The following is a 57,671-nucleotide window of genomic DNA, read 5'->3' on the forward strand; positions in this document are numbered from 1 at the left end:
TTCCTGTGACAAACTTCCAATCCGCAAATGCCAAGATAAATGTTGCTACAATCGGGAATAGCACAATAACGGATATGCCTAATAGCATAGGTGAAACGAAAAGAAAACCGACTAAATTTTCGCTTTTTTCGATTTTTGATTTTTTGCTTTTTTTCATTGTTCTTGGTGATTCTTGCAGTTCCCCTGCTGTCGTAGATGATTTACTCGCCATGAAGAGCACCTCTTTCTTCTATAATTCTTACATTGGATGGTAAAGTTTTGTATTTGTCTAACCTTTTCAGTGCGAACTGGCTAAAATACATTGCAATAAAGGTTAATCCGCTTCCCAAAAACAAAAATGCAAAGCCTGGTATCACCCAACAGATAAAAAGAAAACTAACTAATGATAATCCCATCCAGATCGTTTGCAACGGGAATAGTGTGCTTACTTGTATTGCCCTTTTGATTTGTTTCATCAGACCATTGTCTGGAAATTCAATCATTAGGCTAAACACATATAATAAAACAATAAAGCTTAAAACTAATACCGTCGCACTACTGCTAAGAATTAAATAATAAAGAATTCCGTTAAAGTTCTGAACTAATACAAAATCAATATACAGAGCTGTCGCAGTAACTACAATAAGCCCTCCAAGTAGATTACTTTTTACAAATTGTTGCTTATAAGCCTTCCAAAATTCTTTCATAATCGGAAATTCTTCCGTTTTCAGCCATTTATTATTTAATGAAAACATTGCGGTGATTGCTGGGAAAAACCCGAGTACAATCCCTCCTAGTAAGGTAAACCCAATAGCAAGCATATTCAGCAGTGCTAGACGATAAAGCCATTCACAAATTTTAAATAAGCCACCTGATGTATCAAACTGCATCTGGCCTCCCCCTTTCCTTATTAAAATTATAAACGCTTTCATTCTGATGAAAATAGCACTATTTTTACTTTTATCAATATATATTTGACTTTGATATATACCATTTGCACTTATATGTAAGTATAGTAAACATGTTGTTAGCTAGCTCTATATCAGTTCGGGAAACAGCTTTTATACACAGAAAAAGCTAGCTTAACGTTTGTTTAGCTAGCTTTTCTGCTGGTGAAATTTTAGAATATCTAATTAATTCTTATCTTTACTTTTATCTTTGTCTTTCTCCTTCTCTTTATGCTTTTCTTTGTCTTTATCTTTGTCATCTTCTGCTGGACTAGCACCTGTAATAATATCAATTCCATCCAACACATAGCTGCCAGCTTTCACTACTATTTTTGCTGTATGCTTCTGTTTTTTCAGACCTCGAATATTATAAGAAGTTTGTCTATCACCCTTTGCATATACTCGATAATCCTCTTCGATCATCTGATCATCAATATACACATCAATTAACGCATCTGAAGTTGCACCAAATAAATTGAAGCCACTTCCTTTAAAGTCAAAAAGAATGGTATGTTCACTTTCTTTCGGTGTACTGTAGATATTTACACCTCTATAATCCATAAATTGTTCTTTCACTTCATTATCACCTAATGATACTTTTAATGTATGAGGCTTTTCTTCGAGATCTCTCACAGAATATCTGATACCATCTGGCTCTACATCAAAGTTTCCAACACTTTCGCCATCGAGTTCAAAGTGATAGGTGGTTTCATCACCACTACCAGCAAGGTAATCAATTCCTGTACCTGTGAAATTGATGAAGATATAAGGATTATCATTGAAGTCAGCCCAGGCATTTGTATTATTTGCTCCCCAAGTGTTGCCATTCTCACGATAAGCATACACCGTATTCTCGGCATCGCCTACTTCTGAATCAGCAGCTATGGCAGTAATGTTATTTGGAGCTAATGTATTCATAGTTTCTAAATCTACAGGGTCATCTGTTTCTATCTCTGCTCGAACAAAACTTGTAAAGCTTTCTTTAGCAACGACTTTGAGTGTGTGATTTGTGTCTTCAAGATTGGTCGCTTCCCAAACCTTTTTTACAATCGAACTATTGTTTAAATAATTGGCTTCATCGACAAGCTCTCCATCTAAGTAAATATCAGCAGTACCATTCGATGGATTTGCTTCACCATATAATCTGATAGCATTCCCTTTAAAGTTAATCTCAAAAGAGTCACCATCACTTCCCCAAGCGTTTCTACTGTTGGATCCCCAATCTCCAGAGTAATAAACCTTGTTTAATGTTCCTTGCTCATTAGTCGTATCCGTATGCTCTACTGTTACACCATTCCAAACCGGATAGTCACTTGATGCGCTCATTTGTGTACGATTATAGTGTCCATATCCAGCCTGGATAAATTCCCAGTCTCCTACATATCCAATCGGGTTCCATTGATCATCATTGTTAAATGCTTCTTCTTCTGTCCCATAAATCTTACCTTGGGCATTATCGAGTTTCAATGATTCATATGCATAACCCTTAATTGGCTCAATTTTCAAATTATCGATAAGTGTTTCGTAATAACCTGAGCCTAATGTCACTCTACCAGACATGACAGTTGAATCCTCATCTGTGTAAGAGGCTATTTCTTCATCATCAAGATAAAGGGTAAAGATATTTCCTTTTGCTTCAAATGCTAAGTTGTGCCATATAGTATTATCAAACGATTCTATTGTTCCTTCTTCAACCACATCACCAAGTTTCAAAATTTCGTACTTTCCATCCTTGTAGATCCGGGCATTATAAGGTGCCTGTGAATCAGACCAATCGGCTTTTACTTGACGAACACCGATTAAAGCATAATTATTTCTGCCTTCTTCTTCAGGAGTATGCGAATCTAATAAAAAGTCATAAGACACTTTATAGTTCACCCAACGGAAATCTCCAATATTGGTGTTAGGATTTACACCCGCCTCCGTTCCATCTGTTCCACCCCAAACAGCCCAGTCAGCTCCGATAATATCTGGTGTAATTTTTTGTTGGAGCATATTGCCATGTTTTTTTGCATCTGGGATGTCTCGCTCTACTCTTTCAAAGCTTCCGATCGCAGCTGGCTTTGTTGCCTCTTTCACTACCTCAAAAGCACCGATTTGATCTGTAGTATATCTTGGTGTCCCTCCTCGACGTTCTACATAATCTCTTCCTTCATCATCCTTACCATATTGATTATATTCAAAATCATCTGTGTATGGTAAAGGCATAATCTTGTCTTTTGATAAATCTATCGGATCTGATTGATATGCAAAATCATCAACCTCCGCTTCTTTATCTAATGTAGAAATGGTCACGATCGAATAAGGTTTAACTTCAACCTCATACGTACCATCAACTGGTGTAATCGTGTCGATGTTCTTAAACCAATTCTCATCATAGGCTTGTCCCTGATCAGGACCTTGTGTTTCCCAAATGAAAACATCTGCATTTTCTTTCCCACTTAAATTTTGTGCTTCAATCGTATATTTTCTTGTTTCTTTTGTATTGTTCGCAAAAATTGTTGTGTAATCGTCTGTCTCCGGATCTTTCAATGTCATATAATTATGTGTGCTTGTATCCACATCTACGCCACCATCAAAGAAGTTTCCATCACTATAAGTTGCATCTTTTATATATTGCCAACGTTCATTTTCTGATGTCGTATGATCATCATACCCAACAAAATTCATCACATGTCTGACACCTTGTAGACCACCATCCACTTCATAAAAACCAGACCATGGATCAAACGCACTAATTAAATGTTTCGGATTGTATTGTGTCCCCTGATAGAAAGCAGCGACAGATGGTTGGAAATCAAATGAAACTGCATTTAATGGCAGATCACCTGCTCCTTCCCACGAATACACAGAGATAATTCGAGAAGTAACGTCAATAATCCCTGCACGTCCTCCAAGTCCATTATAATCTGGTTCCATGTTTTCCCGGTATCTTGCATTAATCATTGGTGAAATACCTTCTGATACCCAGACTTCTTTTGGTTGTTTACCTTCAGCGATTAATTTATCTTGCAACTCCGAAAGTTCATTAGTACCAGTTAGACCATAATGAGAACTAATCACATCTATTTCGTCTATTAAATCAGGATTGTCTAGTAATGTACGACTAATTGTGGCTGTATCTCGATATCCATCAGCTGCAACTAATTTAATATCTTTATAATCTGTTTGATAATTCGGTTCTTCTTTTATATTAGAAGTAAAATATTCTAACCACTCCACTTCATCTCTACCATTTCCATTTTGTGCTCTCTCATTTTGAGATATTCCTATATAATCCAAACGAAAACCATACTCTTCATAAACGGCATCAATTGTTTGTTTATACCACTGGTAGCGATTTTGATATGCCTTATCAGCCACTCCATTCCAAGTCCAACGAGGTTCTCCCCATCGTAAGATTTCTGTTGTAATATCTGGATTAATAGATTTCGCGTCTGCGGCAAACTGAAAACCTGCTCCTCTTAATACATTAACAGGTTCATCTTCATAACGCATGGTCGCCGGTTCAGTTCCGGACGATGAATTAATATCTCCACCTAATTCCACTTTAACATGCGCTAATCCTGCTCCAGTCTCTTTATTAAATAATTGATTCATAATTTCCCAGTACTTTTCTGGATGCTCTTCTTTGTAATCGAGTAATAACCGAGATGTATTATTTCCTGATACTGTACCAAAACCTTTAAAGCGATTATGTTCATCAACATCACTGCCGTCGATCGTAATTGTTTCTGACATTTCCTCGGCTTTGGAATTATTCACTCCAATCAGCATTCCTAACACTAGCAATATCAAAGTAATAGCTACTAATCCAATAGATTGTTTAAAAATATTCTTAGCAATCATACCTTTAATCATTCCTTCCCATGTTAATATGGATTGAATTCTTCACTTCATATCCTTTAACTATGCATCCTCTTGCTAACAATGTAAGTGCAAAATCACTATCAATACTCCCCCCTAAAATTTATTGGATGCGCTTACATTATTTCATACTAGCATTAAATTATTTGTAAATATATTGACTCTTTTTACTATTATTTTGACTTTTTCCATATACACATAAAAAACAGCCAAACCAAAAAATTTGACTGTTTTTCTCTATCTCACAACCATCGGCCCTATTAACATTTCCATTTCTTTACCTAATATTAATTTACAAATATGATGATAGCTAACCTCTTGGTAAGTCGCAAGCAGTTGTTGTACTTTATCTAGACAATACTCTTTTTTTAATTTATCTATTTCTTGTTGATAAATGGACAACACATAACTATTCTGAACTTCCGGAGAAAATTCACTTGCATCTTCATCCATAATTAAACAGCCTAAATATTGAAAACTATATTGTAACTGGCGAGTGAGTGATATAACATTTTTAAATTGTACAAATTGAGCCGGATCTTCTGCTTTCAAATCTTGAATGGCATATTGAACATCTTGTAAATTCTTTTTATTTGCTGAAATAAGCATAATCCCTCTCCTTAATCCCATGGTTTATCTAAAGATACCCTAGAAATGACCTCTTTATTTTGTTGTCTTTTCATATCTCTAATTTTCACACGCTCACTGCTTGTTTCATATAGATATTGTTCTTCATCAGATTCGGGTTCTACTTTTGGAACTTGGACTGGTTTCTTGTCCGGTCCGATTGCCACAAACGTAAAAAATGCAGTCGCAGCGAAACGTCTTTCTCCTGTCTCTAAATCTTCAGCTGTTACCTTACAAAAAATTTCCATTGAACTTGTACCTGTATATGTGACAAAAGACTCTATACAAACAGAATCCGATTGACGAACTGGTGCAATAAAATGAACAGAGTCTGTAGATGCTGTGACACATTCTTTAATTCGTGAATGCCTTCTTGCCGATAATGTCGCACATCCATCCATCTTTTTCATTAACACACCACCAAAAAGCGAATGATAATTATTTAAGTCGTTGATTAGCACTTGATCAGTTTGTACTACGCGCGTTTCTCGCATTTTCTTTGTTTCCATATTGTCACCCCTGTAACTTTTCTCTCGTTTCATCGCGTACTTCTAGATTATAATCCCAGAACATGGGTAAAGTACAATTCCGATCTAGTATGCCTAAGATAACAAAAATGTATGTAAACGATTTTAATATTTTGAATCTTCTTACAAAAATAACCCGCCCAATAAGGACAGGTTCAGGTTTCTTTATGCTTGATTAGTTTCTCTTTAGTAAACGTAATAAATTGTTTATTAATTTGTGATAGATAGGTATCCTTTTTCCAAATAAAAGCGAGATTCCAGGAAATAGTCGGATTTATGATTGGAATTCTTTTAATATGCTTTGTGAATGATTGACTTGTACTGTCTGGTAAAAGAGTGACACCTAAATTCGTTGCTACCATTTCTTCCAAAAAATCGATTTGCGATGTTTCAGAAACAATCTTCGGTTCAAATCCAGATTGCTTACATGCTTGGATGATAATATTTCTTGATTCAAAATCCTGATTAAACATAATAAAAGATTCATCTTTTAAATCTTGTATTTGTATTTGTTTTTTATTTTCATTAGCTAATGAATGCTGATTAGACACAACAAGATTTAAATTATCTTCCACAAATGTATAATAATCTGCTGATAGATGATTGTTCAGCACCACCACACCACAGTCCAATTCCCCATCCAAAACCTTTTCTTCAATTACTTTTGATCCGTTTTCTTCTAAATGAAAGGTGACTCCTGGATACTGTAGATGAAAATCAGCTATTAATTGAGAAAAAAAGAAGGAATTAACAACAGTCGGTAGACCAATACGTATATGGCCAGTTTTTAAGGTGCGTATCTGATCGATTTCCTGCTCCAATTCCGTTATTTGAGCTGCTATTTTTGATGCATGCTTATGTAGTACTTTCCCTGCATCTGTGAGCGTGATTTTCTTTCTTGATCGATGAAATAGAGCAACACCCAAATCACCTTCTAATGTTTTAACAATTCGACTAAGTGCCGGCTGGGTAATATATAAATTTTCTGCTGCTTGGGTGAAATTTTCTGTTTTACTCACTTCTAAAAAATATTGTAGATGCTTGATATCCAAGCCGGATCCTCCTCTGATCTTTTTAATTAGATAGTATCATATCTTGTAATGTAATGTGTGGAATTCTAATACTTTCCCATTCACACAAAAAAGGACTACCCTAAGGTAGCCCTTTTTCCTCTTAATTCTCAAACCAATTATTTTCAATGGTTTGCTTATACCAGTAAAAGCTATCTTTCTTCGTACGTTCTAATGTACGGTAGTTGACATGTACGATACCGAAACGCATCGTATAACCTTCTGCCCACTCGAAGTTATCCATTAACGACCATGTAATATATCCTTTAATATTAACACCTGATTCGATTGCGCGACTCAGTGCTGTTAAATGCTGCTCAAGATAATTAATACGGCCTGAATCTTTTACACGTCCATTTTCTGGTTCATCATTATAACAAGAACCATTTTCCGTAATATAAATGGGAATATCACCGTAGCTATCTTTGATACGCGTCAATACTTGATAGAATCCTTCAGGGAAGATTGGCCAGCCGATATCTGTCCGGTCATAATTCATTTCAACCATCTCCCAATCCAGTAATCCTTCATTCTCTTTATAACGGCCAATGTGTCCAGTGTAATAGTTAATACCGAGGAAATCTACTGGTTGATTAATAGTTTCCATATCTCCATCCTGAATATCTAATTCCACACCCTTTTTCTTGAACCAATCTACCATAAAATCTGGATATGTTCCTTTAAATACCGGATCCATGAACCATTCGATATACCAGCCGATTTCACGATTACATGCATCAATGTCTTCTTGTCGATTACTATAAGGCTCTAGCCATGTCGTATTCGGAGCAAAACCAATTTCTCCATCCACTGCAAGCTCACGAAATTTTTGTACTGTTTTACCATGAGTAACAAGTAAATGATGTGAAATTTGCGTTGCTAATTGAAGGTCTTGGTTACCTGGTGCATGAACACCAATATAGTTTGATAAAAAGGAGATACACCATGGTTCGTTTAATGTTAACCATTTTTTGATTTTTCCCGAAAACTCTTTGAACATTAATTCCGCATAATCTACAAATGCATCAATTGTTTCTCTGTTATGCCAACCACCTTTATCTTGCAACGCTTGTGGTAAATCCCAGTGATACAAGGTACACATTGGTTCAATACCGTTTTCTAATAATTTATCAACTAATCGGTGATAATAGTCTAATCCTTCTTGGTTGACTTCTCCTGTACCATTAGGGAAAATACGTGTCCATGATACGGAAAAACGATATACATCAATGCCAAGGTCTTTCATCAATTCTACATCTTCTTCATAACGGTGATAACTATCACACGCAACATCCCCGTTATCCCCATTTACGACATTTCCAGGTGTTTTCGAAAACGTATCCCAAATCGAAACGCCTCGACCACCTTCATTGGCAGCACCTTCGATTTGATAAGATGCTGTAGCAGTTCCCCATTTCATATCTTTCGGAAATTGAATAATTGCCATTGCTAAACCCCTCCAAATATCTATAATCTCGTTAAAAATTGTTGAAATGCTTTATCTGCATGATGTGGCAAATGCTCATGCCCATACTCATGGTATAGTGTCATCTGTTTTTCAGAACGAATTTTGTTATATGCTGCAAACTGTGTAGATGGCGGGCAAATGTGATCTCTCATTGCTGTTACCCATTCTACCGATGCCTGAATCCGATCTGTTAAATGTTGAATATCAATATATCCTAATTTCGCAAAAATTTCTTGATGCCTCTGATGTGTCGGATCAAAGCACCGGAAAAAATAGGCGATTTCTTCGTAAGCACTATTTTGGATATCCATATTCCATGCTCTTTCATAATCTGATAGAAACGGATAAACTGCATATAAATGTGTGACTGTTGGCTCTAGTGCTGCACAAGCAGTGGCTAATGCCCCTCCTTGTGATTGTCCATAAACACCGATACGGTTTTCGTCAACATCTTCTAGCGATTGTAAGATTCTAACGGTTTGTACGGTATCAAGAAATACTTGCCGATAATACAGAAGATCAGGATTATCATCTAACCCTCTAATAATATGCCCTTTTAATGTTGGACCTTTTGTTTGGAGTGAATCTTCTGATAAACCACCCTGTCCCCGGCAATCTAATGCCATAACCGTGATTCCTTGAGCTGCAAAAGCAAGTTTATCAAGCCAGTCGCCACTATCCACTGAGTAACCGTGAAAAATAGCGATTGCTTGACCAGTTGGATTTTTAGGCTTAACCAATTTAGCGTGAACCCGTGCTCCACCAACCCCTGTAAAATATAAATGATAGCAGTTTGCAAAATGAGGCGTGATATCCGCTTCCTCTAAGTCGTATGCTAATGAATAATGTTCTAATTCTTCTAAAGCTCGTTTCCAATAATCATCAAAATCATCAGGTTTCGGATTGGTGCCATAATAGTTTTCTAACTTCTTGAGCGGCATATCTACGTGCATATGTGTGTCCCCCCCTTTTTCTAACCGAGAATTTCCCCGACCTCTTGGATTTCCTCATCTGTAACTGTTTTCATATTTTTAATCTTTCGAATACCTATTAACGATAGAGAAACCGGTTTCCTTTTTGACAAATAAGTAATGGTCAAATAAATGGCTTCTATTGTCTGCTCTTACTTTTTATTGCTGCACTTTAGCAATTCGATCAGGTTAAATTTATAAGGCGTTTTTTTACCAACATTACTTTATAAACCCAAAGATATCGCCGGCAGTATCAAACCACAACCATTTCTTGATTTGTTATGTATAACCCAATCGTCCGTCTGATTTTAGGGATACCGATTTCATTATATCATATAAGTAAGTTAATTATTATATAATTAGCTAAATATTGCAATCGTTTTTTTAAGACTTTTGAATATTTCTAGTTATTTTAGATTAAAAATAATATAAAAACTCCCCCTTTGGAGTACATTTGTATGTTTTGTACTCCAAAGCTGAACTACTTATCCCTTATCGGTCACGTTATTCTACCGCTTCTATCCATGTCTTTGCCATCAGTGTGTTTCCTGCACTGTTCATATGAACACCGTCTGTTGTTAGTGGATATCCACTGTTTTTTTCTAAATAACGGACGAAAGCCTCGTGTGTAGGTACTAATACTGCCTTGTATTCATTAGCTAGACTTTGAACTACCTCTACATATTTCTTAAGAAGTTGATTTCCTTTTGCATTTTCATCCTCTTCAATAACTGTTGGTTCCATTAATACTAATTGACATGATTTTACCTGCTCTAACAAATGGCGATAGGTTGCCTCAAACGCTTCCGGTGAAACCTGTTCTATTTCAGGCTGATCTAATTGACGCCAAACATCATTTATACCAATTGATACTGAAACAACGTCAGGCGCCAGATCGATAACATCTTGTTCCCAACGTTCTTTCAAATTGATAATTCGGTCACCACCAACACCCCGATTAAAAATTTCATGTTTTTTCTCAGGTGCTATTACACGTAAATAATCATGAAGAAGTCGTACATAACCTGTTCCTATTCCTTCTTGATCCTCGTACCTTCCCCATTCTGTTATACTGTCGCCGATAAAAACAATGCGCTTTCCTATATCCATCGCAATTCTCCTTATGGTTTACTAATGAGAGTTTTTTCTTTATTGTACCATTGTCTGACAATCTGCTCCGCTTTTTTACCGTAGATATCAAAATCGAGATCTTTTTTGGCCTCTTCTATAGGATACAATTCAGTTTTCCAATCCCACCAGAAGAAGCCCGCGAACCACGGTTTATCCCAAAATACTTGAAACACAGACTCATAAAAATTTGCCTGTTCATCCTCATTAAAAGGTAAATGTGTATGTTCAAAGTCCCAAGGCATGGTGGCACAACCTATTGCACTTCGACAGCCAATTTCCATGAAAATGATCTGTTTGTTGTATTGTTGAGAAAGCTTTTCTAACTTAATACTTATTTGTTCCCACTTTTTCACCATATTTTCTACCGAATCACCTGGCGCTTTTGCTACTGGATAATAAGCACTTGTACCGATAAAATCAACTGCGTCAAACCATTCCACACCTTCTTCTTTACCGTGATTCGCATTATAAATGATAGGTCCTTGATATAGGCGACGGACCTGTTCGATGACAAGTCGCCATCTATCCACTTGAAATTCAGTATTAATCATTTCACATCCAATACAGAACATTTCACATTCAAGCTCGTCTGCTAATTCAGCATAGTGTAATAAGAAATTAGTATAGGACTCGAACCATTTTTCCCAGTCATTCTCTGCTTCCACAGGAAAACCAATGCGTGCTCTCCATATCCCGTCACGACAATTCACAACAGGTTTTAAACAAACTTTTAACCCTAATGATTTGGCCTGTTTAACAGCAAAAATAATGTCACGATCTGTCATGGTGTGCCCATAATCAAAATGAATATCTGTTGAGTGATAGGTATCTTGTAAGGCGAAAAACGACAAGGCGATCCATTCACTTCCTGTATCTTTTAATTTTTTTAATGAATCAACCGCTGCTTCTGTTTGATAAGCCCCTCTTTCCGTATTCCAGCCATAAGTCATACCTTTTACGAAAATTTCCTGCATGTTACTCATCCTCAATGTGTAATATGATAAACACTTCTTATATTTAATGTTTTTTCTAAATCAGCCTTTGTAAGAGACTGTGTTAGGTTGTTTTTATCTATTGTTACTATCTTTGGCTCATTCGCTGATAAATCAAAGAAATTGTCTGATAACACGACGTCTTGTTCTAATTGAAGTTCCACGTATTTTGTGTAGGAAGTCGCGCTTACGCTTATTAAGAATTGTTCGTCACTTTCAGCGACTGTGACACGCAATTGTGGATTCAAAAATTCAAAATGTTTTGTTTTGGCAAAAATAACCGTCGTACTGCTATAGACTTGCCCATCGATATAGAGAGTCGCTTCTAAATACGTTTGGTACTTCGTTTCATTATTAATTAGATCTGCAAAATCTAAATACTGGCAGGATTTCGCTGACAAAGCATCTACATCGATATCCAATCGATCTTCCCGAATGATGTTAGACTGGTTATCACGCAATTTCCATTCAATCCGGCCATTAATTGCTTCTAAATGATCATTAGTAACATATATGGAGGCATCTTTTTCTCCCTCTTCTATAGATAAAAGGATAGGATCATAGAATTTTTTGGTGTAATAGTGTAGTGCCTTCCAACGACCGTAATAGTCCAAACTTGACCACGAAGCTACCGGCCAGCAATCATTTAATTGCCAGTAAAGTGATCCCATACATCTGCCTAAATTCCGTCTCCAATGCTCAACACCATATTTAATCGCTTCCGCTTGTAACAGCTGTGAAGTATAAAGTAGTGCATCAAAGTTTTTCGGATAAAGGAAGTTCTCAGAGAGATAGTAAAGGATCATACCATTGGCATCATCATTTTTTTGGTGTTTCTCCATTACCCGCGAAAAAATATTGCGATCTTCCGGTTTAGTAAAACTTTCAATGGTCTTCATCGATGGGAATGACTGAAAACCAAATTCAGAACAAAAACGGAAATAATAGTTACGATAGTCGGTAAATGGTTTTTGACCGTGCCATACTTCCCAATAATGAACATCTCCAATATTAGGATCACGTGGTGCATCAAAGCCCCCACCTGATGATGGTGATGAAGACCAATAAAATGTCTGCGGATCATATTCGGCAACAATTTCAGGTAATATAATTTCGAACAATTTAATATAATCTCGGCGCCAATCAGCCTTCTTTGGCCATCCCCAATGCTCCATCGCTTCCTCTACTTCATTATTTCCGCACCAGATACCAAGACTAGCATGATAACGAATCCGTTTAATTTGATCGATTGCTTCTTGACGTACATTTTGTTCAAACTGATCTGTTAAACGATAGACACTGCACGCATACATAAAATCTTGCCAAACCACAATACCGTATTGATCACACAAATCATAAAAGTAATCTTCCGGGTAGTGTCCACCACCCCAGACACGAATCATATTAAAATGGGCGGCAACGGAATCTTGAATAAGGCGCTCCGTTCGCTCTTTTGACGTTCTTGGTAACAGGTTATCTTCAGGAATATAGTTAGCACCTTTCATAAAGATCGGATAACCATTAACAATAAATTCGAATGATTTTCCCCACTCATCCGCTTCATGCTTCACTTCAATAGTTCTTAGTCCGATTCTTTTAATCAGACTATCGATTTGTTCTCCATCTTTCTTGAGTAAAACTTCCACCGTATAAAGAGACTGTTCTCCATATCCGGCAGGCCACCATCGTTGCGGATTTTCAATCTCAAATAAAACCTGTTCTGTTTGTTGTTGATGAACAATCTCATGACTGACAGTATGGCCATCCGGATCTTTCAACAATATCGTTGTTTCATTTTTGTCAACTTCATTTTCTACTGTTACATCCACCATTACCTGTACTTGATTGCTCTCATGAATTTGGCGGATATGAATATCTTCTAATCGATTGTCATTCCACGCTTTCAATTCAACATCACGCCATAAACCTAAATCAGGGATTTTCGGACCCCAATCCCAGCCATACATACTGTGTGCTTTACGTACATGCTGATAACCATCAACTGCATGATGAACGCCAGCTAACCGATCATTTGCTTGTTTTTCCTCAATGTATTTTAGTGGAGAGAATAACATTACCTGAATCACATTTTCTCCTTCTACTAAAAATGGTTTCACGTTCCATTCGTAGATACGGTGCATATTTTCTGTTGTCGCTAACCTATGACCATTTAATGAAATCTCCGAAATGGTATCAATACCATGGAAAGTAATTGTGATCTCTTCATGTGTCAGTAATGTCTGATCGACTTCAAATGTTTTATAGAAAAGATAATCTTTTTTTGCAACTTCTAATGCCTGATCTTCATTATCCCGGTAAAATGGGTCATCTATTTCTTTCGCATCTAATAAAGCATTCATCACAGACGCAGGCAATTTGACATCAAATTCTTTTTTTGTCTGTAAATCTTTCATTGTCCAACTGTCGTTAAAATTAACCTTTAGCATAATACACCCCATCCTAGTTAGAATCTTATATAGGAGAAGCCGTACTATCTGTTAACAGACAGAACGACTTCCCTTGTTTCACCTTGATTGATAGAAATCTTTTATCACCTTTTCCGCAGTTTTTCCAAATACGGCATAATCAGAGTCTTGATCTGCTTTAGATTCTGGATATAGGATTGCTTTCCAATCCCAAAGTCCAAAGCCTCTTACCCATTCACGCTTTGCTGTTTTTTCAAACATATCCTGATAGAATGCTTTTTGTTCCTCTTGATTAATAGCTCCATCGAGTCCCCAGTCATTTGGAATCTGTGCAGAACCTGTTCTGCTCGGACAACCAGCTTCCGCAAAGAAAAATGCTTTATTAAAAGGTTTGATAATCTTTTCAATTCTATCTAATTGATTATCCCAGTCCCCTAAGGGGTAATAGCCACTGGAAGAAATAACGTCTACTTCATCCCACCAAGCTACATTCGCTTCCTGGTATTTATCCGTGTTATACGTGAGTAAACCAGTATATACTTCACGGACATCTTTCACTAACTTACGCCATTCTTTGTCACGACGTTCTGTTTGCACCATTTCGCAGCCAACAATAAACATTTCAGCCTCTGTTTCTTCTGCTATTTTGGCATAGTGTAATTGATAATCTGTATAACTTTTAAACCAATCTTTCCATTTCGGTTCACATGGTACGTCAATATCAAAGAAATTGATATGTGCGCGCCAAATCCCATCAGCAGGGTTGACAGTAGGTTTGATCATCACCTTTAAATCTAAGCTTCGCGCATAAGCAATCATTTCTTTTAATTCGTCATCCGTTACCATATGTTCTCCTTGATAGCTAACATCTGTAGAAAAAGCTGTTTCTTGTGTCGCAGCTAAAGCAAAAATAACATAATTACTTGCTGTTCTTTCTTTCATTAATTGTAAAGATTCTTTTGCTTCTGGTTTGGTGAAATCTCCACGCTTAGCTCCCCAGCCAAACGTGAATCCCTTAATATACTCCATAATTACCTCCGTTATTTTACTGATCCTGATGTTAAGCCATTATAAATATGTTTTTGCAAGGAAATAAATCCAATAAACGTTGGAATAATGGCAAGCATGATCCCAGCACAGATAACTTCCCATTCTGATCCATAAGGCCCTTGGAATTTAAACAGTGCTGTTGAAATAACATGCAACTCGGTTTTCGGCATGTATAAGAATGGTGTATAGAAATCGTTATAAACGAAAATACCTCTTACAATGATTACCGTAACTATTGCTGGTTTTAATAATGGTAAAATAATTTTCGTATAAATCGTAAAATACGATGCACCATCCAACATGGCTGATTCGTCCAATGAAACCGAGATCGAGTTCATAAATTGCAGAAAAATATAGATGGCGATTATATCCGTACCTAAGTAAAGCACAATCGCCGCCCACATCGTATTAAATAAACCAAGTGAATTTACGATTTGGAAGGTTGCTACTTGTGTTGTTACCCCAGGTATTAACGTTGCAAGTAAGAATGCACCCAAAATTAATTTACTGCCTCTAAACTTGAAACGATTCAAAACAAAGGCAACCATAGAACCAATTAATGTCGTCCCAATGATGGAAATAACCAATATAATGATGGTATTTTTAAAACCGTTTAACATGTTCCCTTCCACAAAGGCACGTTTAAAGTTATCAAAATTAGTCCAGTCACTCGGAGGGGTTAGTGGACCTGTTGTTGTATATTCTGTACCTGTCTTAAAAGAGGCAAAAAATACAACTAGAATGGGCAAAAGAGCAACCATTACTCCTAAAATTAATGATCCATACTTTAAAATGCTTCCTGCTGCATATTTCGTTTTCATTTTAATCCTCCTCCGAAAAGAATCGTTTTTGTAGGACCGTAACAATAATAACGATAAACAAGAGAATAACTGCCATCGCTGATGCTAGACCAATCTTTCCATATTTAAATGCTGTGTCTACTGTTTGAATAACAAATGTCGCACTTCCATTTGCCCCACCAGTCATGATATATGGAATTTCAAAAGCACTTAACGCACCACTAATGGCTAACACGAGATTTAAAGAAATAATGATACGGATACTCGGCATAATAATATAAAGGAATTGTTGCCAACGGTTCGCACCATCAATTTCAGCAGCTTCATAGATTTCCCCAGAAATAGATGAGATTGCACCTAAGAAAATAATGAAGTTAAAGCCCATGTATCGCCAAATCGATGTACCAGCTAAGGAAATGTTGATAATATCCGGATTACCGAGCCAATGCATCGTAAAATCACCAAGACCAATCATTTGCATCACTGTGTCCAATGCACCATCTGGTCGGAAGAAAAATAAAAACATAAAACCGATTGCTACCCCATTAAGTAGATAGGGAAAGAAAATAACACCTTTAAAAAAGTTTTTGTATCGAACTTTAAAGCTTAAAATCGTTGCAAAGTATAATGCAATTCCCATTTGTAGGAATGTTGCAAAGAAATAGTACAAACTGACCCCAAATACTCGGAAGTACTCTGGATCGGTAAATATAGTAATATAATTTTCCAAGCCTACAAATTCTTTTTCACTGTAGCCGTTCCAGTCTGTAAAACTATACCAAAACATATTAGCAACAGGTAAAAAGGAGAATGTAGCAAGTAATGTAAGTGGCACAATTAAAAAGGCTACAATAATAATGATTCGTTGTGTTCGATATGAAAATTTGGAAAACATTTGATTGTCGCACCTCCTGGTAAAAACTAAATGAAACTGGAAGAGATCTACTTCCAATATTTCATTTAATTTTCACTTTTCTCTCTATCAATCTATTATTCATAAAGAAACTTCCTACTTTATGGCAATAAAAATAGATTCAGTGTGAAAAGGAACACTATTCACCACTATTGGATGAATAGTGTACACTTCACATTATTCTTCGTTTGCTACTTTTTCGTAAGCAGCAGACCAATCTTCATTCCATTTGTTCATTAAATCATCGAATGAATCGTCACGGTTACCGATTGCTGCTTCGATTAGAATTTGTTTTCGCGGCTCTAACCAAAGACCAACTTCAGATTCTTTGTCAATTTCATCTAACAAGCCTTTTTTACCCTCTGGAGAAGGTGTCAACATTGAGAATTCCCAGCCTTGTTCTTCACCAGCTTCCAATGCTTCTGGTAATGGAACATCTTTAGATGCACTAATACCACCAGCTTGTTCGACAGAGTATCCTGATTCGTGAATAAACCAGTCAACCCAAGCAAAAGCCGCTTCTTTGTTCTCACTATGCTTATTGATAGAAATATTTAAGTCAGCACCTAATGAGAAGATAGTTGATTCTGCTTCTGTTGGATACGGCATAATCGCAATATTATCCGCATTTTCACCAGCACCTTGAACTTGTTCAAGAGCCCAAGAACCTAATACCATTGTTGCAATTTCACCATTATTCATTCTAACTTTAGATGATTCCCAATCTGTTGTTAGCGGATCTTCTTCAATCAAACCTTGTTCTGCAAGGTCATACATTAATTTATAATGTTCATAGTGTGGATCCCCCTCATCAAATGGAGTAGGATCATCCAGCATGTCCACATTGTAGTAATCAACACTTCCAGCAGTTGTCGTTACTGCACCTTCCCATTGCGTTAACGGCCAACCATCTGCATAATTTGTATAAAGTGGAACAGCATCTGTATTGTCTTTAATCTTTTGCATGGCATCCATGAACTCTTCTGTAGTAGTTGGAATGCCTTCCACACCAGCTTCTTCAAATACTGCTTTGTTATAAATAATACCTGTGTAGGTTACGGCAATTGGAATACCATAAACAGTGTTATCAACCGCACGTTCTTCTACACCTAGGTAGTTCTCTTTCATTTCATCTAATTTACCCATTGGCTCAAAGAAATTGGGGATATCTTCAATTGGTACTTCTATTGGTAAGTATTGTACATCACCATAGTCTTGAGTGTTCATACGTGGCATGATTTCTCCACCGTAATCTGTTAGTGCTTCAAACTCGACATTCACATTTGGATATTTCTCATTAAACTGTTCTTTATAATCTTGATAGACAGAATCTACAATATCCGTTCTGTGTGTGATGATAGTAAGGTCACCTTCAATTTCTTCTGGATCTTTCTCTTTCCAATTTTCATAAAGCGGTGCATCTGAACTTGTGTCCTCACTATTGTCATTGCTAGTATCTTCACTATCTGATGAGCATCCTGCAATGATACCTAAAACAATTAACATACTTGCAAAAAACACTAATAACTTTTTACTCATGTTTTTTGACCCCTTCCCTTTCCTTTTATTAAGTTAACGTTAAGTTAACAATAACTTAATGATAACTTGAAAACGTTTGCTAGTCAATACTATTTCTTAAAATTTTTATAAGTGTTTTATACTTTATACTCAACTTAAAACACTATAAAGTTCATAAAAATCCTTGAAAAATCCTAGTTTCTATATAATAATAGACAAAATAACTTAATTTATCGTTAAAGTTATTAAGTAATCACTAATTACTTGTAAACGTTTTAATAAATGTCTTCAAATCCTGATTGACTTATTTTTATTCTAAATATTGATGAGTGGTTAGATACGCTCTGGCATTTTACATAGCACGGTCTCAGCCTCTCAGACAAGTGCTGGTCTACTTATCTCGCCTCTGCTGCTAGTAGTGATGCCTGATTATTGAAAGGTAAAGCTTATGAAATTAATAGATTTGTAGTATTTCTTCGATTAAACGACAAATCTTTGCTTATTCTTGATAGATTTGTCAGTTATCTCCGTTTTTATGACAAATCTTTGCTCACTCTTGATAGATTTGCCAGTTATCTCCGTTTTTATGACAAATCTTTGCTCACTCTTGATAGATTTGTCAGTTATCTCCGTTTTTATGACAAATCTTTGCTCACTCTTGATAGATTTGTCAGTTATCTCTGTTTTTACTCTTTGATTCATTATTTTCACGGTTATATTCTTTTGATTATTAGAAAGCTGGAATTAGCGGAGGATTCTACCGAAGCGAAATGCTTAAGTCTCACCTCGAAGAGAATACCCAAATAAGCGAATTTTGCCCATGAAAAAATCCCTTGAGAAATAGTCTCAAGGGATTTTTTCACTCTATTATTTTTTTAAAAACGGGGGCGAAAATTTGATAAAACTGGTGGTGATCCCACAGCCATATATACAAGGAGCGAGTGCAATAAAAGCAACTAAATTCCAGGTAAATAAAAAGTATAATATAGCCATAATAAATAATATATATAAAGATCTTAATGGATACTTTATCGAAGAAACGAAAGCTAACGCAAACAGATTTCTCCATTCTTTTATACCATTAGTAAGGTAATACAATACAAAAGTATAATTAATAACAAACAAAAGCATAAAATAAATAATAACAATGACCAAAGCTAGACTAAACGAATGGTCAGATCGGTTGGCAAAAAATAAGACAGTGTAACTTAAAATAACAAACATCACACTTACAAACGAAGCAAAGTGATACGACTGATATCCTTGGTAATTTTCCCTAAATAATACACTGATATCCTCTTGGTTTTCTTTGATTAAATATTGTTCGCTCGTTTTCAACAATGATGCTGTTGCCGGTATAAAACTGTAAATAATTATCCCTTTTAGAAGGTACAACCAATAATAAAAACTGATTAAAAAAAGCTTATAACAAAACTGAAATACTTTTTGAATGGAATCACCCTTTTCTTTCATTTCAACAGAAAAAACAAGCACAACCGTCCGGCCCTTATTCGCACTAAGTAAAAACAGCGAAAGCGACCTTTGCTTGAGTAAGAACGCAAATCCATATAAGAATAGCTTCGCAGTTTTTGTATTATGCAAACAACATTTTTTATATTTTCTGTCTTTTCTAAATAAAACCAAGGTAATCTCACCTTGGCTTTGTTTATTTTATCACGGCGCTAACCGACCGTAATGGAAATCTCACTTTACTGCTTTTACTGAGTCGCGATAGATAATCTTACCCTTTACTGCCACTCTACCAAATTTCGCTTCCGGGTTATCCATTTTATCGCAAATAAATTTAACCGTGTTTTTTGCCATTTCCTCAATATCTACTTCTACCGTTGTCAGATGAGGCGGGGTCAGTGTGGCATAGATATCATTATCAAATCCGACCACAGAGCAATCCTCTGGCACTCTATATCCTTCTGTATTTAACCTTTCTATAAGTAAATGTGCTACTTGGTCACAGTTACAAACGAAAGCAGTTGGCATATGTTCAGGTAAATCCATTTCAATAAAGGCCCCTCGCTCATCTCGATCACTTATTACATATTCTTGCTTTAAATGAATTTTATGTTCTAATAATGATTTATAGTATCCCAAAAAACGATCCTGAATACTACTTGTAGAAAATAAATTGCCGACATATGCAATTTCTTTGTGCCCCTGTTGAATTAATGAATTCGTTATTTCATAAGCACCGTAAAAGTTATCCGTAATTACTGCATCTACATTATCATTCTCATCATAAAAATCGAGGAAAACTAAAGGCATTTCCACACTCTGCATTAACTCAATATATTCTTTGCTCGGTTGTCCAAGCATAATAAAACCATCCACTCTTCGTTCATGATAAATGCGCGGTAGCTTTAGTTGATCTTCGTCTTCGTTTGGTAAAATATGAATAATTCCGTAGTAACCACGTTCTTCTAAAATCTGTGCAATCGCTTGATATACTTTTAAATAAAAGGATTGTGTCATTCCAGTAAATCGTTCAGGAATGATAACACAAACATTGTATGACTTGCCATCTTTCATTGATTTTGCCATCGTATTATAGCGATATCCCATTGTATCCGCTAATTCTTTTATTTTTTCTTTTAATTCTTCACTGACGCCCTCTTTGTCGTTGAGCGCTTTAGAAACAGTGACACTGCTAACATTTAACTTTTCCGCAATATCTTTCATCGTGACATTTGACTTCAATTTGTTCACCCCATACTGTAACTTCCCAATTATATCTATCATAACATTTCCGAATAAACATTACTTAATATTTAACTTAATTCTTGTTTATTTTACCCTAAACTACATTACTCTGTTTTTTCAAGCGATTGAAAGGGGTGAACAATGATGTCACCCTTTTAGCAATTCTTCATTCTTTTCGATTAAATCTTTGCGTTGTTGTGCATTTTCTAATGAACGATACGTATCTTCTGGCGTATTAAACGTGTAATCTACTAACTGATCTATCGTTGTTTTCGCTACATGAATTCTCGTATCACTTGATGCATAATAAACAAAAACTTCTTCGTGTTCATTAACGACTACACCATTACAGAAAATAACGTTAGACACATCACCTGTACGTTCTCCATCATACGGTGCAATAAAATGACCACCTGGTAAAGCAAGTAGTTTCGTAGGGTCTTCTAAACTTGTTGCGAATGTATAGAGAACATAACGTAAACCAGCAGCTGTATTACGGACACCATGCGCAATGTGAATCCAACCTTTATCTGTCTTAATTGGCGCAGGTCCTTGGCCGTTTTTCACTTCATAAATCGTATGATATTTCTTGCCGTGTATAACTTGTTCATCCTCAATAATCGGATTCGTAATATCCTTTGTTAATCCGAACGCAATTCCTCCACCAGAACCAGTCGAAATAAATCCGTCCTGAGGTCGAGTATAAAAGGCATACTGTCCATCAACAAATTCAGGATGTAATACTACATTACGTTGTTGTGGTGATGGTGTCTTAATATTCGGTAAACGTTCCCAGTTTTTGAGATTAGTAGTCCGAACCAACCCTGCTTGTGCCACCGCACTCGATGTATCAAATTCATCTGCATGTGGGTCTTTACTCTCTGAACAATAAATTCCGTAGATCCAACCATCTTCATGCTTCACTAAACGCATATCATATATATTTGTTTCGTCTGGATCAATATCTTCCCATACAAGTGGAGTATCAATAAATTTGAATTGATCCACACCATTATCACTAACTGCTAAAGCAAAAATCGATTTACGATCCAATCCTTCCAAACGAACCACCATGTAATACTTTCCTTCATGATAGATTGCACCAGGATTAAACGTTGCATTCACACCTAAGCGCTCCATAAAGAAAGGATTCGTTTCCTTATTCAAATCAAAACGCCAATAAAGTGGCACATGATGCCTTGTTAATACTGGATACTGATATTTCGTATAAACACCATTATAAAATAATGTGTTTTCCGGATTTTTACGATTAATTAATTTTTCTTGTTCTTCTAATAGCTGATAGTACTTTTCATGGATCATTGTTTATTCATCCTTTCGATAAATTCTAAACAAAATCTACTATTATGATAAGAGGTCTTCCACGGTTCCCCAATTGTTCTTTCGGTTGGGTTGCCATTAGGCTCGATTGACCAATACCATTCTCCGTTTTCACGTTTGTCCACGATATGTTCCTTAATATAATTCCAAAGATTTTCGATTAACCGTTTAAAAATTGGGTCTTGTGTATGTTGAAAAGCATTTAAATAGCCGACCATCGCTTCTGCTTGGACCCACCAAATTCTAGTTTTGTCATATTGGTCATCAACCTGTTCATTGATTAAAGAACCATCTTCCTGCATCGCATATCCTGCGATATTATAAGCGATATCCAGCACCATTTGATCAAGTTTTTCGTCTTCTAACCCAATTACTTTAATTGTTTCATCCATTAGCCAGCTTGCTTCAATATCATGACCGAAAGATTTCATATCAACTAATGAGTTCCACTGCTTATCGAAAAACACTCCTAAGAATTTCGTATCTTTATTATAAATCCTCTCATAATGCACTTCTAACAAATCTATTAATCGTTGTTTTAATTCATCAGTTGGGTTTGCTTTGTATAAATTGGTATACGCTTCTAACACGTGAATATGTGTGTTCATCGTGATTTCTGCAACTACCCCATTTTCACTTAACATTTCGTTTGATATTGGATTCCAAGATTGATCAAACTCTTCGCAATAAGCACGGTTTTCTTCATCGTAGCCTTTCTCTTCATTTAATTGATATATTTCATTTGCTAATTGTAATGCTTCCTCTGATTTAGTTACTCGATAATATTCACTTAATGCATAAATCGCAAATGATTGGGCATACACGTGTTTTCTCGTATCTCTCGGTTGCCCTTGATAATTTACTATCCAATAGATTCCTAGATGTTTATGATCGTATAGTTTATCGCGAAGAAATTGGTAAAGATGATGTGCATGTTCTAAGTATTCTTCTTTTCCTGTAACCCGATATGCTGCTGAAAAAGTCCAGAGGAATCTAGCAGTTGCAATCCCTCCTTTATCAGCTCGCTTATGAATATTTAGATTGTAATCAACTTCTCCGTAAAAACCACCATGTTGCTCATCCTTCAACTTCATCCAAAACGGGAGGATTTTTTGCTCTAGATGTTGTTGGATTTCTTCTGTAAGCTTTATCATAAATGGCACCTCCTAAGTATGTTTATCGATAACTTAATAAATTAATGATAATTAACTTATTATAACTTGTCAATTACTTGATCTGTTATTTCAACATTATATTTATTAGAATACCCCTCCTTTGCTATAAAAGGAGGGGTTTGTGAATTTAGTTTACTTATTTACTCCACAATTCTACTTTTTCTTGGATTAATTTCGTGTATTCTTCTTCTGCTTTTTCAATATTTGCATTTTCAAGTGACGTCATAAATTCATCCCAAACTGCATCAAATTGATTTGGATTCTCTAATATTGCTTTTGGAACAAGTTGTTTAGTAATATCTAAAGCTCTTTGATTGTGTGTTTGTAATTCCGAATTAGCTGGAATGGAAATATTGTATGCTGCTCCCCATGGCTTCACAGGGAATTCATCAGCTAAAGGAAAGAGATCTTGCCACAATTCCACACCATATGCTTCGAGTACTTCTTTTTCAATATTTGTTTGATTCGCGATGGCTAATTCACGTGTATTTGTTGTAAAAGGCTGACCTGATGAATCTAACACTCCATCACCATACCGTGGAGCAAATCTAGCAAAGTTATAGCCAATACCAGTTTTCTTTAGATAGTCTTGATCAGAGTTACGTTTTTCCCATTCTTCTTCAGGAATTACACGTTTTCCATCAACGATTTCATGATGCTCACCTTCAATACCCCAGTTCAGCATTATTTGCGTTTCTTCAGATGCTAAATAATCTAGAAATTTAATTGCTCGCACCGGATCCTCACAATCTTCCGTAATACTAATGCCCCAACCGACCTGAAGACCATTGCTTTGGTACGTATGATTTTTGTACTCTTCATTTAAAGTAACTGGATATACTCCGTACATTCTTTCTTCCATACCATTTTCTCGCAAGGCTTCTTGAGCATTATACATTAAATAATCTGGACCAATTGTCGCTAAAACTCTCCCTGAAGAAAGCTTTGAATCAAATTGATCACTTTTTTGCACAAACATTTCGGAATCAACTAGACCTTCCGCATTCATCTCATTCCACCATTGAAACACCTCTTTTTCTGCAGGACGACGATAATGCAAAGTAGCTTCATAAGTTTCTGGGTCTACATAATATTCTCCGTCATCACTTGCGCCAGTCATCATAAATCCCGAATTCAAAAAAGATGATTGAATTCTCCAACTATCGGTATTCATCGTTAAACCAATTGTTGGTTGACCATCAAATTCCGGATATAATTCTTTATATTCTTTTATTACATTTTTTAAATCGTCTAATGTTTTGATTTCTGGATATTCTAGTTCTTTCACTACTGCATGCTGTATCCATGCACCGTACCCGGGCGTCATCGCTTGATCATCTACCGGAGAGGTTGTTAAAACATAAATGGATGGATCATCTTCACTCCATTTCAAGCGATTAATTCCATCTTCTCCTAACATCTCTTTAATATTTGGAGCATGCTCTTCAATTAATGGCGCTAGATCTACCAAAGCTTCTGCATCAACTAATTGCCCTGCTCCTTTTGATACAATCAAATCAGGATAATCTCCACTTGCAGTCATTAGAGGAATCTTGGTTTCTCCACCTTCAATATCAAATTCAGCGTCTAATGTTACTCCAGTATCTTCCTTGATTTTGCGACCTACTGGGGTGTCCATATCCTCTACCCAGTCAGGATTGGTGTCGGAATCAAAAACTGTCAATGTAACAGAATCTGATTCATCGGAAGAACTTCCGTTTGCTTCTGTGCTCTCTTCATTTGTTTGATTATCTTCAGATGATCCGCTTTCCTCAGAGTTTTGACATGCTACAAGCCATAATAGTAATAACAAAATAAAAATCAATTGCAAGCTTTTCTCCCATACCCTCACTTTTATTCCTCCCATTCTATTTATTCCTTATTGTATAAACAGGTATCATGACCTGAAAACACCTTTATCATTGTTTCACCGCTCCAAGTGTCATCCCTTGAATAAAATAGCGCTGTACAAATGGATAAACCATTATAATCGGTACCACTGTTACCATCGTAATCGCCATTTTTATCGATTGCGGTGACACTCTGTTCACTTGTTGTTCATCATTTGGACGCATTAAATTAGCATCCTGACTGCCTCCCATGGCAGTATTATCCAATATTTTCATCAACTCATATTGCAACGTCGTTAAACTATCATTCATACTGTTATATAAATAAGTATCAAACCATGAATTCCATTGTCCAACCGCTACAAATAAAGCGATGGTAGCTAACACTGGTTTGCAAAGGGGTAAAATAATACGATAGAAAATCACAAAATCATTTGCTCCGTCCATTTTTGCCGACTCTTGTAGGGAAAAGGGTAATCCATCAATAAATGAACGAATAATAATAATATTGAATGCGCTTACTAATCCAGGTAATATATAAACCCAAAATGAGTTGATTAATCCTAAATCTCTTATTAACATATATCCCGGAATTAATCCTCCAGAGAAATACATCGTAAGAACAATCACTACCGAAACAAACCTTCTTCCTTGAAAATCGGTTCTGCTTAACGTAAAAGCAACCATAGCCTGAATAAATACGCCTAGTATCGTTCCAAGAACCGTCCTTAATACTGAATTCACAAAGCCCGTTACGAGGTTGTCATATTTTAAAATTTCCAAATAATTATTTAATGTGAATTCTCTCGGCCAAATATAGATACCACCTCTAACCGTGTCAGTAGAATCGTTTAAGGAGATAGCTAAAACATTCAAAAATGGATATAAAGTGATGACAATAACAATACTTAAAAAAAGATAATTCACGACGTCAAAAATTTTTTCTCTAACAGTTGTTTGATAAAGATCTGATGGATTCGCCAATAGACTCCCCTCCTACATAACACTTTGATTTGAATATCTTTTAAATATGCCATTCGCTAGCAATAATAAGAATATACTGACGACAGAATTAAAAATTCCAATTGCTGTTCCATACGAAAATTGCCCCAAACCAATTCCATAATTAAGCGCATATAATTCCAACACTTCTGCGTATTCCATCACAAGAGAATTACTTAATAACATTTGTTTTTCAAAGCCAATCTGGATTAAATGACCGATATTTAAAATTAACACGACTAAGATAGTAGGTCGGATACCTGGTAGTGTAATATGCCAAATCTGCCTAAACCTACTAGCACCATCGACTTTAGCGGCTTCATAAAGCTGTGGATCTAATCCTGCTATAGCCGCCAAGAAAATGATTGCGTTCCACCCCATCTCTTTCCATATATCAGAGATGGTAACAATTGACCAAAACCATTTGCCTTCAGCCATAAATTGATAAGGCTGATCTAATATTCCCATTCCCACTAACAGATCATTGATGATTCCTCCATCCGTAGAAAGCATTTTTGTAACAATACCAGCTACAACCACCCACGAAACAAAGTGTGGTAAATAAGTGATCGTCTGCGTTACTCTTTTAAATAAAGAATGTCGCACTTCGTTAAGTAAAATAGCAAATACAATCGGAATAGTAAATCCAAATAATAGCCCCAGAAAACTCATGGCAAGCGTATTTCGTAGCGCTAAGAAAAATCGCTCATCTTGGAATAATTGTATGAAATGATAAAAGCCAACCCATTCCTGTTGCCAAAATGGATTTCCAGGTATATAATTCTGAAAAGCCATTGTCCAACCCCACACAGGTAAGTAATTAAACACGAAAACCCAAGCAACAAATGGTAATGACATGGCATAAAGCATTTTTTGACTTTTAAAAGTTTTCCATAACAGACTAGACTTTTTTAGTTTTCTTACTTGCTTTTTTTCAGCTACATCCATATGCCCTCCTCCTTTGTTAAGCTAATGTTAACTTAATGAATAACTTTATAAAACCCTACAAATTAATAATCATTTCATATAAAAAATAAAGAAAACGCCTCAAAACAGGAAACGCTTTCTTTATGTAATGGAACAGCTTACTGAAAATAATTATTTTCGAAAATTAACAAACAGCTTATGAATCTTCCTGCCCCATTCTTTTCTTATTTTTACGGTATTCAGATGGGGACATTCCTTCATATTTTTTAAACTTACTATGAAAATAATCAGGAGTTGTATATCCTACCATTTTTGCTACTTCATATACTTTAGACCCCTTTAATAATAAACGTTTACTATTTTTAATTCTTACTTTATCTAAATAGGTTTTAAAATACTCTCCTGTTGTTTCTTTAAATATTTTCCCTAAATAGACTTTGTGATAATGTAATAGTTCTGCCATAGTGTCTAATTTAATATTCTTATCATAATTTTTATTGATGAAATGAATCATTCGTTTCACTATTAGACCTGATGTATCAGCATCAATCACAGAGGATAATGCTTTTAAATGTTCGAATACAATGGACGTGAGCTGTTTGATGGTATGACTTTGCTGAATGCTTACAATATCAGTAAGCTTGATAGTTATTCTATCTTGAACTTCAGGATGTTGAGCTGTTAATTTGTTATTAATATAGGTTAATAACATTGTGATTTGCTGTTTTATTTCCGTTTCTGTATAGGCTGTTTTAGCCAATAGGACTATAACTTCCATCATAAGTTGCTTGAATGTATTGCAATCACTAATCTCTACTGCATACAATAACTTCTCTTTATAATCGGATAGCTGTTCTACTGATTTATCGATGCTACGCTCTTTAATCATCGGAGTATATGGCGTTATCAGGTACTCTTCCTCATAGAAAAAGCTTTCATGTAAATAGGATTCTGCCTGCTGATAACAATTAGCCATACTTTCAATTTGTTCAACACGGTTTGATACAGCACCAATAAAAGCAAGGTTTTTCTCTTTTAAACTGTGATATACAGAATAGTATACTTTTTCCGTATTACTTCCCGCATGGCTTTCCTTTACCCATATCCCTGCATAACCGTTTCTTATAAATACGATACCTTCTTCTTTAGATACATATTGTTTAATAGATGCAACTATATCCGCTAAATCTAGTTGTTTTTTATCAAAGAACCTTATTAATAGCATGGCATAGTAGTTCCATTTCATTTCCTCTTGGAAAAAATTTCTGACTTCTTTTGATATTTTTTGCTGGATAATCAAATCTATATAACGTTGAAACTGATCATGCTTGTTGTTTATATTATCCTTTCTTTCCACTGCTAATTCTGTATGCATCTTTTTTAAGTAATTGATTAGTTCTTCCTCTTCCAACGGCTTTAATAAATAACCTTCTACATTATATTGTATTGCCTGTTTCGCATACTGAAATTCAGCATATCCGCTAATTATGAGAAACTTAACCGCTTTATCATGCTCCCGAATCACTTGTATGGTCTCAATGCCAGACCTTTTCGGCATTTTGATGTCTATAATGATCAAATCTGGCTGATGCTGTTCATATTTTTCGATTGCTATATAACCGTCAGACGCTGTATCTACTACTTCAAAACCTAATCTCTTCCAATCTACTAGAGTGATAATTCCTTGTCGTGTACGTCTTTCATCATCTACTATGATTACCTTCCACAATTTTATCTCCTCCTAATATGATCGAAAAAGATATACTTGTTCCAACACCTTCTTTACTTGTAATCATTAAACCACTACTTTCTCCGTATAATAATTTTAATCTTTGATGGACATTACGAAGCCCTATTCGAACACCAGGTTGCTCCTCTCGCTTATCTAATACTTGATAAATGTTTGTAATTTTCTCCTTACTCATCCCTATTCCATTATCGCTTACCGTTATGATTAGCTGATTTCCCATCACCTTTGAAGAGATAATCACTTTTCCACCCATTCTGTTTTGTTCTAATCCATGAATAACACTGTTTTCCACTAAAGGTTGGATAATTAATGGTGGTATTAATAGTTTTATGGTAGCGGGATCAATATCAAATGAATAATCCAATCTCTCTTCATAGCGAAATTTTTGGATATCTAAATACCATTGTATGACTTCTATTTCTCGCTCTAATTCTATGCTTCCCGTACCAACTTCAATATTATTCCGCATTAATTTTCCTAATAGTTTTACTACATTTGCTATTTCTTTTTCACCTTTATAGTGAGCTTCCATTCGAATCGATTCTAAACAATTAAATAAAAAATGAGGATTAATTTGAGAGGCCATCATTTTGAATTTAATTTCATTTTGCTTCCGTTCCAACAAAGACTTCTGATGATTGCTATGTTCCACCGTACGTATTAGCATTTTGGTATTTTGCACCATTTGATCGAGATTGTTGGCTAATTTGCCGATTTCATCATTTCCGTCTATGACAATACGTGTATTGAAATCTCCTTTAGAAACTCTATCAATTTGACCACCTAACATGATTAATCGACTGGAGAATAATTTAGATACAATATATATTAGAATAACAGCAATACAGACTGTTATAGATACTAAAACAGTCCCCATTCGGCCAAATTGATGTGCATTTTTGACAATCTTATCATCTTCAATCACAGAAATAATTGACAATGGATTGTCCGTCTCTTGTAGAGGTATAGGTTGGACAAATATCCTTCTATTTTGCTCTGCTTCCTGATCATGGAAAATACCTGTTTCACCTGCTAGTACATGTTCTTCTTGAATAAAATGGTTTAACTTATGTCCTATTTGTTCCGTGCTATTTGATGCTATAATATTATGTTGATCATCAACTAGCATCGTTAAAGAAGATTCCTGTGACAAAATAGTTGTTAGCGTTTTCATGTCCAGGTTAATTACAAGCATGCCGTTGGTTTGATAGGAGGGAAAATCGATTCTACGAACCAAACTAAGGTATTCGTTATCTTTTTTTGTTTCATCTTTGATATATAGCCACTGGATTACGCCTGGGTTCTGCATTGCAAGCTTGTACCAATCTTTCTCTAGTATATTTGAATCTACCGGGATAATCTCCCAATTATTGATAAGAGTAGGATTATCCATATAAAAACGGATATTAGAAATTTCCGACTTGTATATTTTCTGGTACTCTTCGAAGGTGTTATATTGCCAATAATCTGAAATAACTTGATAGGTTGTTTCATAATTATTGTTGACGATGTCCTCAAGACGATAATCCATCATAATATTATTAGAGATATAAATAGGTACTTTTAATACTTCCAACGACCGCTCCTTTACCCTTTCCATATTAACTTCAGCTTGTTCCTCGGCTTCATCAATCGCTTGATTTTTTAATTCATTTGTTAAATAGCCTCCAACGATAACAACAGGAATAAAAACAACTAATACAAATGTGATAAATAATTTATTCCTTACATTTATATTGTTCACAAAACCCTTGATACGTTTAAGAATAATAACCTCCCCCAACTATAAAACTAATCGATAAAGTAAGTCACTATACATTCATTATATATTATAAAAACTAATAACATACTACATTTTTTCCATTAAATAGCGATTTCAAATCCTCATGCAATTTCCTATTTTTTAAAACATAAAGCCGGTAAAAGCATTTAATCTCTTTTACCGGCTAGATTAAACTTCAGATCTTGCGAACGTTCTTCTCATTCGTGTAACAGGCAACAAACAACCTATAAAGATCTAAACTGCCTCTGAGGCCATTTTGATCTGATAAAATTCTCCTTGTTTCTTCACTAACTCGTCATATGTCCCCATCTCCACACACTGACCATTTTTCATCACGACAATACGGTCTGCGTCTCGTATCGTAGATAGTCGATGCGCAACAATAAAAGTTGTTTTTCCTTTAATTAATTGATGCATAGCATCTTGAATCAATTTCTCTGATACATTATCCAAAGCAGAAGTAGCTTCATCTAAAATAACCATTTGCGGTTTTCGAATAAATGCTCTCGCAATAGCAATCCGCTGTCTTTGACCTCCTGACATACGGTCACCATGTTCTCCAATTTTTGTTTCCAAACCATCCGGTAATTCATCGATAATATCCTGTAAATTAGCCATTTTAACCGCTTGCTGTACTTCTTCTTCTGTAACCTCTGCTAAACCATATGTGATATTATCACGAATCGATCCCGAGAAGAGAATTGTATTCTGCGGCACTACCGCTATTTTTTTCCGGAAACTTCGCATACTCAAATCATCCATAGGTACCTCATCTATTAAAATTCTTCCATTGCTAGGCCGGTAAAACCCTGTTACTAGGTTCAAAATAGTAGATTTACCTGCTCCAGATTCACCAACAAAAGCAATGGTTTCACCAGGTTTTACATCTAGCTGAAAGTCTGTTAATACATGTTTTTCTGAATCACGATACTTAAAGTAAACACGGTCAAAATCCACTTTACCATCTAATTTTTTCAGCTTTGTTTTCCCTTGGTATTCTTGCGTTTCCTTTGCAAAAAGGATTTCTGAGATCGAATGAACTGACTCATAGCCTTTTGCTAACTGAGGATAAATATTAATCACTCCAGAGATAGACATTAAAATTTGCGTGAAATACGTCTGATATAACACCACATCCCCAATTGGTATTTTTCCTTGATATGCAAGATACACAGTAAAAAGTAAACATAAGACTTGAAATAGTTGAAATGCCACCCAGTTACTTGCACCAAAGAATGCCTCGGTAATATCTAAGCGATAGCCCTTCCCACGAACATTGTGTAATAAAGAATCTACTTTATTAATCTCTACTTTCTCTAATCCATGTGCTCTTGTTACCGGGATCATTTCTACTGTTTCTGCAACTTGACCTGACATCTCTTCTACTTGTTGCCGAAATTCTCGATTTCGTTTCGTTAACTTCCCACGGAAAAAATAAACAATTAAAATCGAAATTGGAATCGCAACCAAAAAGAAAGATGTTACTGTCCAACTTCTATTTGCGGTTACCGCAATTGCCACAATCACATTCATAATTGCCGGCAAAACGCCCATCATCGTCTGCTTGGACATAATTTCGATCATCTCAACGTCTCGCAACACTTTCGCCTGTAACTTCCCTGACCTTAATTCACTATGAAATGAAATGGAGAGATGTTGTAATTTTCGGATTAACGTACTTCTCAAACCAGCCTCTACATGTCGAATAGCCTTACTCATAAAACTAATATGTAATATTTGACTAGGTAAATTTTGAATGATGACAATCGTTAATACAATGATATTCATCCATAAATAGCGCACGTCATAAGTACTTGGATCAGATGCAAAATTGATTAGATTAGCTGTTACAATAGGCAGAATCCAAACAGGTGAATGTTTTAGTAAAAAGAATATAAACGAAACAAATAATTTCAGATAATGACCTCGATACATGACATGTAACGTTCGAAACAGTCGACCTTTTATATCTTGTTGTTCTTCAAATCGTTTCTCGAAGTCTAAAGAAATACCATTCTGGTTAGACACTTTATCCCTCCTGTATATTTATATCATTTAATAACTTAATCCATTAAGTAATATACTAAAACTTTTTCCTGTTAATTGTCTAGGTATTTAACTTATTATATATTTATACTTTGACAACACCCTATATGTTTAATATATTTAAGTAAGTAAACGTTAACTTTCTATTAACAAAAAGGAGGAATTATAATGCCTATTCAAGTGAACGAAGAACAATTAGAATTTCATTTGTATAACGACAATGTCAGTTATATATTCCGTGTCTTAGAAAAAAGCCACCAACTTGAACATTTATACTATGGTAAGCGAATTCATCATCGAAAATCATTTGCTCATTTAATTGAACGGGAAATCCGACCATCCACAAATATGTTTGAAGGTGACCATACATCCTCAATGGAACATATTAAACAAGAGTATCCTAGTTACGGATCAACAGACTTCCGGTACCCTGCTCATACTATTTTAAGACAAGACGGCAGTCATATTACCGACTTCACGTACGATAGCTTTCGAGTAATCAACGGAAAAAAGCCATTAACTGACTTACCCGCTACCTACGTGGAAAATGAGGATGAAGCAGATACACTTGAAATCGAATTAGTAGATGACATATTACAATGTCGACTAATTCTCTCATACACCATCTACCAAAACCGAAATGTGATTACACGACATGCTAAATTTATAAATGAAGGACTAGAAAGCTATTATCTGGATCAGGCAATGAGTATGAATATCGATTTACCTGATGATCAATTTGATATGTTGCATTTACAAGGAGCCTGGGCAAGAGAAGGACATGTAGAAACGAAACGATTATCGAAAGGTATTCAATCTATCTATTCAAATCGTGGTGGAAGCAGCCATGTTTTTAATCCTTTCTTTGCATTGAAACGATGGAACACTGATGAAAATCAAGGGGAAGTGTATGGTTTTAGCCTTGTCTACAGTGGGAATTTCTTAGCACAAATAGAAGTGGATACATACAACGTGAGCCGAGTTAACATGGGAATAAACCCCTATCGTTTTAAATGGAAATTAGCAAGTGGTGGAAGTTTCCAAACGCCTGAATGTGTAATGGTTTATTCTGATCAAGGACTGAATGGCATGAGCCAAACCTTCCACAAGCTATATCGTGAACGTTTAGTCAGAGGGTATTGGCGAGATAAAGTTCGCCCTATTTTAATTAATAATTGGGAAGCAACTTATTTCGATTTTAATGAAGAAAAAGTATTAAACATTGCCAAAACAGCACAAGAATTAGGCATCGAATTATTTGTCTTAGACGATGGCTGGTTCGGAAAACGTGATGATGACACAAGTTCACTCGGTGATTGGTTTGAATATGAAGAAAAATTACCCAATGGTATTGATGGTTTGAGTGAAAAAGTAGAAGCGTTAGATATGCGATTTGGTCTTTGGTTCGAGCCAGAAATGGTATGTAAAGACACCAAACTTTTTGAAAAACACCCTGACTGGATTATTTCTACACCGGAACGCAGAGCTTCACATGGCCGTAATCAATTTGTATTAGATTTTACTCGCACTGAGGTAGTTGATTATATTTTTGATTTAATGGATAAAATTATTTCTAAATCGAATATATCCTATATTAAGTGGGACATGAATCGTCATATTACCGAAGCCTTTTCCCAAAACTTACCCGCCGATCAACAAGGTGAAGTGTTTCACCGCTATATTTTAGGTGTGTATGATTTATATGAGCGTCTTATCAAGAAATATCCTGAAATCCTCTTTGAATCATGTGCTGGTGGTGGTGCCAGATTCGATCCAGGCATGTTATATTACGCACCACAAACATGGACAAGTGATGATACCGACGCAGTCGAACGTTTAAAAATTCAATACGGAACATCGATGGTCTATCCGTTAAGTGCGATCGGAAGTCACGTTTCTGCCATTCCCAATCACCAAGTCGGGCGTCTTGCTTCGCTTGATACTCGAGCAGCGGTAGCCTATTTTGGTACATTTGGCTATGAGTTGGATATTACGCAACTTACAGAAGAAGAAAAGCAAAAAGTCAAAGAACAAGTTGCTTTCTTTAAAGAGAAAAGATCCTTAATAAGAGATGGTGAATTCTATCGACTATCCAGCCCATTTGAATATAATGAAACAACATGGATGGTGGTAAATGAAGAAAAATCAGAAGCAATCGTTGGTTATTACAAAGTACTAGCAAAACCGAATGAGGCATACAATCGGATTAAATTAACTGGACTTGATCCAGAAAAACTGTATGAAATAAATGGAGAAAACTCGTATTATGGCAGTGAACTGATGAATGTAGGCATTGTCCTTGCTGGCAATTTCATTGATCGTGCTGATGAGTATTGGGGACAGGAACATCCTGGGGATTATCAATCACGATTGTTTATATTAAAGGCATTGTCATAAATAGAAATTTCAATTATTAACATCATTAAAAAGCTCAGAGATTATTTATCTCTAAGCTTTTTAATGATGTATCCTTTATCTTTAAATAATACATATATCAAGTATCCAAAATACCCACCTAACGTATTCAATAAAATATCATCTACATCAAAAACGCCTAATTGAGTGATAAGTTGCATTGTTTCAATAGTAAAACTAAATAGCACTATAATAACAGTTGTTAAAAACCATCTTGTTAACTTAGTAGATAGGAGTGGAAGTAGCATTCCCATTGGAACAAATAATAAGATATTACCAAAAGTATTATAAAACCAAGTATCTTGTTTATAGCTATTAAAATTAAATAGGTAGGTCACAATAGTAGTAAACGGTAGGATATTATGCTGTACTCCTGTATATCCACTTCTAAAACCCTCAAGGATAAAGTAAGTACTATCACTTACAAAATTCACAAAAAACACGAGAGAAAGATAAACAAAAAATAGAATAATAACAATCCTTTTTAATTTCAAATTAACAACTAATACCTTCAATAACATCCCCCATCATACAAGAGGATATGTCCAAGCTATGTTAATTATTCGGTGATTGATATTAACATAAAATACCAAGTTATTTTTAAATACAACAATTATAATTGGAATATAGCGAATACATATTTTTTTCTTTTCTTACTCATAATAAGAGTATCTATTTTAAAGGAGGAATGAAAGTGGCAAAGCAACATAACAAGCCCAATCCAGATGATCGCTCAGATAATGTTGAAAAATTACAACACAAGGTACAAGATACAATAGAAAATATTGAAGAGGCACATGATACAATGCAATATGCTTCACCCGAAGAAAAAGAAAAAATCACAGAAAAAAATCGTCGTAGAGAAGAAGCAATTTCAGGAATGCGATCAGAAATAAAAGATGAAGCTCACGATCAACAATAGAGAGTATAATATAAACTGTGTAAGCGAGAGTGCGTACGGCACTTACTGCACAGTTTATTTTTTATTGTTAAAATATAAGGTTTTCATTCTAGGTAAAAGTATTAGATAAAATCTTTATACGTTGATATTAACATAATTTTTCGACCTTTTAAGAAAATAATAGACGATCGCCTTGTTTAACTCCTAAACCCCGTTAACCTAATAAAATCTACTTAATCAGCTTTTTCAATATGTTCTAATTCTTTTGAATGAGAATGTGACCATTTATATTCAACATTATATTCTTCTCCGACTTCAACTAATTGCCATACGTTACTATTAATTGATATTTCAATTCCTTCAATGTTAATAATGTATTCAGTATTTTCACCGTTTACCTTTTTATATTTTTCAACTACTTCCGCATTTGTCAACTCTTCTTCGTGTATGATTGTCCATATTCCTATAAGAACAAATAACCCGAAGCAAACAATAGATATTAAGACATTTTTTAATACTGCTATTGTCGTTACAGGTGGTTTCTTCTTATTAATTAACACTTCTGAAATTTCTGGTTTTAATTCACTCATTCCACACCTCTTTTTATACTGTTGTGAAGATAAGAAAAATCGAAATAATTGCTATGAAAATCAACCCGCCTACAACAATAAATTTACCAAGGTCACTTTTGAAAAATAAATAAACAAATCCCACGTAAATAATAGTAGATAGTGAAAAAAATAGGATTCCAGATTTACATTCCTCGGTAGTATAATGACTCAAAATGAAATGTATAATTATTACAATGTATGATATAGAAGCAATCAGGTAGTGTAACTTTTTTGTTTCCACCTAAACCCTCCCTTTAGACTCTTCTATATTACATACGGTTTAAGTAATTTAATGTTTCAAAAATAGTGTTGAACTTCAAGCTTTGTCGCTAACGGCTTTGCCACTTTAATTAAACAATACAAGGCTACCCATAGTAGTCCATAATTAAATATTTTACTCTGGAACATAAACAATATATCGAAAGTTCTCAAGTGCTTTCGCAGAACTATCTGATCCTCTATGATAGTGATTGTAGAAGCTATAAGGAAATTTAAATACATGACCATAATCCCAGTCATCTTCAGAAAAGTCCGCCTGCCAATACTTTCCTTCTATCGGCTGCCACAAGGAACGTTCTGCTTTTGCTAAAGGCAATCGATCAACAGGTGATCTTAACTTAGGAAGTTTGTCATGAGTTAAATGTTGGCTAACTCTTAATGCTTTTACTAATTGAAATACAGCAGGTAGTCCTCTCTGGAAATATTCCGAATAACCAAGATCATATAAAACATTAAGGCTATGTGAAAAAGTAAGTAAATGACCAATAAGGTCGTGATGTGCTTCCGCTCTGTAGATAGTAGAGAATGAAGCTACTTCATTTAAAATCACGTCAGACAACTGGGTGGGATTTGAAATGGATGGAAATTCTCCCATCTCCTCTATTATAAAGTCCCTTACATCTCTAGCTGAATAGCCGAGCCATGATCTACCTGGAATCGTTTTTTCAAATGCAGAAATTAAGTTACAAATGCCCTCAATCTCTTCATCATTTCCCCAACCATCAAGCTCACGCATAGCGAGTATACTTTGTGCTGCATAAATGACATTATGACCAACCCAGTGAAGACTATCAATAGACCGATCAAGACTTTGCATTATCTTTTGTTCTGCAGCTTCCGTTCTGATTGTCTCATAATTAGTAGCAATACTAGGCAACATATTTTTTCCAGCCATTACTTTCGCTTCCAATTGAATCTTGTTCATAGTTTCAGCTGATAAATCATTCTCTTTCACAAAAAAATAAGCCGCTATAGATGCTGCTCCAAAATGAGCGTGCCATATATCCCCTGTTTCCCTTTTACATGAAGCGATGATAGATAAACCATTTTTTAATAGCTCATTTTCCATAGATTTAATTCCTTTCTTTTTTAGATCTCCTCTTAGCTTCACTATTCTCAGAAAATGATTTCTTCGTTTCTTGAATAAACTCTTTTACCCGTTAGTTCAATATCTTGATGTTTTCATACTAACATATTTCAAAACTCAAATATTTAGTGTCAAATAATAATATGCACTTTACAATAGTGTGCGACATACACTATAATGAATGAAGGAGTTGATAATATGAATGACGCTAAAGAATATATGAATAAATTAATGCAAGAACTGCGGCGTGGGACGATTACGATTGGCGTGTTGAGTCAACTATCAGAGGCTCAATATGGATATTCACTTGTTACCAGTCTCGGAGAAAAAGGGATTCATGTAGAACCAGGCACACTGTATCCACTGTTAAGAAGACTAGAAAAACAAGGATTACTTGCTAGTAAGTGGGATACAAATGAAGCAAGACCACGTAAATATTACTTATTAAGTGAGACAGGAAAAGAAGTGTATGAACTGCTGATTGTTGAATGGCAACATATTGTACAAAACATGAGTAATGTTATTGACGTTCAAGGAGGAGATAAAGATGGAGATGATTGATCGTTATATTTATGCAGTAACACAGAAGCTACCACAATCACAGAGGGAGGATATTGCAGATGAACTTCACAGTCTAATAGAGGATATGTTGGATGAACGAGTGCAAGGCAAGAATATTACCAATAAAGAAGTGGAAGAAGTATTAATGGAACTGGGAAACCCAAAGCTTTTGGCTCAGAAATATAGAGGAACTAAAAAATATCTAATTGGACCAGATTTTTTTGATTCCTACCTGATAGTATTAAAAATCGCATTAATTTCAACCTTTACTGCCATATTTCTTAACTTCATTATTCATTGTGTTATAAATCCAGTTTCTATTCTTGATCATTTCACTGAATTTATTGTTGGACTTGTTACCGCTCTTCCAGCAGCTTTTGGTTGGACCACATTCGGATTTGCGATTCCGGACTATTTTGGTGAAATTAAATCAAAAAATTTAGAAATAGGAATGGAATGGAAGCCATCGGATTTACCTCCTATTCCAGATAAAAAAAGACAAATCAAGTATTGTGATTCCATACTAGGTATTGCTTTTTATACCTTATTTATCATCATATTTGTTTTTTCCAATGAATATTTGGGAATCTGGATTTTTCATGATGAATTCTCTGGTGTCGTTCCTTTTTTAAATAGAGAAACGTTTAGTTCTTCCTTATTATTCATTATCCTTATTTTGGGCATTGGTATAATAAAAGAATGTTTAAAGCTCGTATATGGAAAGTGGACATATAAGTTAGTCACTTATACAGCGTTAGTCAATTTAGTTTCGATTATAGCAGTATTTATTATGATTAATGGAAATGCCTTCTGGAATCCAGATTTTCTTCTTGAGCTTACTCAAGCTGGATTAGTTACTGAAAACAGTGATGCATATAGAACAGTGAGTATAATATGGAATCAATCTACATTATGGATTCTAGTTCTCCTAGTTATAGGATTAATTTGGGATGTAATTGATGGCTTGATTAAGGCAAACAAAAAGTAAAAAAATACAGCATTATTGATCGTGATTAACATCCATCAATAATGCTTTTTATTTTAGTCGATTCAATAAGAGTCCAATTCTGAACATTATTGTAATCTCTCTAATATTAAATAATCTTTTGTTTTTGATATAGGTATTCCATATTTGTTAGCAAAATCAATTAAATCAATATAAATGCTTTTGGGATAGAATTCAATAATTCTAAAATTAAATGCTTTTTTATTTTTTACAATCACAAATTTTTTCCCCCAGCCAGCACGCTTAAACTTCATAGCGAGAATTTGACTATGAGGAATCTCTCTTTTATATATTGTTAAGCTAAAAACAAGTATCTTATAAGTCAAAGAACCACCTGTTATTTTTAAATTAAATTTCATAAAGATTGTAGCAAGAATTACTACAGAAAAAGGTATTAGAAAGTAATACATTTCTGGGGTATGTCTCACCAAAATCATTAAAAAGATGGTCAATGAGAAGTTAAATAACTGAACTATCCTGGATGGTACTGCTTCATAAAACATTTCTTTAACCTCCATTTGACTTTTCAGATCAAAGTTGTTAAACATCAATACTAGCATAATATCTCCTCGCACCATTTTAACATAATATTCCAACATTTTTCTTTCATAAAGTTAAGGAAAAGTCTCATTATAGGAGATCAGAAATATTAGCCGCGAATTTATCATAATTTTTCAATAAAGCTCCACTCAATACGATTATATTTGTCGTTTCTCACACTTTTTGTTGACAAATCTTCAGCCTCTTTCATAAGATTTGTCTGTTATCACATTTTTTGTGACAAATCTCCAGCCTCTCTCATGAGATTTGTCCGTTATCTCATTTTTTGTGACAAATCTCCAGCCTCTTTCATGAGATTTGTCTGTTATCTCTCTTTTTATGACAAATCCTTGCATCTCATCAACCTCTAAGAAAAGCTTAATGCGCCCATCTAGAAATATAGCGACTTCAGAAATCACGGGGAGATGCTGACTTTCACCCAAGGGCAAAGGACGATTTGTGAAACTGCCTAGTTTCTGGGCGTTCGAAGCTAGACACTCGCGCAAATTTTATGCTTTTTTGTCTGACAAAAAAGACGATCAGTTGACGATCGTCTTTTTAAACATTTTACTTATTTACTCGAAATTATTGTTAATGAGATTTAATAAAAGTCTTTCCTTTAAACCATACCCAGATTGCGATAGACATCCCCATCACTCCTGATGCAAGTAAAATTAATTGGATATCGATTCCTGCTGAGACTAACGCACTTACTACCCCATATGCAATAGGATCAAATCCGTTCATGGCCAAGAATATAATGCTCATTACCCTTCCCATTATTCGGTTCTCTGTATTTTCCTGAGCTGCCGTAAAAAATGGGACGAACACAAATGCAATAGAAAATCCAATGAGGAACAAAATGGCTGTCAGGATCATTAAATTAGTAGCAAAGCTAAAAATAATTAATGATGCCAATGAAGCGAAAAGTCCCATCAGAGACGTAAATCCTTTACGCTTTACTTTAACAAAACTCATAATAAGCGTTCCAATTACCATGCCAATTCCTAAGCTGACCTCCATAAAACTTAAATTGATTGGCGTTCCTCCAAGAAGATCAACTAACAGTGGCATTGCGATTTGTAATCCTCCAAATATAAAGAAATTTAATGTGATCAACACAATTATCCCTGTCAGTAAAAACTGAGAAGATTTCATATAGGCTATACCTTCACGAAAATCCTCTAATGTGCTCTGATCGCCCTTATGCTCGACTGGTCCTTCCTTAATAAAAGGCGGGAAAACAACAAGAGCAGATAGCAGAACCAAAATGGTTGCAACCAAGTAGCTTGTCGATATTTCACTTGTTTCCATTATAACTCCCGCAAGGATTGGTCCAATAATAAAAGATATTTGATCAATACCTTGAAAATAAGCATTAGCTTGCTGTAATTGTGACTTTTCAACTACTTTGGGTATCAGTGATGAACTGGCTGGACCAAAGAATGCATCTAACATCCCAAAGACACCTGTCATAATAAATAACCAAGTCAATGTCATCGAATCACTTGCCACCAACCAAAAAATACAAAATAAAACAAATGCTTGAATCAAGTTAGTACTAAACATAATAGTCGTTTTTTTGTACTTATCAGCTAAAACCCCACCGAATGTTATCAAGATTAACCGCGGAACGGTTGCTGTAATTAAAGCGATCCCTAAGACCCCAGGTGAACCAATTACGTTGATAATATACCAGGTAGTCGTTGTCAGGAACATACTAAAGCCAACAATTGCAAAAATTCCTGCAATTAACAGTAACATATATGTTCGATTACGAAATATAGATTGTTTCATTATTTTTCTCCTTATTCCTTATTGCAAACAATACATAAATCTTACAAAAATTGAAAATATCATTGCTTACAAAACCATCTTATGGTATATAGTTACTATATAGTCAAGAGTGGAGGATTAAAAATGAATGATAATAACATAAAACATTTCACAACAGGTGAATTCGCAAAACTTTGTAAAGTAAACAAACAGACACTTTTTTATTACGATCAAATCGGACTTTTATCCCCCGTATTTAAAACTGAAAAAGGATACCGCTTTTATTCCATTCACCAATTAGAGCTATTTAATGTCATTGCTCTACTAAAGGATCTTGGCATGTCTTTGAATGATATTCGACAATATGTAGAGAATAAATCGCCTGAAGGGTTTTTATCGATCATGTATCATCAGAAAGAAAAGATTATGAAACAGCGTATGGAGATTGAAATGAAGGAGAAAATGATTGATGCACAAATTGAGTTAATGAATAATGCAGCAAATCTTGACTTTGATCAAGTTACAGTCGAACGATTACCTGAACAAACTTTTTATTTAAGTAAAAATATCGAAAATATTACTGATGAAGTTTTTTTTGAAGTGTTATCAGACTTTCTAGATGAATTGTACAAATTACATATTGATACAGGACATCCTATAGGTGGTTTAACAAAACGTGAGCAAATGTTGAAAGGTGAATTCACCAATTACAGTTATTTATATATTAAGCAACCACATCCAAAGGAGGATAATCCCCATTTCACAACAGTGCAAGGTGACTTTTTAATAGGCTATCATGTAGGAGAAGCTAAAGAAATACCTCATACATATGAACGGCTTTTATTAGAATTGGATCAGTTAAATTTAGATATTGGTGAATATGCACTTGAAGAATATATTTATGACACAGTGGTAAAAGACAATGAAGAACAATATGTCACGAAGATAATGATTCATGTCAAACATAAACAGGGATAACAGAAGTAAATAAAAAATACCTCAGCTGGCTTACCCATTTAAAAGGAAAGCTAACAAAATCGCCTCAAAGATCTTGTTAGCCTTTTTACATAATAAATAATATAGCTCTTACTTATTATGAATTACTTTTAAACCTTGGAAATCCAATCAAAATCGCGACAATGCCACAAATACCAAGTAAGATCGGATAGAAGGAATATGGCATGATACTTAATGGAGATATTGACGCAAGACCCGCAACGGCTAGCATCTGGCCTCCATATGGCACGACACCCTGCCAGCACGCAGCAAAAACATCAAGGATACTGGCTGACTTTCTCGGATCAACTTGATATTCACTAGCAATATTTTTAGCTAACGGACCAGTCATAATGATCGAGATCGTGTTATTGGCTGTACTGATATCTGCGATGCTGACAAGTCCAGCGATACCGAATTCAGCACCTTTTTTCGATTTAATCCGACTTGTAACAAAGTTTAATAGATAATCGATTCCACCATTGTACTGGATAATGCCAATCATTCCACCGATAAACAAGGCAACAATCGCGATGTCTTCCATATTGATAATCCCCTGAGAAGCAGCCTGAATTAAACTTGTTCCCGTATAGGATCCATCGATTAAGCCAATTACGCCAGCGAAAATGATTCCGCCAGTTAATACTATCAGCACATTCACTCCTAAGATCGCCACTATTAGTACAGTAAGGTATGGTAATACTTTTACAATATTATACGAATATTCCTCCAGTACATTGACATGGCTAGCTGACGTAATAATCCATAAAATAATGGCAGTAACGATCGCACCAGGAAGTACAATAAAAAAGTTCGTTTTAAACTTATCACTCATCGACGTATTTTGTGTTCGTGCAGAGGCAATGGTTGTATCAGAAATCATCGACAGGTTATCACCAAACATTGCCCCACCAATAACTGTTGCCATTGCTAACGCCATTGGAATATCTGTTTGTTCCGCAATTCCTATGCCAATGGGTGCAAGTGCTACTACTGTACCCATGGAAGTTCCCATCGTAATGGAAATAAAACAACCAATAAGAAACAGTCCTACCATCAATAGACTAGCAGGAAGAAGTGAAAGCCCAAGGTTTACTGTTGCATCAACAGCACCCATTCCCTTTGCAACTTCTGAGAAAGCCCCTGCCAACACAAAAATAATAACCATTAAAATAATATTTTCATGCCCAACGCCTTTCGTAAACACTTCTATTTTTTTTGATAATTTTTCTTTATGATTCATTGCAATGGCTACCGCTGAAGCGATGATAACTGCGACATTAATAGGCATATTGGAAAAATCTTGTGTAACAATTCCTGTCCCGATAAATAATAAAACAAATATAAGTAATGGTAATAGTGCGAATGCATTACCTTTTGATTGTTGTGTCATTCTTAATCCCCCTAAAAATTAGTGCATGGTCATGCCGCCAGTAACATTGATGGCTTGACCTGTCATATAATCTGTAAATGTGGAAGCAAGGAAAATGACGACATATGCGACATCTTCTGGTGTTCCGGTTCTGCCAAGTGGCACTTGTGAAAAATCCTCTTCCTTAATAGCTTCTTCATCCAACCCTCTTAATTTTCCACCAATAGCTCGTTCCCTATGTTTCATGCTTGTTTCTACAATTCCTGGACAAACAGCATTGACGTTAATCTGGTCTTGTGCAAGCTCCAATGCCATCACTTTGGTCAATCCAATTACTGCATGTTTGGAAGCAACATAACTGCCCATTAAGCGATAACCATTTTTGCCAGCTTGTGAAGCTATATTAATAATTTTCCCGCCATCACCCTGATTCTTCATTTTTTTTACAACGGCCTGACTGCATAATTGGACACCTTTCACATTTACCTCCATGGTCTTGTCCCAATCTTCTTCTTTGATGTCGACAAAATAGTCCATTGTAGAAATTCCAGCATTATTTACTAAAATATCAACTTTGCCAAAATATGAAATTACCTGTTCAACCATCTTTTCCACATCGTTTTTATCAGTGACGTCCGCCTGAATAAATAGCAAATCGTCTTCATTGTTTTGGTGATTCTTATGAACATCAACAACTGCAACTTTTGCCTTTGAGTATCGTAAAGCATCAGCAATAGACTTACCGATTCCATTTGCACCGCCTGTTACTATTGCAACTTTTTCTGTAAGATCCATGGTAAGCATGGGGAAACCTCCTTTTAAAATAAAAAAAACCACTTCCGGGTAAGAAGAGGCCAATAGATTATTTATTCTCTCTTCTTATCTGTTAGCTACACACTACTGGAATTGGCACATTGCTCATTGGAGCTGTTGCCGAGGATTCATAGGGCCAGTCCCTCCACCTCTCTGGATAAGAATATTATTCGATTATGAAATACTTATTAATTTACATTTTGAAGACGATAAAGTCAAGTAGTTTGATTGGAATTGTTTATCCAGAATTGATAGAGAATTTGTAGATTGCCCTCTCTCACCTATATTACAAGCTGTTTAAAAGATTTAATCTATCATTTTCCTTAACTTATTAGTAGCTTCAGAAGAAACTGAATAAATATTATTCTCATTACCTACATAGATAAATAGACTTTCTTCACCTTCATCTCCTAATATAAGATGTAGGCCGTGAGTGGCATCATTTTCATAACGCACTAATATATCATAGGTTGGTGTTTCATATGTTGCATCTTGATTTGTAACCTCTGTATTTTTAAAAATCTCTTCAAATTCCGCTATAATTTCATCTTGGTTAAAAGAAGCAAAGTAGTTTTCATTAAGCCCCCCGTAACCTTTAGATTCAGAAATTGATATACTCGATACGTTATCTAACAACATCATTTCTTTACTTTGAGATTGACAACCAATTAAGGTTAAAGCAGAAAAAAATAAAAGTAATAATAAAAATATATTTCTCATGTAATTCTCCTCTACATAATTACTTTTTCAAGATTCGCATTCATTAAACTAGTTATTAGGTTAAGAGTTGAAAATTAAGTTTAAATAATCTCCTTTACCTTTTGAATAAACCCCAAAAAGTATCTTTAATTATATGAATTAACCTAATTAACTCATACCGATAAAAAACTGTTAACAAAAAGACAAATTAGTGGGGTTAATATAAATAACAAAAATAAGCCCGTAAACATATATTTTATGTATTGATTTCTATTAACACCTTCTCTTAATTCCCAAAGACCTAAAGACTACAACACTCCTGGTCTTAATTTATCTTTTAATTTTCAATAAGTCTAACTATCGAGATAATTCTTGTTGTCTAGTACTTACTCTCGCATACCCATAAATATATTGACTCAACAAAATACTATCCTTTCATTGAAATTATATCATTAAGGTTTGTAATTGAAACATAGATTTTGTTGAGACATTTCTTGATATGGATTCGACATAAAAATTAGATTTTTGAATTTGTCTCAAAAACAATCGTTTTTAATACCTGTCTAACCTAATACTTGAAACTACATATTTCGCCTTTCTTGACTTTTTTTGTTGCAAATACATCAAAAATAAGTTAAATTTAAATAGCGGATTTTTGTTGCGTTTGCAACAAAAATCCGCTAAGGAGGTAATTATGGAGGATATACTACGTGAAATTGGAATGATTGCTAGGGCATTAGATTCCATAAGCAATATAGAATTTAAGGAATATGACCTTACAAAAGGACAATATTTGTACCTAGTACGAATATATGAAAACCCAGGAATCATTCAAGAAAAGTTAGCTGGGATGATAAAAGTAGATCGAACAACAGCAGCTCGTGCTATAAAAAACCTTGAAATGAATGGCTTTATTAAAAAGAAAGAAGATCAACATAACAAAAAAATAAAAAAACTCTTTCCAACAGAGAAAGGGGAAAATGTATATCCTTTTATAAAAAGAGAAAATGAATATTCCAATACCGTTGCATTGCAAAGATTTTCAGAAAAAGAAGTAGAAACTATTTCCAATCTCCTTCAAAGAGCAAGAAAGAATATAGAAAAAGACTGGGAATTTGTAAAAAAGGGAAACAAGAGAAATTATTAATTATATTAAGGAAAGGAGTACTAAATAAAATGACAGTAAATATAAAAAAGTGTGCCCTTGAGGACTTGCAAATACTTCAAGAAATAAGTATTGAAACATTCAAGGATACATTTCAAGATCAAAATTCACCTAAAAATATGAAAGACTACCTAGAAAGTGCATTTAGCTTAAAACAATTAGAAAAAGAATTATCCAATAATTTTTCGCAATTCTTTTTTGCTTATTTTAATGGTGAAGTGGCTGGATATTTAAAGGTCAAAACCAATGATGCGCAGTCTGAAGAAATGGGTGATGAATCACTTGAAATGGAGAGGATTTATATAAAAAACAAATTTCAAAAACATGGTCTAGGTAAATATCTGCTAAATAAAGCTATGGAAATTGCGATGGAACGTAATAAAAAGAAAATCTGGTTAGGTGTGTGGGAAAAAAATGAAAATGCTATTGCTTTTTATAAAAAAATGGGTTTTGTTAAAACTGGAGCCCACTCTTTTTATATGGGTAATGAAGAGCAAACAGACTTTATAATGATCAAAACATTGAAATGATTTTTGGAAAAGGGGGACTATCATGTATATTCCTAAGCATTTTAAAGTTACAGACTTTGATGAAATCAGAGAATTTATTAAGGATAACTCGTTTGGAACCATTGTAACCACAAAGCAAGGTAAGCCGATTGCTACTCATTTGCCCTTGGAGTTACATAAAAAAGGAGATGATTACTTTATAACTGGACATATGGCTTATGCAAATCCTCAGTGGGAAATGTTCAAGGGTCATAATGAAAACATCCTTGTTATGTATCAAGGTCCTCATGCTTATATTTCATCATCTTGGTATAAGTCTGAAAATGTATCAACGTGGAATTATCAATCAGTTCATGTTTACGGAACAGCTAGTATTATGAGTGAACAAGAATTGCAAGAAGATCTTAAACTACTATTACAAAAATATGAACAACATCGTAAAAATCCAGCTTTATGGGAAAATCTCTCTCCACAAACAAAAAAACAAATTAAGGGGATTGTAGGATTCAAAATAAAAATACAAGAAATCCAAGCTGCTTATAAACTAAGTCAAAATCGAAATGAAGACGACTATCACTACATCATTGATAAACTATACAAGGAAAAAGATCTAAATTCTAAGGCATTAGCAGAAGTGATGAAAAACAAAGAGTGATTTGGTTGATTTCCATATAAATTAGCCAAATGGAAATGGGGGATAAATATGTGTAAAATCGGTAAATCCTTTATGATATATTTCATTGGGATTTTTGTATTAACATTAGGAATTACTCTCACCATTCAATCACAATTAGGCACCTCACCATTTGATGCTTTACTAGTTGGTTTATATCGCACGTTTGGATTAACTATAGGTAGTTGGGAAATTATTGTTGGGGCTGCTATGGTTTTACTTAATGCAGTAGCTCTAAAAGTAAAACCTGAATTTTTAGCTATATTAACTTCCCTTATTACAGGGATTGGCATTGATACATGGCTTTTGTTATTAGGAGAATGGTTAATACCTGATCATTTAATAGAGCAAGTTATATTAGTATTACTTGGTATTCTTTTTAGCGGAATAGGTATTGCGATTTATTTAGAATCAAACTTTGCACCAAATCCTATAGACCGTTCGATGGTTATTTTGACAGATAAAACAAATTGGTCTTTTAGTAAGTCGCGAGCGATCCTTAGTATTGTATTAGTAATTATTGCTTTCTTTTTCAATGGTGCTATTGGTATTGGAACGTTGCTAAATGCATTAATAACAGGGATTATTATCCAATGGATACGCCCATATGTGTTGGTCATTCTTTATAAAAGACCTATACAAAATGCAAGTAACAGTTAATAATTCTAATCACACAAATTCCATAAGACATATCCATAACGAAATCATCCTTCTTTGACTAGACAAGCGTTATTCTGTCCTTCTTTATCGTAAGTGGTTTAAAAAGCATGTATTGATTATGTATTAATAAGATGCTTTCGTTTTCCACGAATGCAGACTAGAATCGGGCAATCATTACTACGATTGATCCTTTTATTCCAAAATAAGAGATAGGTTTGATAATAGATAATTAATCCTAATTTTAGATTAAAATTAGGATCAATACTATTCTTCAGTTATCTTATTGGAAGCATACAAATAGCAATATTAATTATTTTCATAGAAAGGATTGATACAATATTGAATTAAGACATTTAGAGTATTTTTTAATGGTTAGTAAAGAACTACATTTTACAAAAGCAGCAGAAAAATTAAGAATTTCCCAACCAACTTTAAGCCATCAAATTAAAATGTTTGAACAAGAGATAGGTTACCCCCTTCTTAATCGTATTGGTAAGAAGATTGAACTTACGAAGGTGGGAGAAATTGTACAACATGAGGCTTTAAATATTCAAAATTCCTTACAGAGTATCTCTTCTCAAATTAAAGCAGTTAAAAAAGTAGAAATTGGTGAATTGAAAATTGCTGTGTTACCAGGAGAAATAACTGACTTGGTATCGACTTTGTGCATTAAATTTAACCAATTATATCCAAACATAAATGTCTTTATTCAAAGCACTGATCAAGTGGAAAAGGCTATTTTAGAGAATCAAGCTGATTTTGGTATTGGTTTTGAATTCAATCGCTATAATATGTTGCATATGACGAAGTTATATGATGAAGAGTTTTACCTGATAAGTAATCAAAGTAATGGAGAGCAGAAGGTTTCGTGTTCTGCTGCTTTAGACAGTTCTCTTATTTTATTTCCCAATATGCATCAATGCAGAAAAATGCTTGATAAAATGAGTATTGAGGTTGGCAGACAGTTAGAACCTATTGTTGAAACGTCTAGCATTGAATCAATCTTGAAGCTTGTCCGAAATGGAGTTGGATCTAGTGTTGTTTCACGTACATTATATGAATTTTTTGACACAGAGGATTTATTTTTTCAACGTATTGAAAAACCATTTTTGACAAGAGCAGTTTATCTTGGGATGAAAAAGAATAGTTTTATCAATTATCCAGCACGTAAGTTTATTAAGTTATTAGTAGATGAAATCGAAAGACTAGGTTTTGACACAGAAAAAGATGCAATAGCTTCTTTACAAAGTTCTATATTATAGTTTTTATCTATTATTATCATAGAAATGATTGTATTGATGAATAACAATATACTCCTTACAATGAAAACAAGGTCATGAAGATGAGATTATCAAATTGCAAAGGAGATTTTAAATTATGATTCAAGAAGTAGCAGGTATAAAAGTTCCAGATTCTCAATTAGCGAAAGATGCAGCCGATATTTTACGAGAGCATGGGAATGACCTATTGTGGAATCATTCCAATCGTGTATTTTTATTTGGCGCGGCAATCGGAAAAAAAGCGAAGCAGAATTATGATTTGGAGTTATTATATGTCAGTGCTTTATTCCATGATTTAGGATTAACTAAAAAGTACAGTAGTGCCGATTTACGATTTGAGGTGGACGGTGCAAATGCAGCAAGAAGTTTCCTTCAGCAGTATCAAATTCCAGATGAAACCACTCAACTTGTATGGGATACGATTGCACTACATACAACACCGGGGGTAGCAGAACATAAACAGTCTGAAGTAGCATTACTCTTTCATGGTGTTGGTTTAGATGTGATGGGAGATGGCTTTGAAAAATTCCCCGACGACTTACGTGAAGAAATTATAAAAGCATTCCCACGTAACAATTTCAAAAAGGAAATTATTCCAACTTTTTATGAGGGCTTTAAGCATAAGCCAGAAACTACTTTTGGCAATATGAAAGAAGATATTATTGAGTATTTTAGACCGGAATACAAAAATAAAAATTTTTGTAATTGTATTTTGCATTCACCATGGATAGAATAAGGAACAAAAAATAGTCAAACTTTCTTATAAAATAATCATTAAATTTAACACAAGTAGAGCATGTTTTGATTAATTATTTTTCAAGACATGCTCTTTTCTTTTGTTCGTTTATCAAGGTTAACAACATTATTTCAATTAAATTTTATTTCAAAGTTACAAATTCGCCATTTTTCTAGATGATCCGGATTAATTCATAAATGATGGAATGTATTCCCGGCTAATCTTATGAATATGTCATTCAGTTGAGGAAATAGTAAATCAAGAGCGCAACAACAATATTAGGTACTCCAATCAGAGCTGAACGAAAAGTAACGCTATTTCGAATACGTCTATCATCATCAGACTCTGTTGCATAATTGGCTCTCATTCGATCTCCACTTACCATTGCACCTGAAAATACCATTGAAATTCCAATGAATAGGAATCCAATACCAGCAGTAATGACATAAGCGTTTTCGATTCCCCACACAATTAAAGATATTAAAACACCTATTACAGATAAAATAATTCCTATTAAAAAATACTTCAAAGTTATCTCCCCTTAACTTATTTATACGGCTAAATATTACATCAGTTTCATCCATTGAACAAAACTTCGCAACTTCATACTAACATAATATCCCAAATGTATTATTAATTTTTTCCAAAAAGATGGCCAATGTGAATGTCGTCTTTTTGAACTCTCAAAAAACCAATAGTTGTTTTAGATGATGAACAGATACCGAGTGTTTTTTAATAAACTGTTTATCGATTCAATTTTAAAAGTGAGATTTATCCAGGAAATCAAAGATATATTTGCCGATATTTTGTTGGTGTCATGCCCTCATTTTCTAAGAAAAGTTTATTAAAATAGCTAGGATTAGGGTATCCTGATTTCTCGGCAATTTCTTTGACCGTAAGATTTTTTTCTTCTAATAGTAGTTGTTTACTCCATTGCAGACGACATAATGTTATAAAAGCCATTGGGGTCATCTGTGTGACACGTTTAAATAATCGACAGAAATAATAAGTGCTTACACCAGTTTCCTTTGCCCAATATTCTAGGTCAAATGGTTCTGGAGCTTTTTCTTTCATTTTCGGTAATAGTGATTGGATCCGCAAATCTAATTCTTGCTTGGAATGGGATTCTCTTGGCACGGCAATGTTTGTAAAAGTGGACAAAAAAGAATAGGTAAGTGTAGATAATTGTGTTAATTGTAAAAAACTATTTTCCTCTGCTTCCTGTAATAATTGCTCATGCATTTTCTCCAATTTTGCTAAATTTGGCAATCTCCACAAGGTAAACCTTCCATATCCAATCTCTGATAAAAAGGTGTGTAAGGTACTTCCATAAAAATGGATCCATCTAATACTCCAAGGATTCTCCGTACTACTATAATACCTTTGTTCTTGTTGTGGGAAATAAAGAAAAGCGTCCCCTTTTTGCAAAGTATATTGCTTTCCATCCACTTCTACAAAACCAGTTCCCGACAAGACAAAGTGAATACTAAAATTATCTAAGGAACCTGCTTCACGATATACTTCATGATCAGCCGCTAACCCATACCAACCGACTGATTCGGGAAGGATCATGTATTCATGTTTTTTTAATGTTGGTAATAGAGACTGACGGTACATTTCTTCACATCCTCAAGGACAATATTGTGTTATCTTATAGCAAAAAGCTTCTATTTTAATATTAATACGAATCGATTATAATAACAATAAAGTTATAGAAGGAGGTTAAAGGATGTCAATTAAATGGGGAATTATAAGCACAGCGAATATCGCTCAAAAAGCGGTTATTCCTGGAATAAAAGAATCAAACACAGGTGAAGTACTTGCCATTGCTAGTCGCAATTTAGACAATGCGAAAGAAACAGCGAAGGAATTAGAGATTCCAGTTGCATACGGGAGCTATGAAGAATTATTAGCTGATTCTGATATTGATGCCGTTTACATCCCGTTACCGAATCATTTACATAAAGAATGGTCGATTAAAGCAATGGAAGCAGGAAAACATGTGCTCTGTGAGAAACCCATCGCTTTAAATGCCAGTGAAACTCAAGAAATGGATGAAGCAAGTAAAAAAGCTGGAGTTGTTTTGGTAGAAGCCTTTATGTATCGATATCATCCAAGATATCAAATGATTCAGGAATTAATTCAATCAGGAGAAATTGGAGAAATACGCGGAATTCATGGAGCGTTTACCTTCAACAATGCATCAGCGAAAGAAAATGTGCGTTATAAAAAAGAGTGGGGTGGTGGCTCCTTATATGATGTAGGGGTTTATCCAATAAGTGCTGCCAGAATGATCTTAAAAGAAGAACCACAGGCTGCAACTGTTCATGCTTTCTTTTCAAAGGAACATGATCAAGTGGATATGATGTCATCAGGAATATTGGAATTTGATCATGGTGTTGCCCTCACTTTTGATTGTGGAATGTGGGCAGACTTCCGTAATCGACTAGAGATTTTAGGGACAGAAGGTAGAATCGAAGTTCCGTCTGCTTTTGTTGTTAGTCAAAATGAACAGGATCATTTTTATGTTCACACTAGTAAAGGAACAAAAGAGGTAGAGGTTCCATACGTAAATCAATATGCCCTACAAGCAGACGCGATTGGGCAAAGCATTCAAAAGGGTGAGACATTACCTTTTCCTGCTAAAGATGCCATTTTGAACATGAAGGTATTAGATGCATGTCTTACTTCCGCTGAAGAAAGAAGACGTGTAGAAATTAAGGGAGGATGATCAGAATGAAAACAATTCAAATTAATGGGCTTGATAGGCCTGTTACTACCTTAATTCAAGGGTCAGATTATTTTAAACCAAGTGTTTATGAAAAAGTTTGTCAGGTGTTAGATCGTTATGTAGCAATTGGTGGTAATACTATTGATACAGCACATATTTATTGTGGTGGAGAAAGTGAAGTAGCTATTGGTATGTGGCTAAAGGAGCGAAATAATCGAGAAGATATTGTTATTTTGACTAAAGGAGCTCATCATGATCAAAATGGACCACGTGTAAATCCTGAAGCAATTAGACAAGATCTTTTTGAAAGTTTAGAAAGACTTGGTACAGATTATATTGATTTATATGCCTTACACAGAGATGATCCAAATATTCCTGTCAGTGAGATCATTGATGCATTAAATGAACATATTAAAGCTGGTCGAGTAAAAGCAATTGGTGGATCAAACTGGACAACTGAGCGCATTCAAGCAGCTAATGAGTACGCAGCTTCCAATGGCTTAGTAGGTTTTTCATTTAATAGCCCTAACCTTAGTTTAGCTAAAGCAAATGAGCCGTTCTGGAAAGGATGTGTTTCAGCAGATAGTTCTGATATGGAATGGCATGAAGAAACACAATTACCAATTCTATCATGGTCTTCACAAGCAAGAGGATTTTTTACTGGTCGATTCACTCGCCAAGACCGAAGTAATGAGGATCTTGTTCGTGTGTTTTATAGCGATGCAAACTGGGATCGACTTAGCAGGGCAGAGAAATTGGCAGACAAAAAAGGCGTAACAGCAATCCAAATTGCCTTAGCCTATGTATTAAATCAACCCTTTCCAACTTGTGCCTTAATTGGAGCCCAAAACGAACATGAACTTGTCTCCTGTTTTGAAGGATCAAAAATTGAGCTATCCCATGAAGAATTAGATTGGTTGGAAAATGGAGAAAAATAAGCATTCAAGAGCCAGTAATAAGCCAGCCTACAGTGCTAAACTGTGGGCTGGAAACAAAAGCTACTCATCTACAATGACTTCTCCTTTTTCATCCAGTAAAGGCGTAATACCACTACCTGTACCAACCCAAGAATGAATATAATTCGCTCCAGTTTCACGGTCGACAAGAATTGTAATCCTTCCAAGAGTAGGTACATGATCTATCGATTTTATATAAAATCGGTTATTTTCTTCTTTTTCTTTCTTTTTACTTCCAAACATAATAATCCTCCATATAAGTAAATTCTTTTCCGTCTTACTTTTTCTCAATATGAAATAATACGTCCTCACCTGCTATTGCGTCTTGTTCACCTGCAATATTGCTCATTGCAAATTCTTCACCGTTCAGTAAGATAACTGGGGTAACCGTTTTGTATCCTTCCGCTGCAATCGTATTAATGTCAAATGTTGCTAATGGATCTCCTTTTTTTAGCTTTTGTCCATTCTCTACTTGAATATCGAATCCTTTTCCATCCAATTCAACTGTTTCAAGGCCCATGTGAACCAAAATTTCTGCTCCTCCATCTGTTTTCAGGCTGACCGCGTGTTTTGTCTTAAATACATCGACCACCTCACCATCAACCGGTGATACAACTTGCTTATCTGCAGGCTCAATCGCTACTCCGTCACCCATCATTTTTTGAGAAAAGACTTGATCTGGTACTTGTCCTAATGGTATTACTTTTCCTGATAATGGTGCTATTAAATCTGTGTTTGCTTCTTTCTTCTTAAATATATTCTTCAACATTACATAACCCCTCCAATAGCGTCATTATATAGTTACCTCTACCCCAATTCGAGCCAAAATAATCTTTTTCATAACGTTAAATATTCCTGCAAAAGTGTATAAAAAAACCGGAGAATAGAGAAATCATAACACAAAAAGCTCCTCATTTTATAGCTTAATGAGGAGCCTAACTCTTATTTATTAATTACTTTTTTCAGGTTAACAACATTATCTTTGGCACTGTCTAGAGGGTCTACATCAAAATGTTCCTGTTCAATAACATACCAGTCGACTCCCACGGATTCTCCTGTTTCCCACAATGTTGCAATATCTAATGATCCTTTTCCAATTTCAATACTGCGTTTTTCACCATTTTCAACTGTCATATCTTTAATGTGTAAAGAAACAACAAGATCATTATATGCTTTTATCGTTTCTAATGGATCTACACCTGCATGAGTTGCCCAATAACAATCCAGTTCCATTTTTACATACTCTCGATCGGTTTCTTCGAATAAGATATCAAATCCTCTTTTTCCATTACCAAGATCAAAAAACTCCATATTATGATTATGATAAGCAAAGGAAAATCCAGCTTCCGCACATTTTCGGCCGATCTCATTTAACTCTTCAGCTGCACGATAATATGCACCTTCATCAGCTCGGAGTTCTTCTGGCAGCATTGGACAAATGATCAAATCATTACCTATTGTTTTATTATACGTTAACGATGCCTCCAGTTGATCTCCGGTTAAACTGTTAAACGGCATATGACTACCGGCAGCAACCAATCCGGCTTCATCCATTACCTGTTTTAGTTCATTTGCAGGTGTATCAAAGAATCCGGCAAATTGCACTGCCTCATAGCCCATTTCCCCTAATTTACGTAATGTACCTAAAAAATCTTTGGTTGTATGATCACGCACTGAATATAATTGAATAGCAATTTTCCCCATGTGTCATGCACTCCTTATCATTTAATTTTTAATGATTTTCTATAAGTATACTGCTTTACCTGATTCTGCCGATTGATAAAGTCCGTCGATAATTTTTTGAATATTGGTTCCTTGCTTAGCAAAACGGTCTGTTACATTTCCTTCGATGCAATCTGCTACAAAGGCGTGAATTTCTGTTTGATGAGCATTGATTTCCGATAAATAGGCTGGCGTAATATCGATTAATGTATCGTGTTTTTCTTGATACATTTTTAATGGAAAAATATCGGCTCCACCCTTATTCCCCATTAAGGAGACCTGCATAGTATCACGCTTTTCCACATTAGCAGCAAAAGCAGATTCTAACACAAGTGAAGCACCGTTCGTAAAGGTAATCATTCCTACAGCCATATCCTCTACTGTATAATTTTGATAATCCCATTCTCCTAACAAACCTACACCTTTTTTCGTTCCGAGTTGTTGATGTGTTTGACCGAGGACTACGGCAGGCTCCGGATATCCCATTAAAAATAACGCCGTATCTAACATATGGACACCAATATCGATTAATGGGCCACCACCTTGTAGCTCTTTGTTAGTAAATACACCCCAACCTGGAATACCACGACGTCTAATTGCTTGCACACGACCAGAATAAATATCACCTAGTTCGCCTGCATCAATAAATCGTTTAGCTGCCTGTGTCTCAGATTGAAAACGATAATGGAAGCCATACATCAGTAATTTACCTGATTTAGTTGCCGCATCTTCCATTTCTTTTGCTTCATGCTGGCTCATTGCTGGTGGTTTTTCACATAGCACATGACAGCCTGCTTCTAATGCGGCAATCGCTGCATTCTTATGAAATTTATTCGGTACACAAACACTCACAGCATCGGCCTCTGTTTCTGCTAACATTGTTTCATAATTATCAAATGCTGCAGGAATACCATACTCACTTGCTACCGTTTTTGCTTTGTCATAGGCTACATCTGCCACCGCTACAATTTCCACTTGTTCTGGAACTTTTCGATAAGCAGGAATATGCACATCTGTAGCAATACCTCCTGCACCAATTAGAGCAACTTTTAATTTTGTCATCAGCGACTTCCTTTCCCTACGCCCACCACATCTCTGCCGGGCTTTCATTAATATTAACTGCTTTTAAATTATCTACAGCACGAGCAAATCCTTCATCAATCGACATTAAAGGATCTTCATGCTCAATACTTACCACGTAATCATAGCCAAAAGTTCGTAGCGCACTAATCATATGGGACCATTCTTCTAAGCTATGGCCACAACCAACAGAACGGAAATTCCATGCTCTTGTTTGAATGTTGCTAT

General features: G+C 35.1%; 53 protein-coding genes and 1 riboswitch (2 of these 54 running past the window's edge). Of the genes, 13 read left to right on the forward strand and 40 right to left on the reverse strand.

What is annotated here, in order from left to right:
* The 25 genes from BM121_RS04020 to BM121_RS04145 form a co-directional block, all read right to left on the reverse strand.
* Positions 1–157, reverse strand: partial view of a carbohydrate ABC transporter permease gene (locus tag BM121_RS04020; protein ID WP_091482397.1) — the 5' portion only. It extends 743 nt beyond the left edge of the window; only the first 157 of its 900 coding nucleotides appear in the window; the start codon lies at positions 155–157; the stop codon falls past the left edge of the window.
* 43 nt (positions 158–200) lie between these two features.
* A complete protein-coding gene (locus BM121_RS04025) occupies positions 201–869 on the reverse strand; it encodes a YesL family protein (RefSeq protein WP_091481488.1) in 669 nt (222 codons plus the stop codon).
* Between the two features lie 243 nt (positions 870–1,112).
* Positions 1,113–4,787 (reverse strand): glycoside hydrolase family 30 protein, encoded by a 3,675-nt coding sequence (locus BM121_RS04030; RefSeq protein ID WP_245780730.1) that lies wholly within the window; start codon positions 4,785–4,787, stop codon positions 1,113–1,115.
* Positions 4,788–5,030: 243 nt separating this feature from the next.
* Positions 5,031–5,402, reverse strand: a complete 372-nt coding sequence (locus BM121_RS04035; protein ID WP_091481494.1) for a hypothetical protein — start codon at positions 5,400–5,402, stop codon at positions 5,031–5,033.
* Positions 5,403–5,413: 11 nt separating this feature from the next.
* Positions 5,414–5,929 (reverse strand): acyl-CoA thioesterase, encoded by a 516-nt coding sequence (locus BM121_RS04040; RefSeq protein ID WP_091481496.1) that lies wholly within the window; start codon positions 5,927–5,929, stop codon positions 5,414–5,416.
* Between the two features lie 173 nt (positions 5,930–6,102).
* Complete coding sequence (locus BM121_RS04045) at positions 6,103–6,999, reverse strand: LysR family transcriptional regulator (protein ID WP_091481499.1); 897 nt, start codon at positions 6,997–6,999, stop codon at positions 6,103–6,105.
* Between the two features lie 121 nt (positions 7,000–7,120).
* Positions 7,121–8,464 carry a GH1 family beta-glucosidase gene (locus tag BM121_RS04050; protein WP_091481502.1) on the reverse strand — a complete coding sequence of 448 codons (1,344 nt, stop codon included), beginning with the start codon at positions 8,462–8,464 and terminating at the stop codon, positions 7,121–7,123.
* Positions 8,465–8,484: 20 nt separating this feature from the next.
* Entirely contained in the window at positions 8,485–9,438 is a 954-nt protein-coding gene (locus tag BM121_RS04055) for an acetylxylan esterase (RefSeq protein WP_091481505.1), read from the reverse strand.
* A 522-nt stretch (positions 9,439–9,960) separates the two neighbouring features.
* Positions 9,961–10,566, reverse strand: coding sequence for an SGNH/GDSL hydrolase family protein (locus BM121_RS04060; protein ID WP_091481508.1), 606 nt, complete (start codon positions 10,564–10,566; stop codon positions 9,961–9,963).
* A gap of 11 nt (positions 10,567–10,577) precedes the next feature.
* On the reverse strand, positions 10,578–11,561 hold the full coding sequence (locus BM121_RS04065; RefSeq protein WP_175495317.1) for a glycoside hydrolase family 113: 984 nt from the start codon (positions 11,559–11,561) through the stop codon (positions 10,578–10,580).
* Positions 11,562–11,572: 11 nt separating this feature from the next.
* Positions 11,573–14,026: a beta-mannosidase gene (locus BM121_RS04070; RefSeq protein WP_091481510.1), complete on the reverse strand. Its 2,454-nt coding sequence runs from the start codon at positions 14,024–14,026 to the stop codon at positions 11,573–11,575.
* Between the two features lie 78 nt (positions 14,027–14,104).
* Positions 14,105–15,034 (reverse strand): glycoside hydrolase family 113, encoded by a 930-nt coding sequence (locus BM121_RS04075; protein WP_091481513.1) that lies wholly within the window; start codon positions 15,032–15,034, stop codon positions 14,105–14,107.
* An 11-nt stretch (positions 15,035–15,045) separates the two neighbouring features.
* Positions 15,046–15,876 carry a carbohydrate ABC transporter permease gene (locus tag BM121_RS04080; protein ID WP_091481515.1) on the reverse strand — a complete coding sequence of 277 codons (831 nt, stop codon included), beginning with the start codon at positions 15,874–15,876 and terminating at the stop codon, positions 15,046–15,048.
* A 1-nt stretch (position 15,877) separates the two neighbouring features.
* Positions 15,878–16,750, reverse strand: a complete 873-nt coding sequence (locus BM121_RS04085; RefSeq protein ID WP_091481518.1) for a carbohydrate ABC transporter permease — start codon at positions 16,748–16,750, stop codon at positions 15,878–15,880.
* A gap of 195 nt (positions 16,751–16,945) precedes the next feature.
* Positions 16,946–18,307 carry an ABC transporter substrate-binding protein gene (locus BM121_RS04090; protein ID WP_091481520.1) on the reverse strand — a complete coding sequence of 454 codons (1,362 nt, stop codon included), beginning with the start codon at positions 18,305–18,307 and terminating at the stop codon, positions 16,946–16,948.
* A gap of 846 nt (positions 18,308–19,153) precedes the next feature.
* A complete protein-coding gene (locus tag BM121_RS04100; protein WP_091481526.1) occupies positions 19,154–19,930 on the reverse strand; it encodes a DUF624 domain-containing protein in 777 nt (258 codons plus the stop codon).
* A 60-nt stretch (positions 19,931–19,990) separates the two neighbouring features.
* On the reverse strand, positions 19,991–20,998 hold the full coding sequence (locus BM121_RS04105; protein ID WP_091481529.1) for a substrate-binding domain-containing protein: 1,008 nt from the start codon (positions 20,996–20,998) through the stop codon (positions 19,991–19,993).
* Between the two features lie 150 nt (positions 20,999–21,148).
* Positions 21,149–22,324, reverse strand: a complete 1,176-nt coding sequence (locus BM121_RS04110; RefSeq protein ID WP_091481532.1) for a glycoside hydrolase family 130 protein — start codon at positions 22,322–22,324, stop codon at positions 21,149–21,151.
* Positions 22,321–23,496, reverse strand: coding sequence for an AGE family epimerase/isomerase (locus tag BM121_RS04115; RefSeq protein ID WP_091481534.1), 1,176 nt, complete (start codon positions 23,494–23,496; stop codon positions 22,321–22,323). The genes BM121_RS04110 and BM121_RS04115 overlap by 4 nt, the downstream gene beginning before the upstream one ends.
* A gap of 157 nt (positions 23,497–23,653) precedes the next feature.
* Entirely contained in the window at positions 23,654–25,369 is a 1,716-nt protein-coding gene (locus BM121_RS04120) for an ABC transporter substrate-binding protein (RefSeq protein WP_245780731.1), read from the reverse strand.
* Between the two features lie 67 nt (positions 25,370–25,436).
* The gene (locus BM121_RS04125) at positions 25,437–26,351 is read right to left on the reverse strand and encodes a carbohydrate ABC transporter permease (protein ID WP_091481540.1); all 915 of its coding nucleotides are present in this window, start codon (positions 26,349–26,351) and stop codon (positions 25,437–25,439) included.
* Between the two features lie 12 nt (positions 26,352–26,363).
* Positions 26,364–27,317, reverse strand: a complete 954-nt coding sequence (locus BM121_RS04130) for an ABC transporter permease (RefSeq protein WP_091481542.1) — start codon at positions 27,315–27,317, stop codon at positions 26,364–26,366.
* A gap of 175 nt (positions 27,318–27,492) precedes the next feature.
* A complete protein-coding gene (locus BM121_RS04135; protein ID WP_091481544.1) occupies positions 27,493–29,025 on the reverse strand; it encodes a response regulator transcription factor in 1,533 nt (510 codons plus the stop codon).
* Positions 29,000–30,790 carry a cache domain-containing sensor histidine kinase gene (locus tag BM121_RS04140; RefSeq protein WP_175495318.1) on the reverse strand — a complete coding sequence of 597 codons (1,791 nt, stop codon included), beginning with the start codon at positions 30,788–30,790 and terminating at the stop codon, positions 29,000–29,002. Before BM121_RS04140 ends, BM121_RS04135 begins: the two co-directional genes overlap by 26 nt.
* Before the next feature lie 273 nt (positions 30,791–31,063).
* Positions 31,064–32,857 carry an ABC transporter ATP-binding protein gene (locus BM121_RS04145; RefSeq protein ID WP_091481550.1) on the reverse strand — a complete coding sequence of 598 codons (1,794 nt, stop codon included), beginning with the start codon at positions 32,855–32,857 and terminating at the stop codon, positions 31,064–31,066.
* Positions 32,858–33,043: 186 nt separating this feature from the next.
* Here BM121_RS04145 and BM121_RS04150 point away from each other — a divergent pair, with 186 nt between their 5' ends.
* Positions 33,044–35,272, forward strand: a complete 2,229-nt coding sequence (locus BM121_RS04150) for an alpha-galactosidase (protein WP_091481552.1) — start codon at positions 33,044–33,046, stop codon at positions 35,270–35,272.
* A 41-nt stretch (positions 35,273–35,313) separates the two neighbouring features.
* On the opposite strand, the gene BM121_RS04155 is transcribed toward BM121_RS04150, so the two are convergent.
* A complete protein-coding gene (locus tag BM121_RS04155) occupies positions 35,314–35,805 on the reverse strand; it encodes a VanZ family protein (protein WP_175495319.1) in 492 nt (163 codons plus the stop codon).
* 173 nt (positions 35,806–35,978) lie between these two features.
* On the opposite strand from BM121_RS04155, the gene tlp reads away from it, so the two are divergent.
* Positions 35,979–36,212 carry a small acid-soluble spore protein Tlp gene (gene tlp, locus BM121_RS04160; protein ID WP_091481557.1) on the forward strand — a complete coding sequence of 78 codons (234 nt, stop codon included), beginning with the start codon at positions 35,979–35,981 and terminating at the stop codon, positions 36,210–36,212.
* 212 nt (positions 36,213–36,424) lie between these two features.
* Here tlp and BM121_RS04165 read toward each other — a convergent pair whose 3' ends face one another.
* A complete protein-coding gene (locus BM121_RS04165) occupies positions 36,425–36,781 on the reverse strand; it encodes a hypothetical protein (RefSeq protein ID WP_091481560.1) in 357 nt (118 codons plus the stop codon).
* 415 nt (positions 36,782–37,196) lie between these two features.
* Positions 37,197–38,150: a hypothetical protein gene (locus BM121_RS04175; RefSeq protein ID WP_091481566.1), complete on the reverse strand. Its 954-nt coding sequence runs from the start codon at positions 38,148–38,150 to the stop codon at positions 37,197–37,199.
* A gap of 216 nt (positions 38,151–38,366) precedes the next feature.
* Here BM121_RS04175 and BM121_RS04180 point away from each other — a divergent pair, with 216 nt between their 5' ends.
* Together BM121_RS04180 and BM121_RS04185 are read left to right on the forward strand one after the other, a co-directional pair.
* The gene (locus tag BM121_RS04180) at positions 38,367–38,729 is read left to right on the forward strand and encodes a PadR family transcriptional regulator (protein ID WP_091481568.1); all 363 of its coding nucleotides are present in this window, start codon (positions 38,367–38,369) and stop codon (positions 38,727–38,729) included.
* Positions 38,716–39,717 carry an HAAS signaling domain-containing protein gene (locus BM121_RS04185; protein WP_091481570.1) on the forward strand — a complete coding sequence of 334 codons (1,002 nt, stop codon included), beginning with the start codon at positions 38,716–38,718 and terminating at the stop codon, positions 39,715–39,717. Before BM121_RS04180 ends, BM121_RS04185 begins: the two co-directional genes overlap by 14 nt.
* Positions 39,718–39,803: 86 nt before the next feature.
* Here BM121_RS04185 and BM121_RS04190 read toward each other — a convergent pair whose 3' ends face one another.
* Both BM121_RS04190 and BM121_RS04200 read right to left on the reverse strand, forming a co-directional pair.
* Positions 39,804–40,238 (reverse strand): hypothetical protein, encoded by a 435-nt coding sequence (locus tag BM121_RS04190; RefSeq protein ID WP_139220245.1) that lies wholly within the window; start codon positions 40,236–40,238, stop codon positions 39,804–39,806.
* Positions 40,239–40,866: 628 nt separating this feature from the next.
* On the reverse strand, positions 40,867–42,072 hold the full coding sequence (locus tag BM121_RS04200) for an MFS transporter (RefSeq protein WP_175495320.1): 1,206 nt from the start codon (positions 42,070–42,072) through the stop codon (positions 40,867–40,869).
* A gap of 123 nt (positions 42,073–42,195) precedes the next feature.
* On the opposite strand from BM121_RS04200, the gene BM121_RS04205 reads away from it, so the two are divergent.
* A complete protein-coding gene (locus tag BM121_RS04205; RefSeq protein ID WP_091481579.1) occupies positions 42,196–43,029 on the forward strand; it encodes a MerR family transcriptional regulator in 834 nt (277 codons plus the stop codon).
* A gap of 115 nt (positions 43,030–43,144) precedes the next feature.
* Here the strand turns inward: BM121_RS04205 and BM121_RS04210 are convergent, their stop codons facing one another.
* The 3 genes from BM121_RS04210 to BM121_RS04220 all read right to left on the reverse strand — a co-directional run bounded on the left by BM121_RS04210 (position 43,145) and on the right by BM121_RS04220 (position 45,952).
* A complete protein-coding gene (locus BM121_RS04210) occupies positions 43,145–44,440 on the reverse strand; it encodes a Na+/H+ antiporter NhaC family protein (RefSeq protein ID WP_091481582.1) in 1,296 nt (431 codons plus the stop codon).
* A gap of 18 nt (positions 44,441–44,458) precedes the next feature.
* Positions 44,459–45,223, reverse strand: coding sequence for an SDR family NAD(P)-dependent oxidoreductase (locus BM121_RS04215; protein ID WP_091481584.1), 765 nt, complete (start codon positions 45,221–45,223; stop codon positions 44,459–44,461).
* A gap of 72 nt (positions 45,224–45,295) precedes the next feature.
* Positions 45,296–45,396: riboswitch (SAM riboswitch) on the reverse strand.
* A 142-nt stretch (positions 45,397–45,538) separates the two neighbouring features.
* Entirely contained in the window at positions 45,539–45,952 is a 414-nt protein-coding gene (locus tag BM121_RS04220; protein ID WP_091481587.1) for a YhfM domain-containing protein, read from the reverse strand.
* 673 nt (positions 45,953–46,625) lie between these two features.
* Here BM121_RS04220 and BM121_RS04225 point away from each other — a divergent pair.
* The 6 genes from BM121_RS04225 (at position 46,626) to BM121_RS04250 (ending at position 50,954) form a co-directional block, all read left to right on the forward strand.
* Positions 46,626–47,078, forward strand: coding sequence for a MarR family winged helix-turn-helix transcriptional regulator (locus BM121_RS04225; RefSeq protein ID WP_091481590.1), 453 nt, complete (start codon positions 46,626–46,628; stop codon positions 47,076–47,078).
* A gap of 29 nt (positions 47,079–47,107) precedes the next feature.
* Entirely contained in the window at positions 47,108–47,626 is a 519-nt protein-coding gene (gene paiA / locus BM121_RS04230) for a spermidine/spermine N(1)-acetyltransferase (protein ID WP_091481593.1), read from the forward strand.
* A 22-nt stretch (positions 47,627–47,648) separates the two neighbouring features.
* Positions 47,649–48,260 carry an FMN-binding negative transcriptional regulator gene (locus tag BM121_RS04235; protein ID WP_091481597.1) on the forward strand — a complete coding sequence of 204 codons (612 nt, stop codon included), beginning with the start codon at positions 47,649–47,651 and terminating at the stop codon, positions 48,258–48,260.
* A 48-nt stretch (positions 48,261–48,308) separates the two neighbouring features.
* Positions 48,309–48,938 (forward strand): YczE/YyaS/YitT family protein, encoded by a 630-nt coding sequence (locus BM121_RS04240; RefSeq protein ID WP_091481600.1) that lies wholly within the window; start codon positions 48,309–48,311, stop codon positions 48,936–48,938.
* Between the two features lie 338 nt (positions 48,939–49,276).
* The gene (locus BM121_RS04245) at positions 49,277–50,200 is read left to right on the forward strand and encodes a LysR family transcriptional regulator (RefSeq protein WP_281244812.1); all 924 of its coding nucleotides are present in this window, start codon (positions 49,277–49,279) and stop codon (positions 50,198–50,200) included.
* A gap of 115 nt (positions 50,201–50,315) precedes the next feature.
* Complete coding sequence (locus tag BM121_RS04250) at positions 50,316–50,954, forward strand: HD domain-containing protein (protein WP_091481605.1); 639 nt, start codon at positions 50,316–50,318, stop codon at positions 50,952–50,954.
* A 238-nt stretch (positions 50,955–51,192) separates the two neighbouring features.
* Here BM121_RS04250 and BM121_RS04255 read toward each other — a convergent pair whose 3' ends face one another.
* Together BM121_RS04255 and BM121_RS04260 are read right to left on the reverse strand one after the other, a co-directional pair.
* Positions 51,193–51,483, reverse strand: coding sequence for a DUF5316 domain-containing protein (locus BM121_RS04255; protein WP_091481608.1), 291 nt, complete (start codon positions 51,481–51,483; stop codon positions 51,193–51,195).
* 254 nt (positions 51,484–51,737) lie between these two features.
* Positions 51,738–52,571, reverse strand: a complete 834-nt coding sequence (locus tag BM121_RS04260) for an AraC family transcriptional regulator (RefSeq protein WP_091481610.1) — start codon at positions 52,569–52,571, stop codon at positions 51,738–51,740.
* A 112-nt stretch (positions 52,572–52,683) separates the two neighbouring features.
* Here BM121_RS04260 and BM121_RS04265 point away from each other — a divergent pair, with 112 nt between their 5' ends.
* Positions 52,684–53,685, forward strand: a complete 1,002-nt coding sequence (locus tag BM121_RS04265) for a Gfo/Idh/MocA family protein (RefSeq protein WP_091481613.1) — start codon at positions 52,684–52,686, stop codon at positions 53,683–53,685.
* 5 nt (positions 53,686–53,690) lie between these two features.
* On the forward strand, positions 53,691–54,623 hold the full coding sequence (locus BM121_RS04270; RefSeq protein WP_091481616.1) for an aldo/keto reductase: 933 nt from the start codon (positions 53,691–53,693) through the stop codon (positions 54,621–54,623).
* 60 nt (positions 54,624–54,683) lie between these two features.
* Here the strand turns inward: BM121_RS04270 and BM121_RS04275 are convergent, their stop codons facing one another.
* From BM121_RS04275 to BM121_RS04295, 5 genes are all read right to left on the reverse strand, one after another.
* Positions 54,684–54,884 (reverse strand): DUF6440 family protein, encoded by a 201-nt coding sequence (locus tag BM121_RS04275; protein ID WP_091481619.1) that lies wholly within the window; start codon positions 54,882–54,884, stop codon positions 54,684–54,686.
* A 34-nt stretch (positions 54,885–54,918) separates the two neighbouring features.
* The gene (locus BM121_RS04280; protein ID WP_091481622.1) at positions 54,919–55,410 is read right to left on the reverse strand and encodes a PTS sugar transporter subunit IIA; all 492 of its coding nucleotides are present in this window, start codon (positions 55,408–55,410) and stop codon (positions 54,919–54,921) included.
* Positions 55,411–55,583: 173 nt separating this feature from the next.
* A complete protein-coding gene (locus BM121_RS04285; protein ID WP_091481626.1) occupies positions 55,584–56,345 on the reverse strand; it encodes a sugar phosphate isomerase/epimerase family protein in 762 nt (253 codons plus the stop codon).
* 39 nt (positions 56,346–56,384) lie between these two features.
* Positions 56,385–57,425, reverse strand: a complete 1,041-nt coding sequence (locus tag BM121_RS04290; protein ID WP_091481629.1) for a Gfo/Idh/MocA family protein — start codon at positions 57,423–57,425, stop codon at positions 56,385–56,387.
* Positions 57,426–57,441: 16 nt separating this feature from the next.
* A protein-coding gene (locus BM121_RS04295; RefSeq protein ID WP_091481631.1) for a sugar phosphate isomerase/epimerase family protein crosses the window boundary here: on the reverse strand, positions 57,442–57,671 show its 3' end. The gene runs 739 nt beyond the window's last position; the window shows 230 of its 969 coding nt (coding positions 740–969); its start codon lies beyond the right edge, outside the window — the gene reads right to left on this strand; the stop codon is at positions 57,442–57,444.

This window comes from Gracilibacillus orientalis (assembly GCF_900114645.1).
GTDB classification, from domain to species: domain Bacteria; phylum Bacillota; class Bacilli; order Bacillales; family Amphibacillaceae; genus Gracilibacillus; species Gracilibacillus orientalis.

Coding starts and splice junctions, on each gene's coding strand:
- BM121_RS04025 (WP_091481488.1), bottom strand. CDS start 869: ATGCAGTTTGATACATCAGGTGGCTTATTTAAAATTTGTGAATGGCTT.
- BM121_RS04030 (WP_245780730.1), bottom strand. CDS start 4,787: ATGATTAAAGGTATGATTGCTAAGAATATTTTTAAACAATCTATTGGA.
- BM121_RS04035 (WP_091481494.1), bottom strand. CDS start 5,402: ATGCTTATTTCAGCAAATAAAAAGAATTTACAAGATGTTCAATATGCC.
- BM121_RS04040 (WP_091481496.1), bottom strand. CDS start 5,929: ATGGAAACAAAGAAAATGCGAGAAACGCGCGTAGTACAAACTGATCAA.
- BM121_RS04050 (WP_091481502.1), bottom strand. CDS start 8,464: ATGGCAATTATTCAATTTCCGAAAGATATGAAATGGGGAACTGCTACA.
- BM121_RS04055 (WP_091481505.1), bottom strand. CDS start 9,438: ATGCACGTAGATATGCCGCTCAAGAAGTTAGAAAACTATTATGGCACC.
- BM121_RS04060 (WP_091481508.1), bottom strand. CDS start 10,566: ATGGATATAGGAAAGCGCATTGTTTTTATCGGCGACAGTATAACAGAA.
- BM121_RS04065 (WP_175495317.1), bottom strand. CDS start 11,561: ATGCAGGAAATTTTCGTAAAAGGTATGACTTATGGCTGGAATACGGAA.
- BM121_RS04070 (WP_091481510.1), bottom strand. CDS start 14,026: ATGCTAAAGGTTAATTTTAACGACAGTTGGACAATGAAAGATTTACAG.
- BM121_RS04075 (WP_091481513.1), bottom strand. CDS start 15,034: ATGGAGTATATTAAGGGATTCACGTTTGGCTGGGGAGCTAAGCGTGGA.
- BM121_RS04080 (WP_091481515.1), bottom strand. CDS start 15,876: ATGAAAACGAAATATGCAGCAGGAAGCATTTTAAAGTATGGATCATTA.
- BM121_RS04085 (WP_091481518.1), bottom strand. CDS start 16,750: ATGTTTTCCAAATTTTCATATCGAACACAACGAATCATTATTATTGTA.
- BM121_RS04090 (WP_091481520.1), bottom strand. CDS start 18,307: ATGAGTAAAAAGTTATTAGTGTTTTTTGCAAGTATGTTAATTGTTTTA.
- BM121_RS04110 (WP_091481532.1), bottom strand. CDS start 22,324: ATGATCCATGAAAAGTACTATCAGCTATTAGAAGAACAAGAAAAATTA.
- BM121_RS04115 (WP_091481534.1), bottom strand. CDS start 23,496: ATGATAAAGCTTACAGAAGAAATCCAACAACATCTAGAGCAAAAAATC.
- BM121_RS04130 (WP_091481542.1), bottom strand. CDS start 27,317: ATGGATGTAGCTGAAAAAAAGCAAGTAAGAAAACTAAAAAAGTCTAGT.
- BM121_RS04150 (WP_091481552.1), top strand. CDS start 33,044: ATGCCTATTCAAGTGAACGAAGAACAATTAGAATTTCATTTGTATAAC.
- tlp (WP_091481557.1), top strand. CDS start 35,979: ATGAAAGTGGCAAAGCAACATAACAAGCCCAATCCAGATGATCGCTCA.
- BM121_RS04165 (WP_091481560.1), bottom strand. CDS start 36,781: ATGAGTGAATTAAAACCAGAAATTTCAGAAGTGTTAATTAATAAGAAG.
- BM121_RS04175 (WP_091481566.1), bottom strand. CDS start 38,150: ATGGAAAATGAGCTATTAAAAAATGGTTTATCTATCATCGCTTCATGT.
- BM121_RS04180 (WP_091481568.1), top strand. CDS start 38,367: ATGAATGACGCTAAAGAATATATGAATAAATTAATGCAAGAACTGCGG.
- BM121_RS04185 (WP_091481570.1), top strand. CDS start 38,716: ATGGAGATGATTGATCGTTATATTTATGCAGTAACACAGAAGCTACCA.
- BM121_RS04190 (WP_139220245.1), bottom strand. CDS start 40,238: ATGTTTTATGAAGCAGTACCATCCAGGATAGTTCAGTTATTTAACTTC.
- BM121_RS04200 (WP_175495320.1), bottom strand. CDS start 42,072: ATGAAACAATCTATATTTCGTAATCGAACATATATGTTACTGTTAATT.
- BM121_RS04205 (WP_091481579.1), top strand. CDS start 42,196: ATGAATGATAATAACATAAAACATTTCACAACAGGTGAATTCGCAAAA.
- BM121_RS04210 (WP_091481582.1), bottom strand. CDS start 44,440: ATGACACAACAATCAAAAGGTAATGCATTCGCACTATTACCATTACTT.
- BM121_RS04215 (WP_091481584.1), bottom strand. CDS start 45,223: ATGCTTACCATGGATCTTACAGAAAAAGTTGCAATAGTAACAGGCGGT.
- BM121_RS04220 (WP_091481587.1), bottom strand. CDS start 45,952: ATGAGAAATATATTTTTATTATTACTTTTATTTTTTTCTGCTTTAACC.
- BM121_RS04225 (WP_091481590.1), top strand. CDS start 46,626: ATGGAGGATATACTACGTGAAATTGGAATGATTGCTAGGGCATTAGAT.
- paiA (WP_091481593.1), top strand. CDS start 47,108: ATGACAGTAAATATAAAAAAGTGTGCCCTTGAGGACTTGCAAATACTT.
- BM121_RS04235 (WP_091481597.1), top strand. CDS start 47,649: ATGTATATTCCTAAGCATTTTAAAGTTACAGACTTTGATGAAATCAGA.
- BM121_RS04240 (WP_091481600.1), top strand. CDS start 48,309: ATGTGTAAAATCGGTAAATCCTTTATGATATATTTCATTGGGATTTTT.
- BM121_RS04250 (WP_091481605.1), top strand. CDS start 50,316: ATGATTCAAGAAGTAGCAGGTATAAAAGTTCCAGATTCTCAATTAGCG.
- BM121_RS04260 (WP_091481610.1), bottom strand. CDS start 52,571: ATGTACCGTCAGTCTCTATTACCAACATTAAAAAAACATGAATACATG.
- BM121_RS04265 (WP_091481613.1), top strand. CDS start 52,684: ATGTCAATTAAATGGGGAATTATAAGCACAGCGAATATCGCTCAAAAA.
- BM121_RS04270 (WP_091481616.1), top strand. CDS start 53,691: ATGAAAACAATTCAAATTAATGGGCTTGATAGGCCTGTTACTACCTTA.
- BM121_RS04275 (WP_091481619.1), bottom strand. CDS start 54,884: ATGTTTGGAAGTAAAAAGAAAGAAAAAGAAGAAAATAACCGATTTTAT.
- BM121_RS04280 (WP_091481622.1), bottom strand. CDS start 55,410: ATGTTGAAGAATATATTTAAGAAGAAAGAAGCAAACACAGATTTAATA.
- BM121_RS04285 (WP_091481626.1), bottom strand. CDS start 56,345: ATGGGGAAAATTGCTATTCAATTATATTCAGTGCGTGATCATACAACC.
- BM121_RS04290 (WP_091481629.1), bottom strand. CDS start 57,425: ATGACAAAATTAAAAGTTGCTCTAATTGGTGCAGGAGGTATTGCTACA.